General features: G+C 69.2%; 51 protein-coding genes (1 of these 51 cut by a window edge). 42 read left to right on the top strand and 9 right to left on the bottom strand.

Annotated features, from left to right (window positions below; translation table 11 throughout):
• From M0L44_RS17160 to M0L44_RS17140, 5 genes are all read left to right on the top strand, one after another.
• Nucleotides 1-572: the 3' portion of a flagellin domain-containing protein gene (locus tag M0L44_RS17160; RefSeq protein ID WP_252771036.1), read on the top strand. It extends 277 nt beyond the left edge of the window; the window shows 572 of its 849 coding nt (coding positions 278-849); its start codon lies beyond the left edge, outside the window; its stop codon occupies nt 570-572.
• A gap of 161 nt (nt 573-733) precedes the next feature.
• The gene (gene fliD / locus M0L44_RS17155; protein WP_252771035.1) at nt 734-2,194 is read left to right on the top strand and encodes a flagellar filament capping protein FliD; all 1,461 of its coding nucleotides are present in this window, start codon (nt 734-736) and stop codon (nt 2,192-2,194) included.
• 187 nt (nt 2,195-2,381) lie between these two features.
• Nucleotides 2,382-2,819 (top strand): flagellar export chaperone FliS, encoded by a 438-nt coding sequence (gene fliS, locus M0L44_RS17150; RefSeq protein WP_252771034.1) that lies wholly within the window; start codon nt 2,382-2,384, stop codon nt 2,817-2,819.
• 35 nt (nt 2,820-2,854) lie between these two features.
• The gene (locus M0L44_RS17145; protein ID WP_252771033.1) at nt 2,855-3,154 is read left to right on the top strand and encodes a flagellar protein FliT; all 300 of its coding nucleotides are present in this window, start codon (nt 2,855-2,857) and stop codon (nt 3,152-3,154) included.
• 31 nt (nt 3,155-3,185) lie between these two features.
• Nucleotides 3,186-3,944: a flagellar brake protein gene (locus M0L44_RS17140; RefSeq protein WP_252771032.1), complete on the top strand. Its 759-nt coding sequence runs from the start codon at nt 3,186-3,188 to the stop codon at nt 3,942-3,944.
• 35 nt (nt 3,945-3,979) lie between these two features.
• Here the strand turns inward: M0L44_RS17140 and fliE are convergent, their stop codons facing one another.
• Complete coding sequence (gene fliE / locus M0L44_RS17135; protein WP_252771031.1) at nt 3,980-4,303, bottom strand: flagellar hook-basal body complex protein FliE; 324 nt, start codon at nt 4,301-4,303, stop codon at nt 3,980-3,982.
• A gap of 176 nt (nt 4,304-4,479) precedes the next feature.
• On the opposite strand from fliE, the gene fliF reads away from it, so the two are divergent.
• From fliF to M0L44_RS17065, 14 genes are all read left to right on the top strand, one after another.
• Nucleotides 4,480-6,186 (top strand): flagellar basal-body MS-ring/collar protein FliF, encoded by a 1,707-nt coding sequence (fliF, locus tag M0L44_RS17130; RefSeq protein WP_252771030.1) that lies wholly within the window; start codon nt 4,480-4,482, stop codon nt 6,184-6,186.
• 12 nt (nt 6,187-6,198) lie between these two features.
• On the top strand, nt 6,199-7,209 hold the full coding sequence (gene fliG / locus M0L44_RS17125; protein WP_252771029.1) for a flagellar motor switch protein FliG: 1,011 nt from the start codon (nt 6,199-6,201) through the stop codon (nt 7,207-7,209).
• Nucleotides 7,196-7,990 carry a FliH/SctL family protein gene (locus tag M0L44_RS17120; protein ID WP_252771028.1) on the top strand — a complete coding sequence of 265 codons (795 nt, stop codon included), beginning with the start codon at nt 7,196-7,198 and terminating at the stop codon, nt 7,988-7,990. Before fliG ends, M0L44_RS17120 begins: the two co-directional genes overlap by 14 nt.
• On the top strand, nt 7,990-9,408 hold the full coding sequence (fliI, locus tag M0L44_RS17115) for a flagellar protein export ATPase FliI (protein WP_290429065.1): 1,419 nt from the start codon (nt 7,990-7,992) through the stop codon (nt 9,406-9,408). The genes M0L44_RS17120 and fliI overlap by 1 nt, the downstream gene beginning before the upstream one ends.
• A 25-nt stretch (nt 9,409-9,433) precedes the next feature.
• Nucleotides 9,434-9,892, top strand: coding sequence for a flagellar export protein FliJ (gene fliJ / locus M0L44_RS17110; RefSeq protein WP_252771027.1), 459 nt, complete (start codon nt 9,434-9,436; stop codon nt 9,890-9,892).
• 49 nt (nt 9,893-9,941) lie between these two features.
• Entirely contained in the window at nt 9,942-11,189 is a 1,248-nt protein-coding gene (locus tag M0L44_RS17105; protein ID WP_252771026.1) for a flagellar hook-length control protein FliK, read from the top strand.
• 176 nt (nt 11,190-11,365) lie between these two features.
• A complete protein-coding gene (locus tag M0L44_RS17100; protein ID WP_252771025.1) occupies nt 11,366-11,983 on the top strand; it encodes a flagellar basal body-associated FliL family protein in 618 nt (205 codons plus the stop codon).
• Nucleotides 11,984-12,042: 59 nt separating this feature from the next.
• A complete protein-coding gene (fliM, locus tag M0L44_RS17095; protein ID WP_252771024.1) occupies nt 12,043-13,047 on the top strand; it encodes a flagellar motor switch protein FliM in 1,005 nt (334 codons plus the stop codon).
• Complete coding sequence (gene fliN / locus M0L44_RS17090; RefSeq protein ID WP_252771023.1) at nt 13,037-13,483, top strand: flagellar motor switch protein FliN; 447 nt, start codon at nt 13,037-13,039, stop codon at nt 13,481-13,483. The genes fliM and fliN overlap by 11 nt, the downstream gene beginning before the upstream one ends.
• 51 nt (nt 13,484-13,534) lie before the next feature.
• Complete coding sequence (locus tag M0L44_RS17085; RefSeq protein ID WP_252771022.1) at nt 13,535-13,924, top strand: FliO/MopB family protein; 390 nt, start codon at nt 13,535-13,537, stop codon at nt 13,922-13,924.
• Nucleotides 13,911-14,690: a flagellar type III secretion system pore protein FliP gene (gene fliP / locus M0L44_RS17080; protein WP_252771021.1), complete on the top strand. Its 780-nt coding sequence runs from the start codon at nt 13,911-13,913 to the stop codon at nt 14,688-14,690. The genes M0L44_RS17085 and fliP overlap by 14 nt, the downstream gene beginning before the upstream one ends.
• A 17-nt stretch (nt 14,691-14,707) precedes the next feature.
• Nucleotides 14,708-14,980, top strand: coding sequence for a flagellar biosynthesis protein FliQ (gene fliQ, locus M0L44_RS17075; RefSeq protein WP_022982809.1), 273 nt, complete (start codon nt 14,708-14,710; stop codon nt 14,978-14,980).
• Nucleotides 14,977-15,741 (top strand): flagellar biosynthetic protein FliR, encoded by a 765-nt coding sequence (fliR, locus tag M0L44_RS17070; protein ID WP_252771020.1) that lies wholly within the window; start codon nt 14,977-14,979, stop codon nt 15,739-15,741. The genes fliQ and fliR overlap by 4 nt, the downstream gene beginning before the upstream one ends.
• A gap of 21 nt (nt 15,742-15,762) precedes the next feature.
• Nucleotides 15,763-17,406, top strand: coding sequence for a response regulator (locus M0L44_RS17065; RefSeq protein ID WP_252771019.1), 1,644 nt, complete (start codon nt 15,763-15,765; stop codon nt 17,404-17,406).
• 15 nt (nt 17,407-17,421) lie between these two features.
• Here the strand turns inward: M0L44_RS17065 and M0L44_RS17060 are convergent, their stop codons facing one another.
• Nucleotides 17,422-19,086, bottom strand: a complete 1,665-nt coding sequence (locus tag M0L44_RS17060) for an alkaline phosphatase D family protein (protein ID WP_252771018.1) — start codon at nt 19,084-19,086, stop codon at nt 17,422-17,424.
• 177 nt (nt 19,087-19,263) lie between these two features.
• Here M0L44_RS17060 and flhB point away from each other — a divergent pair, with 177 nt between their 5' ends.
• From flhB to M0L44_RS17035, 5 genes are read left to right on the top strand one after another with little or no spacing between them, the layout of a single operon-like run.
• Nucleotides 19,264-20,403, top strand: coding sequence for a flagellar biosynthesis protein FlhB (gene flhB / locus M0L44_RS17055; protein WP_252771017.1), 1,140 nt, complete (start codon nt 19,264-19,266; stop codon nt 20,401-20,403).
• Entirely contained in the window at nt 20,400-22,487 is a 2,088-nt protein-coding gene (gene flhA / locus M0L44_RS17050; RefSeq protein WP_252771016.1) for a flagellar biosynthesis protein FlhA, read from the top strand. Before flhB ends, flhA begins: the two co-directional genes overlap by 4 nt.
• On the top strand, nt 22,484-24,049 hold the full coding sequence (gene flhF / locus M0L44_RS17045; protein WP_252771015.1) for a flagellar biosynthesis GTPase FlhF: 1,566 nt from the start codon (nt 22,484-22,486) through the stop codon (nt 24,047-24,049). Before flhA ends, flhF begins: the two co-directional genes overlap by 4 nt.
• Nucleotides 24,050-24,073: 24 nt before the next feature.
• Nucleotides 24,074-24,856, top strand: a complete 783-nt coding sequence (locus M0L44_RS17040; RefSeq protein ID WP_252771014.1) for a MinD/ParA family ATP-binding protein — start codon at nt 24,074-24,076, stop codon at nt 24,854-24,856.
• 19 nt (nt 24,857-24,875) lie between these two features.
• A complete protein-coding gene (locus M0L44_RS17035; RefSeq protein ID WP_252771013.1) occupies nt 24,876-25,592 on the top strand; it encodes an RNA polymerase sigma factor FliA in 717 nt (238 codons plus the stop codon).
• A gap of 136 nt (nt 25,593-25,728) precedes the next feature.
• On the opposite strand, the gene M0L44_RS17030 is transcribed toward M0L44_RS17035, so the two are convergent.
• The 3 genes from M0L44_RS17030 to flgA all read right to left on the bottom strand — a co-directional run bounded on the left by M0L44_RS17030 (nt 25,729) and on the right by flgA (nt 27,359).
• Nucleotides 25,729-26,121 carry a hypothetical protein gene (locus M0L44_RS17030; protein WP_252771012.1) on the bottom strand — a complete coding sequence of 131 codons (393 nt, stop codon included), beginning with the start codon at nt 26,119-26,121 and terminating at the stop codon, nt 25,729-25,731.
• Nucleotides 26,122-26,212: 91 nt separating this feature from the next.
• Nucleotides 26,213-26,524: a flagellar biosynthesis anti-sigma factor FlgM gene (gene flgM / locus M0L44_RS17025; protein WP_252771011.1), complete on the bottom strand. Its 312-nt coding sequence runs from the start codon at nt 26,522-26,524 to the stop codon at nt 26,213-26,215.
• Between the two features lie 115 nt (nt 26,525-26,639).
• On the bottom strand, nt 26,640-27,359 hold the full coding sequence (gene flgA / locus M0L44_RS17020) for a flagellar basal body P-ring formation chaperone FlgA (RefSeq protein ID WP_252771010.1): 720 nt from the start codon (nt 27,357-27,359) through the stop codon (nt 26,640-26,642).
• Nucleotides 27,360-27,553: 194 nt separating this feature from the next.
• On the opposite strand from flgA, the gene flgB reads away from it, so the two are divergent.
• The 14 genes from flgB (at nt 27,554) to M0L44_RS16950 (ending at nt 43,129) form a co-directional block, all read left to right on the top strand.
• Nucleotides 27,554-27,967, top strand: coding sequence for a flagellar basal body rod protein FlgB (gene flgB / locus M0L44_RS17015; protein ID WP_252771009.1), 414 nt, complete (start codon nt 27,554-27,556; stop codon nt 27,965-27,967).
• A gap of 37 nt (nt 27,968-28,004) precedes the next feature.
• Nucleotides 28,005-28,451 (top strand): flagellar basal body rod protein FlgC, encoded by a 447-nt coding sequence (flgC, locus tag M0L44_RS17010; protein ID WP_252771008.1) that lies wholly within the window; start codon nt 28,005-28,007, stop codon nt 28,449-28,451.
• A gap of 40 nt (nt 28,452-28,491) precedes the next feature.
• Nucleotides 28,492-29,151 carry a flagellar hook assembly protein FlgD gene (locus M0L44_RS17005; RefSeq protein ID WP_252771007.1) on the top strand — a complete coding sequence of 220 codons (660 nt, stop codon included), beginning with the start codon at nt 28,492-28,494 and terminating at the stop codon, nt 29,149-29,151.
• Nucleotides 29,152-29,193: 42 nt separating this feature from the next.
• Nucleotides 29,194-30,459 carry a flagellar hook protein FlgE gene (gene flgE, locus M0L44_RS17000; protein WP_252771006.1) on the top strand — a complete coding sequence of 422 codons (1,266 nt, stop codon included), beginning with the start codon at nt 29,194-29,196 and terminating at the stop codon, nt 30,457-30,459.
• A 25-nt stretch (nt 30,460-30,484) separates the two neighbouring features.
• Nucleotides 30,485-31,213: a flagellar basal-body rod protein FlgF gene (flgF, locus tag M0L44_RS16995; protein WP_252771005.1), complete on the top strand. Its 729-nt coding sequence runs from the start codon at nt 30,485-30,487 to the stop codon at nt 31,211-31,213.
• A 117-nt stretch (nt 31,214-31,330) separates the two neighbouring features.
• On the top strand, nt 31,331-32,113 hold the full coding sequence (gene flgG / locus M0L44_RS16990) for a flagellar basal-body rod protein FlgG (protein WP_252771004.1): 783 nt from the start codon (nt 31,331-31,333) through the stop codon (nt 32,111-32,113).
• A gap of 62 nt (nt 32,114-32,175) precedes the next feature.
• Nucleotides 32,176-32,895, top strand: a complete 720-nt coding sequence (locus M0L44_RS16985) for a flagellar basal body L-ring protein FlgH (protein ID WP_252771003.1) — start codon at nt 32,176-32,178, stop codon at nt 32,893-32,895.
• A 52-nt stretch (nt 32,896-32,947) separates the two neighbouring features.
• Nucleotides 32,948-34,078: a flagellar basal body P-ring protein FlgI gene (locus M0L44_RS16980; RefSeq protein WP_252771002.1), complete on the top strand. Its 1,131-nt coding sequence runs from the start codon at nt 32,948-32,950 to the stop codon at nt 34,076-34,078.
• Complete coding sequence (flgJ, locus tag M0L44_RS16975; protein ID WP_252771001.1) at nt 34,078-34,965, top strand: flagellar assembly peptidoglycan hydrolase FlgJ; 888 nt, start codon at nt 34,078-34,080, stop codon at nt 34,963-34,965. Before M0L44_RS16980 ends, flgJ begins: the two co-directional genes overlap by 1 nt.
• 27 nt (nt 34,966-34,992) lie before the next feature.
• Nucleotides 34,993-36,954 (top strand): flagellar hook-associated protein FlgK, encoded by a 1,962-nt coding sequence (gene flgK, locus M0L44_RS16970; RefSeq protein WP_252771000.1) that lies wholly within the window; start codon nt 34,993-34,995, stop codon nt 36,952-36,954.
• A 29-nt stretch (nt 36,955-36,983) separates the two neighbouring features.
• Nucleotides 36,984-38,186 (top strand): flagellar hook-associated protein FlgL, encoded by a 1,203-nt coding sequence (flgL, locus tag M0L44_RS16965; RefSeq protein ID WP_252770999.1) that lies wholly within the window; start codon nt 36,984-36,986, stop codon nt 38,184-38,186.
• A gap of 15 nt (nt 38,187-38,201) precedes the next feature.
• Nucleotides 38,202-39,401, top strand: coding sequence for an EAL and HDOD domain-containing protein (locus M0L44_RS16960; RefSeq protein WP_252770998.1), 1,200 nt, complete (start codon nt 38,202-38,204; stop codon nt 39,399-39,401).
• Nucleotides 39,402-39,470: 69 nt separating this feature from the next.
• On the top strand, nt 39,471-42,428 hold the full coding sequence (locus M0L44_RS16955) for a PAS domain S-box protein (RefSeq protein ID WP_252770997.1): 2,958 nt from the start codon (nt 39,471-39,473) through the stop codon (nt 42,426-42,428).
• Nucleotides 42,429-42,451: 23 nt separating this feature from the next.
• Nucleotides 42,452-43,129, top strand: coding sequence for a response regulator (locus M0L44_RS16950; RefSeq protein WP_252770996.1), 678 nt, complete (start codon nt 42,452-42,454; stop codon nt 43,127-43,129).
• A gap of 26 nt (nt 43,130-43,155) precedes the next feature.
• Here M0L44_RS16950 and M0L44_RS16945 read toward each other — a convergent pair whose 3' ends face one another.
• Nucleotides 43,156-44,772, bottom strand: coding sequence for a sensor histidine kinase (locus tag M0L44_RS16945; protein WP_252770995.1), 1,617 nt, complete (start codon nt 44,770-44,772; stop codon nt 43,156-43,158).
• A 311-nt stretch (nt 44,773-45,083) separates the two neighbouring features.
• Here M0L44_RS16945 and M0L44_RS16940 point away from each other — a divergent pair, with 311 nt between their 5' ends.
• From M0L44_RS16940 to M0L44_RS16930, 3 genes are read left to right on the top strand one after another with little or no spacing between them, the layout of a single operon-like run.
• A complete protein-coding gene (locus M0L44_RS16940) occupies nt 45,084-45,437 on the top strand; it encodes an Hpt domain-containing protein (protein ID WP_252770994.1) in 354 nt (117 codons plus the stop codon).
• The gene (locus M0L44_RS16935) at nt 45,434-47,683 is read left to right on the top strand and encodes a putative bifunctional diguanylate cyclase/phosphodiesterase (RefSeq protein ID WP_252770993.1); all 2,250 of its coding nucleotides are present in this window, start codon (nt 45,434-45,436) and stop codon (nt 47,681-47,683) included. The genes M0L44_RS16940 and M0L44_RS16935 overlap by 4 nt, the downstream gene beginning before the upstream one ends.
• 34 nt (nt 47,684-47,717) lie before the next feature.
• The gene (locus tag M0L44_RS16930; RefSeq protein ID WP_252770992.1) at nt 47,718-49,505 is read left to right on the top strand and encodes a GGDEF domain-containing protein; all 1,788 of its coding nucleotides are present in this window, start codon (nt 47,718-47,720) and stop codon (nt 49,503-49,505) included.
• 18 nt (nt 49,506-49,523) lie between these two features.
• Here M0L44_RS16930 and cadR read toward each other — a convergent pair whose 3' ends face one another.
• Nucleotides 49,524-50,006 carry a Cd(II)/Pb(II)-responsive transcriptional regulator gene (gene cadR / locus M0L44_RS16925; RefSeq protein ID WP_252770991.1) on the bottom strand — a complete coding sequence of 161 codons (483 nt, stop codon included), beginning with the start codon at nt 50,004-50,006 and terminating at the stop codon, nt 49,524-49,526.
• Between the two features lie 40 nt (nt 50,007-50,046).
• Between cadR and M0L44_RS16920 the strand changes: the two genes are divergently transcribed.
• Nucleotides 50,047-52,359, top strand: a complete 2,313-nt coding sequence (locus M0L44_RS16920) for a heavy metal translocating P-type ATPase (protein ID WP_252770990.1) — start codon at nt 50,047-50,049, stop codon at nt 52,357-52,359.
• A 12-nt stretch (nt 52,360-52,371) separates the two neighbouring features.
• Here the strand turns inward: M0L44_RS16920 and M0L44_RS16915 are convergent, their stop codons facing one another.
• Together M0L44_RS16915 and M0L44_RS16910 are read right to left on the bottom strand one after the other, a co-directional pair.
• A complete protein-coding gene (locus tag M0L44_RS16915) occupies nt 52,372-52,887 on the bottom strand; it encodes a hypothetical protein (protein ID WP_252770989.1) in 516 nt (171 codons plus the stop codon).
• A 109-nt stretch (nt 52,888-52,996) separates the two neighbouring features.
• Nucleotides 52,997-55,435 carry a YgiQ family radical SAM protein gene (locus tag M0L44_RS16910; protein WP_252770988.1) on the bottom strand — a complete coding sequence of 813 codons (2,439 nt, stop codon included), beginning with the start codon at nt 55,433-55,435 and terminating at the stop codon, nt 52,997-52,999.
• Between the last annotated feature and the right edge of the window lie 900 nt (nt 55,436-56,335).

Genomic DNA, 56,335 nt, shown 5'->3' with positions numbered 1-56,335 from the left:
GCGAACTGGCCATCCAGGCGCGCAACGCCACCAACTCCAGCTCGGACAAGGACTCGCTGAACAAGGAGTTCGTCGAGTTGCAGAAGGAAATCGGACGTGTGCTGGGGGGGACCACCTTCAACGGCAAGCACATCCTGGGCGCCGACGCGACCACGCTGACCTTCCAGATTGGTGCCAACACCACGGCCGACGATGTGATCAACATCAACACGTCGAACATGGTGACCGACACCACGATCACTGCCATCACCAGCAGCACCATGGCGGCCATCGACGCCAACGCCACGGTGGGCGCCATCGGCAACGTGATCGACAGCCTGGACAAGGCGATCGACCTGGTCAACGACACCCGGGCGACCTACGGTGCGACCCAGAGCCGCTTCGACGCCATCATCTCCAACCTGCAGACGGCGGTGGAGAACCAGTCCGCGGCCCGCAGCCGGATCATGGACGCCGACTACGCGGCGGAAACGGCCAACATGAGCCGGGCCCAGATCCTGCAGCAGGCCGGCACGGCCATGGTGGCCCAGGCCAACCAGCTGCCGCAGCAGGTGCTCAAGCTGCTGGGCTGAGCGACCGCCTTCTGAGCTTGCGAAGAATCTCCTCAAGTCGGCCGCATTTGCGGCCGATCTTGCTTCCAAATGGGCAACACGGGCGAGCCATCAGGGGCGACCACATCGGCCCGATCCCGCCAGGACGCGTCGCCCCGTCTTGGCTTGAATGAGGGACTGCCATGTCTTCCATAGCACCCATCTCGTCTTTGGGCATCGGCTCGGGGTTGGACTCCGAGTCGATCATTTCTGCCCTGCTGTCGGTGGAGCACAAGCCCATCGACATCCTGGCCAGCGAGCAGTCGACGATGAAGACCCAGGTCTCGTCGGTCGGCAAGCTGATGAGCCTGACCTCGGCCATGCGCGATGCAGCCCAGGCGCTGACCGATCCCACGCTGTGGAAGACCAAGAGCTTCACGTCCAGCGACACCACCGTGATCACCGGTTCGGTGGCCACGGGTGGCGCCTCGGGCAACTACAACATCTCGGTGCAGGGCCTGGCCAGCGCCCAGACCATCACCTCCTCGGCCTTCGGTTCCTCCAGTTCCGCGCTGAACGAAGGCAAGCTGACGATCCAGCTGGGCAACTGGGCGGGCAGCAGCTTCACCGCCAAGGATGGCAGTTCGGCCGTCGACATCGACATCACGGGCGACACCAGCCTGTCGGCCATCCGCGACAAGATCAATGCCGCGGGTGCCGGCGTGACGGCCTCCATCGTCAATGACGCCAGCGGGGCGCGGCTGTCCATCCGGTCCACCGAGACCGGACAGGACAACGGCTTCAAGATCACCGCCAGCGAGACCACCGACGACGGCAACCCGACCACCGGGCTGTCCGCGCTGGCCTACGATCCTTCCCAGCCGACGCTGACCAGCGCGATGTCGCTGAACAAGGCGGCGGCCAACGCCCAGGCCACGATCAATGGCATCCAGGTCGAGTCGGCCAGCAACACCTTCGACAACGTGGCCGACGGCCTGACCTTCACCGTGGGCAAGGTCAGCAGCAGCGATGTGGCGGTGACGGTGGGCGACGACACCGCCAGCATGGAGACCGCGGTCAAGTCCTTCATCACGGCCTTCAACAGCCTGGCCAGCTACATCAAGGACCAGACCAAGTACGTGCCTTCGACGACCAAGGGTCAGCCGGGCACCGGGGGGCCGCTGCAGGGCGACCGCACCACGATCAGCCTGCTCAACCAGCTGCGCGGCATCATCAACACCACCAGCACCGCCTCGGGCAGCTACCAGCACCTGTCTGACCTGGGCATTTCCATGGGGACGGACGGCACCCTGAGCCTCAAGAGCTCGACCCTGGAGACGGCCTTGGCCAACCCGGCCGAGGTGGCCAAGGCCCTGGCCACGGATGGCGCCACTTCGGCGGTCTCGGGCTTCATGGACCGCTTCCGCGATCTGGGCAACGAGGTGACCGACGCGACGGACGGCTCCCTCACGCTGCGCCAGAACGGCCTGAACGATGCCATCAGCCACAACCAGGAACGCCAGGACCAGCTCAACGACCGTCTCAGCAGCTACGAGACGCGGCTGCGGGCCCAGTACCAGGCGCTGGACACCCAGATGGCCTCGCTGACGGCCTTGAACACCTATGTCACCCAGCAGATGAGCTCGCTCATCAAGAGCGGCTGATTGCGCCGGGCCGCCGGTGCGGCCCGCGCCTGCATTGCCACCAGCAAGGCGCCTTCGGGCGCCTTCTTACATGGTGCGGCGGGATTGGCAAGCGGCAAAAAGGGGGTGAAAGCCGGCTCTGCTCGGCTCAAGAACCCCGGGGGACCGTCGATAACGGTTCAACACCCCACGAATCCGAGACGCCAAGATGTTCAGCCCCGCCTACTCCCGCTCCCTCGGTCAAGCCGCCAGCTTCGCCAGTGCCTACCGCAACGTCGGCGTCGAGACCGGCCTGACGGACGCCAGCCCGCACAAGCTCATCGAGATGCTGTTCGATGGCTACATGGAAGCGCTCAAGCAGGCCCGGGGCTATCTGGCCACGGGGCAGATCGAGCTCAAGGGCAAGGCCCTGAGCAAGGCTGCCCGCATCGTCGACGAGGGCCTGAAGTCCTGCCTGAACATCCAGGAAGGCGGCCGCCTGGCCCAGGACCTGCACGACCTCTATGCCTACCTGACGCTGCGCCTGACCCTGGCCAACGTCCGCAACGATCCGAGTGTCATCGCCGAGTGCGAGAACCTCATGCTGCCTCTGTGCGAAGCCTGGAAGGCCATCGGTCCGCAGGTGCATGCCGGTCGCCTCAGCTGAGGGACCCCTCGAGAGCGCGAGATTGGAGAATGATCATGAACGAGAGCCTGTTGAACTACTACGAGGCCATTGAGCGGGCCAGCAGCGACATGCTCAGCGCAGCCCGCGACGGCAACTGGGACGAGGTGGTCAAGCTGGAGGGGGCCTGCGCTGTGCTGATCTCCCAGCTGAAGCAGGCCGCCAAGGACCAGGCCTTGAAGACCGAGGACAACCAGGTCAAGTCCAAGATCATGCAGCGCATCCTGCTCAACGACGCCGAGATCCGGCACCTGGCCGAGCCCTGGCTGGAAGACCTGGACAACATGATGCACGGCCGCAGCAAGACGCTGCACTGACCGGCCCCTCGGCTTTCTGCAGGACCTGACCATGTTCTCAGACACCCAGCCCGCCCCCCTGGACATGTCCGGGGATGCGTCGCTCTCGGATTTCCGCATCACCGACGGCGTGGAGATCCGGGCGCTGCTCAAGGCGCTGATGGAGCGCAGCACGCTGGTGAACCTGTGCGGCGCCGATGGCAGTGCCTATGGCACCACACTGTGGAGCCTGGACACCCACAACCGCAAGGTGGCCTTCACCGTCGACATGATGGCGCCCACCGTTCAGCGCCTGGTCGAAGCCGAGGAGGTCACCGCGGTGGCCTACCTTGACCAGATCAAGATCCAGTTCGATGTCGCCAGCCGGCTGCTGGTGCATGGTGTGCGCAGCTGCGTCCTGCAGGCCGCGATGCCCCGTGAGCTGTTTCGCTTCCAGCGCCGGGCGAGCTTTCGCGTGCGCACCCTGGAGCGCAGCGCGCCCACCGCCAGCTTCCGCCATCCGCAGATGCCGGAGATCCGCATGGACCTGCGGGTGCTCGATGTGAGCATCGGCGGCTGCGCCCTGTTCCTGCCGGGGGATCTGCCCATGGTGGAGCCGGGCATCCAGGTGCGTGGCGTGCAGATGGCGCTGGACCCGGACACCTCGTTTCCGGCCCAGCTCAACATCGCCCATGTGACGTCCATCCACCCACAGGCCAAGGGCGTGCGGCTGGGCTGCGAGTTCCGCGGGCTGGACCACGAGGCCCAGCGCGCCCTGCAGCGCTACATCGACGCCACGCAGAAGCGCCGGCGCATGTTGTCGCTGGACTGAGGTGATCGACTGAGCCCGGGACGGGCGATGCAGGCTCAGACCTGCATGTTCATGATGTCGGTGTAGGCCTGCACCATGCGGTTGCGCACCGAGATCGTGGCCTGGAAGCCGATCTGCGACTTCTGCATGGCCACCATGGTGTCTTCGAGCGAGACCGAGGGATTGTCCAGCTGCAGTTCGCGCTGCAGGCGTGACGTCTCGTTCTGCGCGTCGCTGACCTGTTGCAGCGCGCTGGCCATGGCGGTCTGAAAGTCCCCTTTCTGGGTCGCACGGGTGCGCGCCAGCGGGGTGCCGTCCGGCGCCAGGCCGGCCTTGGCCACTGCCTGGTTGAAGTCGAAGGGCTTGAGTTTCAGGTCCATGGTCCATCCTCCACGAAGGGGAGCGATGGTTGCCATGGTAGGCACAAGCCGCCACCAAGAAGAAGGGAACTGCCCCGGGATTGGGGGGTTTCTTGCGCCATGGCCGGCGGTCCGGCTGCCGAACAATCGAGCCCATGCCCCCTTTTTGGGGCCGATTCGCCGAACCCTGCCGCCTCATGGACACCGCTCTCGCCACTCCCGTGCCTCTGGAGCCGGCCCTGCCGGACGCGCCGCCCAAGAATTTTGTGGGCAGGCTGGCCACCATGCCCGCTGCCAGCAAGATGAAGCTGGGCGTGGCCATGGCCGCCGTGCTGGCGGCCCTGGTGGCCATGGCGATCTGGGCCGGGCAGGGCGACTGGAAGATTCTCTACGCCAATCTGCCGGACAAGGAAGCCGGGTCCATCGTGGCCCAGCTCCAGCAGATGAACGTGCCCTACAAGTACAGCGAGGGCGGCGGCGCCATCATGGTGCCGGCCGACAAGGTCTATGACCTGAAGATGCGCCTGGCCGCCGCCGGCCTGCCCAAGGCCAGCGTGACCGGCAACGAACTGCTGGACAACGCCCGCTTCGGCCAGACCGACCGCCAGGAGCGCAGCAACATGCAGCGCGCCCTCGAGGGCGAGCTGGCCCGCACCATCCTGAAGCTCGACGGCGTCGAGGACGTGCGCGTGCACCTGGCCCTGCCACAGCAGAATGGCTTTTTCCGCGAACAGCAGAAACCCAGCGCCAGCGTCATGCTGACCCTGTTCGCCGGCCGCAGCCTGGACCGCGGCCAGACCGCCGCCATCGTCCACCTGGTGTCCTCCAGCGTGCCGGACCTGGATGCCAAGGCCGTCAGCGTGGTCGACCAGCACGGCACCCTGCTGTCCGGCCCGGGCGAGAACAGCCAGCAGAGCCTGGACGAGCAGCAGCTGCGCTACGTCCACCAGGTCGAGGCCAGCTACCTCAAGCGGGTGCAGGACATCCTGGAGCCGGTGGTCGGGCGCGACAACCTGCGCGTGGCCGTGACCACCGACGTGGACTTCACCCAGAGCGAGGCGACCTCCGAGCAGTTCCGCCCCAACCAGGGCGACCAGCCGGCCGCGGTGCGCAGCCAGCAGATGACCGAGTCCAGCAACCCGGGCAACACCGTGCCCACCGGCGTGCCCGGCGCGGCCACCAACCAGCCCCCGGTGCCGGCCCAGGCGCCCATCAACGGCGCTTCGGCCCCGCTGCAGGCGGCCTACGCCAGCACCAACGGCGGCAACAGCAAGAAGGAATCGGTCACCAACTACGAGGTCGACAAGACCGTGCGGGTGACCCGCAACGCCACCGGCATGATCAAGCGGGTCAATGCCGCGGTGGTCGTCAACTACCGCACCGCCACCGACCCCAAGGGCAAGACCAGCACCAACGCCCCCACCCAGGAGGAGTTGGACAAGCTGACCGCCCTGGTGCAGGAAGCCGTGGGCTACGACAAGGACCGCGGCGACTCGGTGCGCGTGGTGGCCGCGCCCTTCCAGGCCCCGGCCGAACCGAGTGACGAAGCCCTGCCGCTGTGGCAGCAGCCCTGGGTGCGCGACCTGCTGCGCACCGCCGCCGTGCCGGCCGCGCTGACCCTGGTGGCCCTGGCCCTGATCTTCGGCGTGATCCGCCCGACCCTCAAGGATGTGTTCGCGCCGCCGCCCCCGCCGCCCGGCGAGGCCGAGGGCGAGAAGCTGGCCCAGCTCGACGCCGTGGTCGACGATGCCACGGCCCTGCCGGGCACCGACGCAGCCGGCACGCCGCTGCTCGAGAACGCGGCGGTCAACGGCAAGCTCGAAGCCGCCCGCCAACTGGCCCGCGACAACCCCGCGGCCGTGGCGAACATCATGCGCGAGTGGGTCACCGGCGAAGCCGCCTGACGGGAACAGAACATGGCCAAGGACAGCTCGGAAGACCAAAGCGTCGAGGACGCTGCCATCCTGCTCATGTCATTGGGCGAGGAGGAGGCGGCCAACGTCTTCAAGCACCTCGGCCCCAAGGAAGTGCAGAAGCTCGGCGAGACCATCGCCCGGCTCAAGGTCATCCCGCGCGAGCGGGTGGAAACGGTGCTGGAGAAGTTCACCGCGATCGCCAAGGAACAGCACATGCTGGTCAGCGACACCGACGAGTACGTCAAGTCGGTGCTGCGCAAGGCCCTGGGTGACGACAAGGCCAACCTGCTGATCGACCGTATCCTGCAGGGCAGCGATGTCAGCGGCATCGAGAGCCTGAAATGGATGGACGGCGCCTCGGTGGCCGAACTGCTGCGCAACGAACACCCCCAGATCATCGCCGCCATCCTGGTTCATCTGGATTTCGACCAGGCCTCTCAAGTTCTGAAGTCCTTCACGGAGCGCCAGCGCAACGAAGTGCTGATCCGCATCGCCACGCTCGATGGCATCCAGCCCACCGCCTTGAAGGACCTCAACGAGGTGCTCAGCAAGGTGCTGGCCGGTGGCGACCGCCTCAGGAAGGCCTCGCTGGGTGGCGTCAAGACCGCCGCCGAGATCATCAACATGCTGGGCTCCTCGGTCGAGACCTCCGCGCTGGACTACATCCGCGAGGCCGATGGCGAGCTGGCCCAGAAGATCATGGACAACATGTTCACCTTCGACGACGTGAACAAGCTCGACGACCGCGCCATCCAGACCGTGCTCAAGGAAGTGCAGGGCGACTCGCTCATCATCGCGCTCAAGGGTGCCACGCCGGAGCTGCGCGAGCGCATCTTCAAGAACATGTCCAGCCGCGCCGCCGAATCCTTGCGCGAGGACCTCGAATCGCGCGGCCCGGTGCGGGTGGCCGAGGTCGAGGGCGAGCAGAAGGAAATCCTCAAGATCGTGCGCCGTCTGGTGGACGAAGGCCAGATCGTGATTGCAACCGGAGGTGGGGATGACTTCCTCTAAGCCGGGCTCTCCCCGCCAGGTGCCGCCCCCGCAGGGTGGCAACGGCCGACCGGCCAACGCCTATGCCCGCTTCATCCCCCGCGAGGAGCTGGAGGGCTTTGCCGCCTGGACCCCGGACGTGTTCGCAGGCATCGAGCGTGCGCCGCTGGGCGTTTCCGCCCCGGCGCCCGCGCCCGAACCTCCCCCGGCCGAGGCGTCGCTGGCGGAGGCCGGCCCCACCGCCGAAGAGTGGGAGGCCCGCATCCACGAGGCCCGCCAGCAGGGCTGGAGCGACGGCTACCGCGATGGCCTGGAGGCCCTGGAGGCCGCCAAGCGCCAGTTCGCCCAGCAGGTCAGCGCCCAGATCGCCCAGGTGGCCGAGGGCTTTCAGGACGGCCTGGCCGAGCTGGAAGCCCGCCTGGCCCAGACCCTGGTCGAGAGCGCCGTGACCCTGGCCCGCCAGGTGGTGCGCAGCGAGTTGCAGCAGCGCCCTGAGGCGGTGGTGCAGGTGGCCCACGAGGCCATGGCCGCCGTGGTGCTGTCGGCCCGCCACCTGCGCCTGCGCCTGAACCCCGACGACGCCGCCTTGGTGGCCGAGGGCGCGGCCGATGCGCTCAAGGCCCGCGAGGTGCAGCTGGTGCCCGATGCGGACATCCAGCGTGGCGGCTGCCGGGTCGAATCCGACCTCGGCCAGGTCGACGCCAGCATCGAGACCCGCTGGGCCCATGCGGCCGCGGTCTTCGACGTGCCGCTGGCCTGGGCCGAGCCCGAAGAGGAACTGCACGAGGAAGGGAGCGTCTGATGGCGGGCCTGCAGCAGCCTGAGCGCGAGCAGCGCTGGAACCGCTTCCTCAAGGACATGCGGCTGTACGCCGGCCTGCCCCAGCCGCTGGAGATGCAGGGCACCCTGGTGCGCGTCACCGGCCTGGTGCTTGAAGCGGCTGGCGTGCGCGCCCCGGTGGGCGCCGTCTGCTCGGTGGGTGGGGGCGGCAGCGAGCCGCCGGTCAACGCCGAGGTGGTCGGCTTCAACGGCGACCGCGCCTACCTGATGCCCACCGGCGACCTGCATGGCCTGGCCAGCGGCGCGCGGGTGATGCCGCTGCCGGTGCCACAGATCCCGCCGCGCTTCGGGGCGGAGAACCACCCCTGGCGCCGCAGCGAGGACCGCGGCCTGCACCTGCCCATGGGCGACGGCCTGTTGGGCCGGGTGGTGGACGCCCAGGGCCAGCCGATGGACCGCGCCGGCCCGCTGCAGCATGTGCAGAACGAGCCGATGGTGCGCCGCCCCATCAACGCCATGGACCGCGACCCGGTGCGCCAGCCGCTGGACACCGGGGTGCGCGCCATCAACAGCCTGCTCACCGTGGGGCGTGGCCAGCGCCTGGGCCTGTTCGCCGGCACCGGCGTGGGCAAGTCGGTGCTGATGGGCATGATGGCCCGCTACACCGAGGCCGACGTGATCGTCGTCGGCCTGATCGGCGAGCGCGGCCGTGAAGTCAAGGAATTCATCGAGGACATCCTGGGCGAGGAGGGCCTGGCCCGCGCCGTCGTGGTGGCCGCCCCGGCCGATGCCCCGCCGCTGGTGCGCATGCAGGGTGCCAGTTACGCCACGGCCATTGCCGAGCACTTCCGCGACAAGGGCCTGCATGTGCTGCTGCTGATGGACAGCCTGACCCGCTACGCGATGGCCCAGCGCGAGATCGCCCTGGCCATCGGCGAGCCGCCGGCCACCAAAGGCTACCCGCCCAGCTGCTTCGCCAAGCTGCCGGCCCTGGTCGAGCGCTCGGGCAACGGCCTCAACGGCGTGGGCTCCATCACCGCCTTCTACACCGTGCTGACCGAGGGCGACGACCCGCAGGACCCGATCGCCGACGCGGCCCGAGGCATCCTGGACGGCCACATCGTGCTCAGCCGCGAGCTGGCCGAGAGCGGCCACTTCCCGGCCATCGACGTCGAGAAGTCCATCTCCCGTGTGATGACCGCGGTGGCCCCGCGCGAGCATCTGGACGCGGCCCGCCGGGCCCGCCAGTGGCTGGCCAAGTTCAACCGGGCGCGCGACCTGATCCAGCTGGGCGCCTACGTGCCCGGCAGCGACCCCGAGCTGGACGCCGCCGTCAAGGTGCACCCGCAGCTGGTGGCCCTGCTGCAGCAGGGCATGCACGAGCAGGCCCCGCTGGAGGCCAGCCGCCGGGCGCTGCAGCGACTGAACCCTGCTGCTTGAACGAGTTGTTTGAAGGAACGCCGTGATGGACCGCATCAAGATTCTGGGCACCCTGCTGGAGCGCGAGCAGCAGCGGCGCGACGACGCAGCGCGCGACTGCCAGGCGCTGGAGCGCCAGGCCCGGGCCGCCCAGGGCCAGGTGCAGACCCTGCAGGACTACCGCATCGAGTACCAGCAGCGCTGGTCGGGCCAGTTCCAGCAGTCCGCCCCCATCGAGATCCTGCGCTGCTACCACGGCTTCGTCGGCCGCCTGGAGCAGGCGATCACCGCCCAGCAGGGCGTGGCCAACCAGGCCCAGGCCCGCTGGCAGGCCGGGCGCGAGCGCCTGCGTCAGTGCGAGCTGAAGCTGGCCACCGTCAAACGCCTGATCGAGCGCCGCCAGCAGGCGTTGCGCCTGGCCGCCGACCGCCGCGAGCAGAAGCAGAGCGACGAGGCCGCCCAGCGCAAGGCCTGGGCCAACCGCCAGGGCCTGGCCGCGGCCTGAGTCCGAACCCACGTCCGAATCCATTCGAACCCGCATCCGAGAGACCGCCATGCCACTGAACGCCGAAAACAGCACCTCTGCGCTCGAACGCATTGCCGCCACCAAGTCGGCCACCCAGCGCCAGGCCAACCGCACCAGCGGCAACGCCCCCCGGCCCAGCCAGGGTGGCGCATCCCAGGCCGAAGGACGCAGCGAGCACGCCAAGAGCTTTGCCCAGATGCTGCGCACCCAGCATGGCCTGAAGGGCAGCACGTCCCAGGACAGCGACACCGGTGTGCAGGCCCGCCACGGCGCCGCCCATGCGGCCGAGAAGCGCACCGAGGACTCGGAGGCCACCGCATCGGCCCACGAGAAGGACAAGGCCAGCCCCGACCACAGCAAGGCCACCACCGAGGACCTGGACCCGAATGCCGCGGCCCAGGCCCAGGGCGTGGCGCCGTCCACCGTGGCCATGGCCCGGGCTGGGGCGGAGGCGGCGGTCCGGGGCCGGCGTGCGGCTTCGGAGGCCGCGGCCGGCCATGGCGGCCGTGCCAGCCGGATGGAGGCCCGGGGCGCACAGCCCGCGGCGGAGACGGCCGGCCCCGACGCCAGCGCAGCGGCCTCGGCCAAGGCGACGGGCCACGGTGGGCCCGGCGCGGCTGCCGGTGCGGGCGACTTTGCGTCCGCGCTGCAGCAGGCCGGGGGGCAGGCCGGCAGTGACGGGGGCCTGCAAGCCGTGATGCACGCGCGCCATGAGCAGGCCGCCACGCCCGGTGGCGCGGCGGACCCCGGTCTGGCCAGCCTCGGCGCCCTGGCGGCGCCGGTCATGCCGCCGCCCGCGCCGGCCGCCGAAGCCGCCAGCACGGCCAGCGCCCAGCTGCCGATGGCCCCGGACCACCCGGAGTTCCCTGCCGCCCTGGGCGTACAGCTCAGCACCTGGGTCAACGATGGCATCGAGCACGCATCGCTGGAACTGCACCCGCAGGACCTGGGGCCGATCGAGATCCACATCGCCGTCAAGGATGGCCAGACCCACGTCGAGCTGGGCTCGGCCGTGCCCGGTACCCGCGAGGCCCTGAACCTGGCCCTGCCCCAGCTCTCTGCCCAGCTCGATGGCGTGGGCCTGAGCCTGGCGGGCGGCCAGGTGTTCGACCAGGGCAGCCGTTCGTCCGGCTCGCAGGATGACCCGGGCGCGGGACGCTCCGCCGGCCGGGCCGGGCGGGGCAGCAGCGCCCTGGGCGGCGTGGCCGATGCCGGCAGCGCCGGCAGCCACCGCCCGGCGGTGCGCCAGCAGGGCCTGGTCGACTTCTACGCCTGACTTCGCCCGGCCCCGGCGTCGCCGAGGCCCTGCTCAGGGCCCGCCGGGTGCCAAAAAGGCCCGCTTTTCATGGCTTCGCCGCGGGCGCCGGCTCCCAATAATCTGTTCATCACAGGTCCGCTGTGTCTTTCCCCCAGGGGAAGGGGCCGGACCCGGACAGAACACAAGGAGCCGCCATGTCCTCTGCCGCTGCGCCCGCTGCCGAAGCACCGGCCCCCAAGGGCAAGAAGAAACTGATCATCATCGTGCTCGCGCTCGTCCTGCTGCTGGTGCTGGGCGGGGGCGCGGCCTTCTTTCTGCTCAAGAAGAAGTCCGTCGACGGCGAGGACGGTGATGGCAGCGGCGAGGATGCCGCCCAGGTCGAGAAGAAGCCCAAGCGCGACCACAAGAAGGAGGATCCCAAGCATCCGCCGGTGTTCGTCGCGCTGGACCCCTTCGTGGTCAACCTGACCGACCGCGACACCGACCGCTATGCCCAGATCGGCATCACCCTGCAGGTCGAGGACGAGAAGGCCAGCGAAGAGATCAAGGCCTACCTGCCAGCCATCCGCAACAACATCCTGCTGCTGCTCTCGCACAAGAGCTCCGAGGAGCTGATGGCCGAGGGCGGCAAGGAGAAGCTGGCCCAGCAGATCCTGCGCGAATCGGCGTTGCCCATGGGCATCGAGCTGGAAGACCCGGACCAGGTCGAAGAGGCGCCGGCACCGGGCAAGAAGAAGAAGCGCCGCACCTACGACACGATCGACGACTCGCCGATCAAGGCCGTGCAGTTTTCCAGTTTCATCATCCAGTGACATGGGGCCTTGTCGCCAGCGGTCCAGGCCAGTCGGGCCGCAGGTGAGGTGACACAGCGATGAACCAGCAGATCCTCTCGCAAGACGAAGTCGACGCACTGCTGCAGGGCATCACCGGCGAAAGCCAGAAGCTCGAGCAGGAAGAAGCGCCGACCGACGGCATCCGGCCGTACGACCTGGCGAGCCAGGAGCGGATCGTCCGCGGTCGCATGCCGACCATGGAGATCATCAACGAACGCTTCGCGCGCAACATCCGCGTGGGGCTGTTCAACATGATCCGCAAGAGCCCCGAGGTCTCGATCGGCGGCATCAAGGTGCAGAAGTACAGCGCCTTCCTGCGCGAGATCGTGGTGCCCACCAACTTCAACATCATGCAGGTGCGGCCGCTGCGCGGCTCGGGCCTGATCGTCTGCGACCCCAGCATCGTCTTCGCCGTCATCGACTCGCTGTTTGGCGGCTCGGGCAAGTTCCACACCCGCATCGAGGGTCGCGATTTCTCGGCCACCGAGCAGCGCGTGATCGAGCGCCTGGTGGGCTGCATCGCCGAGGAATACAAGCGTGCCTGGCGCGGCATCTACCCGCTGGAGCTGGACTACCAGCGCTCGGAGATGCAGCCCCAGTTCGCCAACGTGGCCACGCCCAGCGAGATCATCGTTGCCACCAGCTTCACGCTGGAGATCGGCGAGACCTCGGGCTCGGTGCACTTCTGCATTCCCTACTCGACGCTCGAGCCCATCCGCGACGTGCTGTATTCGTCCATGCAGGGCGACTCCGTCGAGGTGGACCACCGCTGGGTCAAGCTGCTCAAGCAGCAGATCCAGTCCGCCGAGGTGGACCTGGTGGCCGAACTGGGCACGGCCCCGGCCACGGTGGAGCAGCTGCTGGCCCTCAAGCCCGGCGACTTCATCGAGCTGGACCTGGAGCCACAGATCCAGGCCAAGGTGGACGGCGTGCCCGTGTTCGACGCGCACTACGGCACCTCCAATGGGCACTACGCCATCAAGATCGAACGTTTGCTGACCGGCTCCAACCTGGGCTGGCTGGGAGATCACAATGTCGGCTGAAGAAGCAAGCAACCCGTCCGAGCAGGACGACATGGCCGATGCCTGGGCCGCAGCCCTGGCCGAGTCCAAGGGCGGCGGCGAGGTCGCCAGCGAGGTCAGCGCCGCGCCCGAGCAGGTGGCGCCGGCGGCCTTCACCAACTTCACGCCCTCCACCGCAGGGGCCGGCGCCGGCAACGACATCAACATGATCCTGGACATCCCTGTCCAGCTGACCGTGGAGCTCGGCCGCACCCGCATCCCGATCAAGAACATCCTGCAGCTGGCCCAGGGCTCGGTGGTCGAGCTCGACGCGCTGGCCGGCGAGCCGATGGACGTGCTGGTCAACGGCTTCCTGATCGCCCAGGGCGAGGTGGTGGTGGTCAACGACAAGTTCGGCATCCGCCTGACCGACATCGTCACCCCCAGCGAGCGCATGCGCCGCCTCAGCCGGCTCTGAATCGCCTCTGAACAGCGTCCCGGCGCCACGCACCCGATCACCATGAACCCGATGACCTCTTCCCTCTGGCCGCTGCTGGCCTTCCTGCTGGTGGTGGCGCTGATCCCGCTGGCCCTGTGGCTGATGCGCCGCAGCGGCATTGCCGGCACCGGCCAGCCCGGTCTGATGCGCACCGTTTCCAGCCTGGCCCTGTCGCCGTCCCAGAAGGTGGTGGTGGTGGAGCTGGGGCAGGGCACCAGCGCCAAGTGGCTGGTGCTGGGCGTGAGCGCCGAGCGCATCACCGCCCTGCACACCCTGGACACCCCGCTGACCCTGCCCACCGGCGAGCTGGCCCAGCCCCAGGCGGTGACGGTGCAGCAGCTGATCCAGCGCTGGCGCCAGCCGCGTCAAGGCGGTTCGGGCGGCATGGGTGGTTTGGGAGGCCAAGATGGCCAGCACTGATCGCCGCCAACAGGCCTGGCGCCTGGGCCTGGCCGGCCTGGGCCTGCTGGCCCTGTGTCTGCCGGCCGCTGCCCAGGTGACGCCGCCCAGTGGCCCCACACTGCCACTGATGGTGGGGCAGGGCGGCGGTGGCACCAGCTACTCGGTGCCCATCCAGACCCTCCTGTTCTTCACTGCGCTGTCCTTCCTGCCGGCGGTGCTGCTGCTGATGACGGGCTTCACCCGCATCGTCATCGTGCTGTCGCTGCTGCGCCAGGCCATGGGCACCCAGGCGGCCCCGCCCAACCAGGTGGTGGTCGGCCTGTCCCTGTTCCTGACCTTCTTCGTGATGTCGCCGACGCTGGACAAGGTCTATGACCAGGCCTGGGCCCCCTATTCGGCCAACCAGATCGACTTCACCGAGGCCCTGCAGCGCGGCCAGGTGCCGATGCGCGCCTTCATGCTCAAGCAGACCCGCCAGTCCGACATGGAGCTGTTCGCCAAGCTGGCCAAGGTCGACCCCAAGGTCAAGGGCGAGGACATGCCCTTCAAGGTCATCGTGCCGGCCTTCGTCACCAGCGAACTCAAGACGGCCTTCCAGATCGGCTTCCTGATCTTCATTCCCTTCCTGGTCATCGACATGATCGTCGCCAGCGTGCTGATGAGCCTGGGGATGATGATGCTCTCGCCGGTGCTGGTGGCCTTGCCGTTCAAGCTGATGCTCTTCGTGCTGGCCGACGGCTGGAACCTGCTGCTGGGCTCGCTGGCCGCCAGCTTCGCCCAGTGAACTGAAAGGACTGCTCCATGGATGCCACCCAGGTCTTCACCATCGGCCAGCACGGCTTGCTGATGCTGCTGCAGGTCTCCGCGCCCATGCTGATCGTGGTGCTCGTCGTCGGTGTGCTCGTCAGCGTCTTCCAGGCTGCCACCTCGATCAACGAGGCCACGCTGACCTTCGTGCCCAAGCTGCTGGCGGCCGTGGCCGTGATGGCGGTGGCCGGCCCCTGGATGCTCAACCAGCTGGTCGACTACCTGCGCAGCATGCTGCTGTCCATTCCCCTGGCCGCGGGCGGATGATCTCCTTTTCCGAAACCCAGATCCTGGCGTGGGTCACGCCGGTGCTCTGGCCCTTTCTGCGGGTGCTGGCGCTGTTCCAGATCCTGCCGGTGCTGGGCCAGCGCACCGTGCCCGTGCGGGTGCGGGTGGCACTGTCCTTTCTGGTGGCGGTCTGCGCCTCGGGCGTGGCGCCGCCGGTGGCCCCCGTGCCGCTGGATTCCCCGCTGGCCTTCATGCTGCTGATTCAACAGCTGCTGATCGGCCTGAGCCTGGGTTTTGCCGTGCGGGTGGTCTTTGCCGCCGTGGAACTGGCCGGCGAGCTGACCGGCCTGCAGATGGGCATGAACTTTGCGGGATTCTTCGACCCGGTGATGGCCGGCCAGTCCACCGCGGCCAGCCGCTTCTTCGCCACGCTGGTGAGTTTTCTGTTCATCGTCACCAACGGCCACCTGCGGGTCATCGAGGTGGTGGTGGCCAGTCTGCAGGCCTTTCCGGTCGGCCCCGAGCCCTTTGCCTTCCTGCGGGCCGTGCAGCCCCACACCTGGGGCGCGCAGATCTTCAGCATGGGCCTGTGGATCGCCTTGCCGATGATGGCGGTGATGCTCTTCGTCAACCTGGTGCTGGGCGTGATCGCCCGGGTGGCACCACAGTCCAACATCTTTGCCCTGGGTTTCCCGATCACCATCAGCGTGGGGCTGGTGGGCATGATGGCGATGCTGCCGATGCTGGAAACCCCGTTCATGGTCACGCTGGGCAAGATGCTCTCGGCCTTCGGGGGCTGAGGCGACAACAAGGGAAGCCACATGGCCTGGAGTCTGAACAGCTGCACCGCGCTGGTGATCGACCCCAGCGCCAATTCCCGCAGCACCCTGTCCGGCCAGCTGCGCGATCTGGGCATTCCCAACGTGGTCCAGTGCAGCAAGCTGTCGGACGCCCGTCGGCGCCTGGAGACCGGGGCCTATGACCTGGTGTTGTGCGAGATGGACTTCCCCGAGGAAGGGGGAGGCCGACGCCACGGCGGCCAGGACCTGCTGGATGAGCTGCAGCGCGCCGGGCTGCTGCCCTGGTCGACCATCTTCGTGATGGTCACCGACGAGCGCTCCTACGCCAAGGTGGTGGAGGCCGCGGAATCCTCGCTGGACGCCTACCTGCTCAAGCCCTTCACGACCCAGGTGCTGCGCGAGCGGGTGCTCAACGCCCACCGCCGGCGGGTCGAACTCGAACAGATCTACCTGGCCATGGACGCCGACCGCATGGACGAGGCGGTGGCCCTGTGCCGCCAGCGCTTCGAGGCGCGCGGCCTGTTCTGGCGCTACGCCACGCGGCTGGGCATCGAGCTGATGATGCGCCAGGGCCGCCATGAGCCGGCCCTGGCCTGGCTCGATGAACTGCTGGCCCTGCAGCCGTTGGCCTGGGCCCGGCTGGACAAGGTGCGCTGCCTGCAGGCCCGCCACCAGGCGGGCGCGGCCATGCAGCAACTCAAAGCCCTGATTGAGGGGGACCCCGGCTGCGTCGACGCCCAGGACCTGCTGGGCCGCACCTGGCTGGGCCAGGGTCGGCTGAGCGATGCGATGGAGGCCTTCACCCATGCCGCCACGCTGACGCCGGGCGACCTGCGCCGCCAGCAGCGCCTGGGCATGCTGTCCTGCTACCTGGGCGACTGGGCCGGGGGCACCCGCGCCCTGGAGCGGGTGCGGGCCATGGGCGCCACGTCCAAGTCCTTCGACGACCAGAGCATGGTGCTGCTGGCGGTGTCCTGCTTCCGCCAGCGCGACAGCAAGGCCCTGGGCCGCGCGGTGAGCGCCTTGCAGCAGGCCCAGGAAGGGGCGGGGGACCAGACGAGGGCGCGTCGCCAACTGGCCCTGGGCCGAACGCTGGACCGCCTGCTGCAACGCCAGCCCGAGGCGGCCGTGGCGGCGCTGGCCGAATTGGCCGCCGACCGGCTGGAACCCGATTTCGACCTGGAGGCGGCCTGGAACCTGCTGACCGGTCTGGCCGCCACCGCGCATGAGAACCTGGACCTGGCCGAGGCGCCGACCTGGGTGCGGGAGGTGGGCCTGCGCTTCATGGGCTCGCGCACCGCGGCCGAGCTGCTGGCACCCACCGTGGCCGCCGTGCCGGCCTGGGCCGAAGCACTGCAGGCCGCGCAGGCCGAGCTGTCAGAAACCACCGAACAGGCCCTGCGCCACAGCGCGGCCGGCGACCCGCAGACCGCCGTGGCCACCCTGCTGACCCACGCCGAGCGCACGCTCAGTGCCCGCATGCTGGACACGGCCCGCGGCGTCATCGGGCGGGATGCCGAGCAACTGGGTGAGCTGTCCGTCATCCAGGCCCGGGTGCGGGAAGTGGCCCGCCGCGTGGGCACCCACGCGGGCGGGCTGCCGCCCGGCCTGGGCGAGCAGAGCCGCCAGGGCATCCGCCTGCGGGTGGACGCGGCCCGCGTCTGAACCGCGGGCCGCGCCTCAGGGCGCTGGGGCCGGCGATTGCGCGGGCGGGGTGCTGGGGCTGCCGGCCGTCAGATGGGCCGCGCCGTCCTTGACCTGCCAGACTGCGCTGAGCGTCTGGGTCGTGTCCGGGCTCTCCACCGTGGCCAGGCTCCAGAACTCGGTGGACAGGCGCTGGGGCGTCACGTCCAGCAGCATGTAGCCGTGGTGCAGCAGGTCCACATGCTTGAAGTGCGGGTTCTGGCTCTTGGCCAACTGCGTGAGTGTGCCGTCCGGGTCGGGAATGCCGGCCGAGGTCACCGAGGTGGCGACAAACTCCACCGCCACCGAGCCGGCACCGGTGCGGGGGTTGTAGCCGCCGCTGGCCACGTCGGCGTTGTTCGGGTCGGGCGTCAGGTCGGCCGCCCAGGCGCTGTGGATGTCACCGGTCAGGATGACCGCATTGCGCACCGGTGCGCCGCCGTCGGTGCCGCCCAGCGCGGCGAAGATGCGGTCGCGCGCGGGCTGGTAGCCGTCCCATTGGTCGTCGTTGAGGAACACGCCGCCGCCCTCGGCATTGGTGGCGCCCTTGACCTTGAGCTGGGCGAACATCACGCCCTGGCCGATCACCCGCCAGCGCGCGCCGGAGCTGCGCAGGCCCTGGACCAGCCATTGTTCTTCCGCGGTGCCCAGCAGGGTGCGGCTGGGGTCCAGGTAGCTGCCGGTCTGGCTGAAGTTGGCGCTGGAGCCGGTTTGGCTGACCTGTTCGCTGCGCGCGTTCAGGCGCTCCTCCAGCATGAACAGGTCCACCAGGTTACCCACCGAGACCTGGCGGTTGTTGCGCCGCGGGTTGCTGGGGTCCTGCCGTCGCACCGGCATCCACTCGTAGTAGGCCTGCAGGGCCCCGGCCACCCGGGCGGCCCAGTCGCCCTCGCTGGCAGGCTGGTGGTTCTCGGCGCCGCCCTGCCAGGCGTTGTTGGCGGTCTCGTGGTCGTCCCAGATGGCCACCAGCGGGTGCTGGCGCTGCATCTCCTGCAGGTCCGGGTCGCGCTTGTACTGGGCGTGGCGGGTGCGGTAGTCGCTCAGGCTGACCGCCTCGTTGGCCGGCTCGCAGGGTCGCACATTGCCGTACTGGCCGGTGCCGTACTCGTAGATGTAGTCGCCCAGGTGGATGACCAGGTCGAGGTCGCTGCGCTGGGCGATGCAGCGGTAGGCGTTGAAGTAGCCGGCCGCGAAGTTCGAGCAGCTCACCACGGCCATGCGCAGGCGGTCCACGCTGCCCACCGGCAGGGTGCGGGTGCGGCCGATGGGCGAGTACTTCTGCTTGAACTGGAACTGGTAGTAGTAGGTGGTGCCCGGCTGCAGGCCCTTGGCGTCCACATGCACGGTGTAGTCCACGTCCACGCTGGTGCTGAACTTGCCGCTGCGCACCACCTGGGTCAGCGCCGGGTCGGTGGCCACCACGTAGAAGCCGTGGATGTCCTCCTTGGGGTTCTGCGGCGTCACCCGGGTCCAGAGCATCACTCGGTCGGACAGCGGATCGCCGCTGGCCACGCCGTGCTGGAAGGGCTGGTGGCCGGCCTGGGCGCCCAGGGGCAGGGCGGCGGCACCCGCCACCAGGGCGGCCGCACCGCCCGAACGCTTGAAGAACTCGCGGCGGCTCGGACCGGGCGAAACCGGCCGGATCTTGGATGGACGTCCCATGAAACTGCTTCCTCCTCGGTGGTGTGGGGCGGACCTCTGCGGGTCGGCCCCGCCAGCTTGTGCGGGCGGCTTGACAGTGTGGTGACAAAGCCTGCACGCAGCGTGGATCACCCGGGCTTTCCCCCCTCTTTTCCGGCTCAAGTTCTAGGGGGTGGCAGGGCACGATAGGACCCGACCATGGCTGATTCCGCCCAAGACCGCAACTTACCCGCCACCGCGAAACGCAGAGAGCGTGCGCGGGAGGATGGACAGGTTCCTCGCTCGAAGGACCTGGGCCACTTCACGGCCCTGGCGGCAGGGGGGGCGCTGCTGATGGCGCTGGCCCACCCGCTGGCCAGCTGGGCCCAGGGCGTGCTGGATGCCGGCCTGCGCTTTGACCGTGAGCGGGCCGTGAACCCCCAGGCCATGGGCGAGCTGTTCTGGCTGCTGGCCATCAAGGCCCTGATGCTGGTCATCCCGATGGGCCTGGTCATGATCGGCGTGGGCATGGCCACCACCATCCTGTCGGGCGGCTGGAACCTCAGCTTCAAGCCCCTGCAACCCAATTTCGGCAAGTTCAACCCGATCGCCGGGCTGGGCCGCCTGTTCAACAAGCAGCACGTCATCGACGTGGGCAAGATGAGCTTGCTGGCCGGCGCCATCGGCACGGTGGGCTACCAGTACCTCAAGTCCCAGTTCATGGGCATGGTCTCGCTGATGGCCGTGCCCTTGCCCAGTGCCATCGCCCAGATGGGCAGCACCATCGCGATGGGCTTCGGCCTGCTGATGCTGGTGGTGGGCGGCTGGGCCCTGATCGACGTGCCGCTGCAGCGCTACCTCTGGCTGGAGCGCCTGAAGATGTCCCGCGAGGAAGTCAAGCAGGAGCACAAGGACGCCGAAGGGAACATGGAGGTCAAGGGCAAGATCAAGCAGAAGATGCGCGAGATGGCCCGCAAGCGCATGCTGGCCGCCGTGCCCCAGGCCGACCTGGTCGTGATGAACCCGACCCACTACGCCGTGGCCCTGCGCTACGACGAGGCCTCCATGGGCGCGCCGCGCGTGGTGGCCAAGGGTGCCGACCTGCTGGCCATGAAGATCCGCGACATCGCCCGCGAGGCCAAGGTGCCGGTGCTGCAGGCCCCGCCGCTGGCCCGGGCCCTGTACGCCCATGTCGAGATCGATCACGAGGTGCCGGCGTCGCTGTTCGCCGCCGTCGCCCAGGTGCTGGCCTGGGTCTACCAGCTGCGCGCCCGTGCCGACGTGGCGCCCCCCACGGTGGACGTGCCGCCCGAACTCGACCCCCACAACCAACCCCCTGCCCGCGGAGCCGCTGAATGAACGCGCTGCAGATCCAGCTCAAGACCCTGTTCGGCGAGAACGCCGCGATGATCAAGGCGCTGATGGCGCCGATCTTCATCATCATGGTGCTGGCCATGATGGTGCTGCCGCTGCCGCCCTTCGCGCTGGACCTGTTCTTCACCTTCAACATCGCGATGTCGCTGATGGTCATGCTGGTGTCGGCCAACATGGTCAAGCCGCTGGACTTCAGCGCCTTCCCGACGGTGCTGCTGATCACCACCCTGCTGCGCCTGTCGCTGAACGTGGCCTCGGCCCGGGTGGTGCTGATGAACGGCCACACCGGCACCGGCGCGGCCGGCAAGGTGATCGAGGCCTTCGGCCACTTCCTGATCGGCGGCAACTTCGCGGTCGGCCTGATCGTCTTCGCCATCCTGGTGGTCATCAACTTCGTCGTGGTGACCAAGGGCGCCGAGCGCATCGCCGAGGTGGGCGCCCGCTTCACCCTGGATGCGATGCCCGGCAAGCAGATGGCCATCGACGCCGACCTGAATGCCGGCCTGATCAACGAGGACGAGGCCAAGAAGCGCCGTGCCGAGGTGAGCGAGGAAGCCGACTTCTTTGGCTCCATGGACGGTGCCAGCAAGTTCGTGCGTGGCGATGCCATGGCCGGCATGCTGATCCTGGTGATCAACATCGTCGGCGGCTTCGTCATCGGCGTGGCCCAGCACGGCCTGTCGGTGGGCGATGCGGCCAGCTCCTACATCCTGCTGGCCGTCGGCGACGCGCTGGTGGCCCAGATTCCCGGCCTGCTGATCTCGGTGGCCGCCGCCATGGTGGTCTCGCGTGTGGGCAGCGACGTGGACTCCGGCACCCAGATCCGCAGCCAGATCTTCAGCTCGCCCCGGGCCCTGGGCCTGACCGCCGGCATCATCGGCCTGCTGGGTCTGATCCCGGGCATGCCCAACATCGTCTTCCTGCTGATGTCCAGCCTGATCGGCTACTACGCCTGGTGGCTGGCCAAGAAACAGAAGGAAGAGGCTGGGCGGCCCGAGCAGCCCAAGGTGGAAGAACCCAAGCCCGCCAACGCCGAGGCCAGCTGGGACGACCTGCTGCCCGTGGACACCCTGGGCCTGGAGGTGGGCTACCGCCTGATCACCCTGGTGGACAAGACCCGCCAGGGCGACCTGCTCAGCCGCATCAAGGGCGTGCGCAAGAAGTTCGCCCAGGAGGTGGGCTTCCTGCCGCCGTCGGTGCACATCCGCGACAACCTGGACTTGAAGCCCAGCGCCTACCGGGTGCTGCTGCGTGGCGCGGTGATCGGCGAGGGCGAGGCCTTCCCCGGCATGTACCTGGCCATCAACCCCGGGGGTGGTGCCCCGCAGCTGCCCGGCACCAAGACCATCGACCCGGCCTTCGGCCTGCCGGCGGTGTGGATCGAAGAGCGCCAGAAGGAGCAGGCCCAAATGGCCGGATTTACGGTCGTTGATTGCTCGACCGTGGTGGCCACGCACCTCTCACACTTGATGCAAATGAATGCGGCCAAGCTGCTGGGTCGGACCGAGACCCAGGCCCTGGTCGAACATGTGACGAAACTGGCTCCCAAGCTGATGGAAGACGTGGTGCCCAAGATGATCGGGATTGCAACGCTGCAAAAAGTGCTCCAGCTGCTGCTGGACGAAGGCGTGCACGTCCGCGACTTCCGCGGCATCGTCGAATGCCTGGCCGAAAACGCCCAGGTGAACGACCCGGCCGAGCTGGCCGCCCGTGTGCGGGTGCAGCTGGCCCCGGCCATCGTGCAGCAGATCTACGGCCCGGTGAAGGAGCTGGACGTGATCGCCCTGGAGCCCGAGCTCGAACGGCTGGTCGGCCAGGCGCTGATGTCGCCGCACGGCCCCGCGCTGGATCCCGGCGTGGCCGACACCCTGACCCGCCAGGCCGCCGACAGCGCGCGCAAGCAGGAGAACCTGGGCCACCCGGCCTGCCTGCTGGTGCCCGATGCGCTGCGTGCCCCCCTGGCCCGACTGTTGAAGCGCGCGGCGCCCCGTCTGCGGGTGCTGTCGCACAGCGAGATTCCTGAGACCCACTCGATCCGGATCGGCTCGATCATCGGAGGCACGGCATGAACGTCAAGCGATTTACCGCGCGCACCTCGCGCGAGGCCTTTGCCCTGGTCCGCCAGGCCTTTGGCGAAGACGCCGTGGTGCTGTCCACCAAGCCCTGCGCCGAAGGCGTGGAGGTGCTGGCGATGGCCCCCGAGGCGGTCAACCAGCTGGAGAAGGTGGCCAGCCCCTCCGCCCCGGCCCGTGCCGGCCGCGGCGAGAGCCTCGCCGCCCGTGCCGAACGCCAGCAGGCCGATCGCGCCGGTGCCGCCCAGCGTCGCCTGGCCGACCGCGTGTCGCCCGAGGCGATGGAAGGGGACGTGAACGAGGACGTCGAGCGCATGGCCATGAGCACCCTGTCCTTCCAGGACTATGTGCGTGACCGCATGCTGCGCCGCCGCCAGGCCGCGCTGGAAGGCGACAAGCCCTCTGCCACCGCCCGTGAGGCCGCCCCGATGGTGGACGATGAGCCGGTGGCCCCGCCGCCGCGCCGCGCCGCCGCCCGCCCTGCCGAGCCGCTGCCCGAGCCGGGCCTGGCTGCCCGCGCAGCGGCTTCGCAGCGCCGTGCCCCGGCCCGTCCGCTCAACGACGGTCCGGCGCCCGAGCTGCCGGTGCCCACCCTCAGCGATGTGGCCGGCCACGAACAGATCGACATGGTCCACGAGCTGCGCGCCATGAAGGGCCTGATCGAGGAACGCTTCGGCACCCTGGCCTTCATGGAGAAGCTGCAGCGCGAGCCGCGCCAGGCCCAGCTCTCGCAGAAGCTGATGGATGTCGGCTTCAGCCCGGCCCTGACCCGCAAGCTGCTGGAGGCCCTGCCGGCCGGCGCCACCGACGAGCAGGCCTGGGCCACCTCGGTGCTGGAGCGCAACCTGCAGACCGACGAACACGAGCCCGCGCTGGAAGAGAAGGGCGGCGTCTACGCCCTGATCGGCTCCACCGGCGTCGGCAAGACCACCTCCACCGCCAAGCTGGCCGCCGCCTTCGCCACCGCGCACGGCGCCAACCAGCTGGGCCTGATCACCCTGGACGCCTACCGGGTGGGTGCCCACGAACAGCTGCGCGCCTATGGCCGCATCCTGGGCGTGCCGGTGCACACCGCGCACGACCGCGCTTCGCTGGAAGACCTGCTGGAGCTGCTGTCGGGCAAGAAGATGGTGCTGATCGACACCGCCGGCATGGCCCAGCGCGACAGCCGCTGCCGCGAACTGCTGGAGATGCTCTCGCACCGGTCCATCCAGCGCCTGCTGGTGATCAACGCCGCCGCCCAGGGCGAGACCCTGGACGACGTGATCACTGCCTGGCGTGCGGCCCAGTGCAAGGGCGTGATCCTCTCCAAGATCGACGAGGCCGTGAAGCTGGCCCCGGCGCTGGACGCCGTGATCCGCCACCGCCTGAAGGTGGTGGGCGTGGCCAACGGCCAGCGCGTGCCCGAGGACTGGCACCGCCTGTCGGCCAATGCGCTGATGCACCGCGCCATGAAGGGCGGCGGCAGCACGGCCTACCGGGTGGACGTCAATGACGCGCAACTGGTGCTCTCGGGCCTGCACCGCCAGGCCGCCAGCCTGCAGGGACTTCATTTCTGACGACAGAAGCGGTTGGAGCAGTCAATGACCGTGTTTTCTCCTTCGTTCAAGGGCAGTGACCAGGCCGATGGGCTGCGGCGGCTGTTTGCCGCGCCGCGCCAGCAGATCGTGCCGGTGGCGGCCAATCGCCAGGTGGACTGTGCCGGCGTGCTGATGGAGCGTCTGAGCCTGGCTTTCTCCCAGTTGGGGGCGCACGTCTTCGTGATCGACGCCGCCGAGAGCTCGCCCCAGCCGCACGAGCTGGTGGACATCGACCTGCCGAGCTGCATCGAGCGCCTGGGCACCGGGGTGCACTACCTGGCTGCGCGCGGCCTGCCGCGCCGGCATGTCAACACCCGGGGCAGCAGCGAGGCCTGGCTGCAAGCCGTGGCCGACTGCGTGCCGCAGGCCGACGTGGTGATCGTCCACGCCGAGGCCCGCGACCTGTGTCGCCTGCTGGGCCGGCGCGAGGTGGCACCGGTGCTGATGAGCGAGCTGAGCTCCGAGAGCCTGACCGAGGCCTATGCCGCGATGAAGCTGCTGTCGCAGCGCTGCGGCCTGATGGCCTTCGACCTGCTGGTGGGCATGGCCTCGCGGCCACGCCGGGCCGAGCGGGTGGCCGATCGGCTGGCCAGCTGTGCCGACAACTTTCTCTCCGCCGTGCTGCGGAGCTGGGCGGCGGTGGATCGTGATTTGCCGATCACCGCGCCCGTGAACACCGAACTCGAACGCGTCGCGGCCAACCAGCTCACCGGGCTGGAAGGTCATTCCGCACTGAGCCTGCCCCGACCAGGTGCCGGTCGCGGCATGGCCCTGGCCCTGGATTGAAAGACGGGAGACCCACACCATGTACACCGCCACAGGTCGTCTTGATTCCGGCACCTTGCTCAAGCAGTACAGCCCGCTGGTGCGCCGCCTGGCCCACCAGATGATCGCCAAGCTCCCGGCCAACGTCGAGCTCGATGACCTGATCCAGGTCGGCATGATCGGCCTGAACGATGCGCTGGGGCGTTTCGACATCGCCCAGGGCGTGCAGTTCGAGACCTTCGCCACCCAGCGCATCCGCGGCGCCATGCTCGACGAGCTGCGTGGCAGCGACTGGATGAGCCGGGGCAACCGCAAGCAGCAGCGCGAGATCGAGGCGGCGGTGCACCGGCTGGAGCAGAAGCTCGGCCGCGCGCCGCAGGAAAGAGAGATCGCCCAGGAGATGAGCCTGCCGCTGGAGGAGTACCAGGAGATCCTGACCAAGGTGCGCGGCACCCAGCTGGTCTACCTGGAGGACATGTCCGGCGACGAGAGCGGCGACGAGTACCTGGACCGCCATGTCAGCGCCGACGACGAGGGCAACCCCCTGTCGATGCTGCAGGACCAGCGCATGCGCATGGCCCTGATCGAGGCGATCAAGAAGCTGCCCGAGCGTGAGCAGTACGTGATGAGCATGTACTACGAGCACGACATGAACCTCAAGGAGATTGCCGCGGTGCTCGGGGTGACCGAGTCCCGGGTTTGTCAGCTCCACAGCCAGGCCATCGCCCGTCTGCGCGTCAAGTTGCGCGAATGGTGAACTGCCGGCCTGCAGCGCAGGCCGCACCGATGACCCACCGACCCGGCCGCGCGCCGGGTTTTTCGTTTCATGGCCGGTGCCCGCCAATGCAAACGGCCCGCCGAGGCGGGCCGTTCTGCGGGAGGGGAGGGCGGCTTCAGGCCTGGGCCAGCCCGCCGCTGCTGCGGCGCGGGGCGCCGCCGTAGACCGCTGCCGGCTCGGCGCCGGGGATCAGCACGTCCAGGGCCCGGTCCAGGGCCTGGCTGGCGCGGGTCACGGCATCGCGCTGGGCAGCCACCTGGCTGCTGGTGCGCGCCAGGCGCCGGCGCAGGACAGGGGGGATGCCCGCCGGCGTGCGGGCGGCCTGGTTGAAGCGGTCCACCGCCCGGGACAGGGCGTTGTGGAGCTCAGCCGCGGCCTGTTCGGCGGCGCTGGCGTCCTGCAGCTTCAAGGCCGAACCCAGGGCGGCCAGGTGTTGTTCGACCTCGGTCACGGTGGCCTCAAGGTGGGCCACAGCCTGCAGGGCCTGGGATTCGGAGGGGGAAGTCATCATGATGATCGGGAAGCCGGCGGCGGTCCGGCCTCAGAGCAGGCAGACAGTGGAAGCGGCGGCGATGTCCCCGGCGGCGCCGGGGGCAGCGTCAGGAGGAACGGCTGTTGTTCAGCAGTTCCTGCGCGTTCGAGATCATCTTGTCGGCGATCTTGTCGGGGTTCACCTGGAACTTGCCGTCCTTGATCGCCTGGGCGATGCGCGCCACCTTGTCGGCATCAAAGGTGCCGTCCAGGGCGCCGGAATCGCGCAATTGCGATGCCGCACTGGACAGGGCCACGGTGGCGCTGTCCGTGCTGTTGCTCTGCGAGGTCGTCGATGCCTTCTTGGCCGACCCGGTCGCCGAGCGGTCGTTGGTCAGTGTGCTGACCGCGACCTGATGTTCGGGGGAACCGATCTTCATGATGTTCTCCTGCGGGCCCAGCTGTGACGGAGCCCAATGATCCACTTCCGCTTGGGAACTGTTTCGGAGGACTCTGACAGGACTTTAGCCATTTTTGCGGCGGAAATGAGGGGATTCATGGGCTGATTTCGACCCATCCATCGGCGGTGGGGCGACCGACCAGCAATTTGCCGCTGTCGACCTTGACCCGCACCAGCTGGCCTTCGATGCCGGGGTTCATGGCTTGACCCTCGGTGGCGGCCGACCAGCCGGGGCCACTGGCCACCACGTGCACGGTGGATCCGGCGGCAAACCACTGCCGGGGCTTGAAATCGGTCACGCGCAGCGTGGCCCCGGCCGCCAGGGGGCGGGACAGGGTGCGGCCCACGGCCTGCGCGGGGTCCAGGATGGCGGCACCCGGGGCGGCGGCAATGTCCACCTCGGCTTCCATCATCTGGCCGGCGTCCAGCACCGTGCCGCCGGGCAGCGCCTCGCGCAGCACCTGGGCATTGCGGTAGACATGCACCGTGACCGGCACGCTGATGTTCCAGGGCTTGGCGCCCTGGATGCATTTCAGGCCGATGCGGGTGCGTCCCCAGGCCGGCAGGCCGGGGGGCAGATAGGGTTGGATGCGCTGGCACGGTGCCAGCTGCAGGCGGGGGTCCAGCTGGCCCACCTCCACCTTCACCTTCAGGCCGGGCTGCTGCGCATCGCGCTGCGTGGCGGCTTCCTCGGCCAGGCGAGTGACTTCGTTGCGCAGCTCCGCCGGCACCTCTGCCTGCTGGGCCCAGGCATGGGCCGCCAGCACGCACAGGGCGGTGGCGGTCAGGCGGGGCAGGGGGCGGAAAGAGGGCACGGGCGATCCTGGTGTGACAAGGGTCACTGTAGGCAGACCGAGCCCTCGGCGTGGCGGGAAATGCGGCGCCAGCCGGCCCCTATTCAGGCCTTCTCGGCCACGGGCGGCTCCCACAATCGCTGCACAGCGAGGATGCGTCCGAAGTGTTTTCGGAGCCTCCGCCGATTTCTGTAGGTCTGAAGAGGACGCCGGCCATGTTGAACCGCCTGACCCAGAGCATGGACTTCCAAGCCCAGGCGCTGAGCCTGCGCGCCGAACGCCAGCGTCTGATCGCCAGCAACATCGCCAACGCGGACACGCCGGGCTATGTGGCCCGCGAGATGAATTTCGCCCAGGCCTTGAAAGAGGCCACGGGCGCGGCGCCGGTGGCCGGGCAGATGAATGTGACCCAGGCCGGGCACATCCAGCCCACCGCGGGCGCCCGCAGCGAGGCGGGCCTGGCCTATGCACTCAATTCACAGACCAGCCTGGACAGCAACACCGTGGACATGGACCGTGAGCGGGCCAGCTTTGCCGAGAACTCGGTGAAGTACGAGGCCACGCTGCGCTTCCTCAACAGCCAGATCAAGAACGTACTGGACGCCATGAAGGGCGCCAACCAGGGTTGAGACGGCTGACATCGAGCATTGACGACGAGGTGACCCCATGAGCATGTTCAAGGTCTTCGACATCTCCGGCAGCGCCATCAGTGCGCAGAGCCAGCGCCTGAACACGGTGGCCTCCAACCTGGCCAATGCCGACACCGTGGCCGGGCCCGACGGCAAGGCCTACAAGGCCCACGAGGTGGTGTTCCAGACCGTGATGATGGATGCCAACGGTGCGGCCGCGCGCGGCGACGCCGAGAACCCGCTGGTCTCCAGCGCCGGTGTGCGGGTCTCCAACGTGGTGGAGGACCAGACGCCGGGTCGGCGCGTCTTCGACCCCAGCCACCCGCAGGCCGATGGCCAGGGCTACGTCACCTACAGCAACGTCAACCCGGTCGAGGAGATGGTCAACATGATCTCCTCCTCGCGCTCGTACCAGAACAACGTCGAGGTCATGAACACGGCCAAGAGCCTGATGCTCAAGACCCTCCAGATGGGCCAGGGCTGAGGCCTCGGTTCTGATTCCCACCGCCGACTGAAGGACCGCCATGGCCGTCGACACCGTCAACAACAGCAGCAAGACCTCGGGCACCAGCAACTCGTCCACCAACGGGCTGACCAGCACCAGCGCCTCCGAGCAGTCGGACCGCTTTCTCAAACTGCTGGTCACGCAGATGCAGAACCAGGACCCGCTCAACCCGCTGGACAATGCCCAGGTGACCAGTCAGATGGCGCAGATCAGCACCGTCACCGGCATCGAGCAGCTCAACGGCACCGTCTCCGGCCTGAATTCGCAGTTCCTGCAGATCCAGACCATGCAGGGGGCCGCCCTGGTGGGCCACGATGTGGCCATCGAAGGCAACACCTTGCGGCAGAAGGGCGGCAAGGGCGATGGCGGCTTCGAGCTGTCCAGCGCCGCGGACTCGGTCAAGGTCGAGATCCAGGCGGCGGACGGCACGACCATCGACACGATCACGCTGGGCGCCCAAGAGGCGGGCAAGCACGACTTCAGCTGGAACGTCCCCAGCTCCCGCGCGGGCGATGACCTGACCTTCAAGGTGACCGCCACGGCCAAGGGCCAGGCGGTGGACACGCTGAGCCTGCAGAACCAGACGATCAAGGCCGTCAGCAACCTGGGCACGACCATGGCCCTGGATCTGGACAACGGCCAGCGGATCGCCTACGACGCCGTCTGGGCCTACTACTGACATCACGGCAGCACGCCGACCCCCTTCCCCTAGGAGAACCCCATGAGCTTCCAGCAAGGCCTGTCCGGTCTGAACGTGATGTCCAAGAACCTGGACGTCATCGGCAACAACATCGCCAACGCCAACACCGTCGGCGCCAAGAGCTCGCGTGCCGAGTTCGCCGACCTGTATGCGAATGCGCTGTCCGGTGCCGGCTCCTCCCCGGTGGGCATCGGTGTGCAGCTGGCCACCGTGGCCCAGCAGTTCACCCAGGGCAACATCACCGCCACCGACAACTCGCTGGACGTGGCCATCAATGGCGGCGGCTTCTTCCAGCTGAGCGACCCCACCACCGGCGAAGCGGTCTACTCCCGCAATGGCCAGTTCAAGCTGGACAAGGCCGGCTACGTCGTCAACGACCAGGGGCAGCGGCTCATGGGCTACGGTGCCGACACCAATGGCAACGTGATCCAGGGGGCCACCAGCGCCATGAAGCTGCCCACCTCGGGCATCAGCCCGCAGGCCACCAGCGCCGTGACCAATGAGTTCAATCTCGACTCGCGCGAGAAGGTCACCGATCCCGGCGCCAGCGCCAGCCCCCGCGTCAACTTCACCGACTCGACCACCTTCAACCAGGCGCGCTCGACGACCATCTACGACGCCAAGGGCCAGCCGGTCTCGCTGAGCTTCTACTACCAGAAGACGGCCGACGACACCTGGAACGTCTACGCCACCGCCAACGGCAAGACCCTGAGCGGCAGCGATGGCGATCCCACGCCGATCCAGACCCTGACCTTCTCCCCGGACGGTGCGACCGTCTCCCCCACCAGCACCACGCTCAGCATTCCCGCGTCCACCAACTCGGATGGCTCGTCCACGCTGGCCATCGACCCGGTCACCTGGGACATCAGCGGTTCCACCCAGTACGGCTCGGCCTTTGCCTTGACCAACCAGACGCAGGACGGCTTTGCGCCCGGCCAGCTGACCGGGGTCACGATTGGCGATGACGGCGTGCTGCAGGCCCGCTACTCCAACGGCCAGACCAAGGCCGCGGGCCAGATCGAGACCGCCACCTTCCGCAACGTGCAGGGCCTTCAGCCGCTGGGTGGCAACGCCTGGCGCATGACCTCCACCTCGGGCGAGCCGATCAAGGGCGTGCCGGGTTCGGGCAATCTGGGCACGCTGCAGTCCGGGGCCGTCGAGGATTCCAACGTGGACCTGACCGGCGAGCTGGTGAACATGATCACCGCCCAGCGCAACTACCAGGCCAATGCGCAGACCATCAAGACCATGGACCAGGTCATGCAGACCCTGGTCAACCTGCGTTGATGCCCTGAAGGCCTAGGAGTCAGCCATGGACCGCATGATCTACCTGACGATGACCGGCGCCAAGGCGGCGATGCAGCGCCAGGAGGTCATCAGCCACAACCTGGCCAACGTCTCGACCACGGGCTTTCGCGAGCAACTGGCCGCCTTCCGCGCCGTGCCGGTGCGGGGCGACGGCGCCTCCACCCGCGTCTACGCGCTGGAGACGACCGTGGGCTACAACGACGCCCAGGGCCCCATCACCGCCACCGGGCGCAACCTGGACGTGGCGATGAAGGGCAATGCCTGGATGGCGGTGCAGGGCCTGGATGGCACCGAGGCCTACACCCGGGCCGGCGCGCTGGACGTGGATGCCCAGGGTCAGCTCGTCACGCTCTCGGGCCTGCCCGTGGTGGGCGAGTCCGGCCCCATCACCGTGCCGGAGGGGGCAGACGTGCAGATCGCCTCGGACGGCACCCTGAGCGCCAAGACGGCGGGACAGCCGCCCCAGCAGATCGGCAAGATCAAGCTGGTGACGCCCGAGACCTCGCTCACCCGCGGGGAGGACGGCCTGTTTCGCGGTGACAAGGGCGACCTGGACGCCGACCCGGCCGCCCGCCTGCAGGACGGGGCACTGGAAGGCTCCAACGTCAGCCCGGTGGAGACCATGGTGGCCATGATCTCCGCGGCGCGTCAGTACGACAACCAGATGAAGCTGCTGCAGACCTCGGAAAAGCAGGACCAGGCCGCTGCGCGCCTGCTCTCCACCTCGGGTTGAGCCGGTTGACCGGTCTCTGCTTCGGAATCACGGGCCTTTGGGCCCGTTTTTCTTGGGCTGGCCACCCTTCAGTTCGGCCCATCATGGGCGACACGCCGTCTTGACGGGAGAACCGACATGCTCCGATCGCTCTGGATCTCGAAATCCGGGATGGAAGCCCAGCAGAACCAGCTGGACCACATCTCCAACAACCTCTCCAACGTGGCCACCACGGGCTACAAGCGCTCGCACGCGGCGTTCGAGGACCTGATCTACCAGAACCTGCGCCAGTCCGGCGCCAACAGCTCCGACCAGACCCAGCTGCCCACCGGCCTGCAGGTCGGCCTGGGCACCCGGGCCGTGGCCACCGCGCGCGACTTCACGCAGGGCAACCTGCAGCAGACGGGCAACAACCTGGACATGGCCATCAATGGCAAGGGCTTCTTCCAGATCACCATGCCCGACGGCACCACGGCCTACACCCGGGACGGCTCGTTCAAGCTGGACAACCAGGGCCAGATCGTGACCAACAACGGCTATGTGGTGCAGCCCGGTCTGACGGTCCCGGCCAATGCCCAAAGCGTCACCGTGGGGGCCGACGGCACCGTCAGCGTGACCCTCCCGGGCCAGGCCGCGCCGCAGACCCTGGGCCAGTTCCAGACGGCCAGCTTCATCAACCCGCAGGGCCTGGACCCGCTGGGGCAGAACCTGTATGCGGAGACGGCGTCCTCCGGCACGCCGGCCACCGGCGCGCCCCAGTCCAACGGCCTGGGGGCGCTGCAGCAGGGCTTTGTCGAGACCAGCAACGTGAACGTGGTGGAGGAGCTGGTGCAGATGATCCAGACCCAGCGCGCCTACGAGCTCAACTCCAAGGCCGTGTCCACCTCCGACCAGATGCTGCAGCGCCTGTCGCAGCTGTAAGCACGCCCCGAACTCGAACCCGGGCCTGGGCCCGCGCCAGCGGCCAGGCCGAGGAGACGCCCATGCGCACCCCCTTCATCCTGGCCCTGCTGGCCAGCACCGCCCTGGCGGCCTGCACCACGCCCTATGTGGTGCCCGAAGTGCAGTTCCCCACCGCCACCGCGCCGGCCATTCCGGCCAGCGGTCCGCTGGCCTGGGAGGCTCAGCAGCCGCTGCCGGTGACGCCGTCCGCCCAGGCAGGTGCCAGCGGGGGCATCTACCAGGCGGCCCAATACCGTCCGTTGTTCGAGGACTACCGGGCCCGGCATGTGGGCGACTCGCTGACGGTGCAGATCGTCGAGCGGGTCAGCGCCAGCCAAAGCGCCACCAGCACCCTGGGCAAGAAGGGGGCGGTCGACGCCTCGGTGTCTGCCGCGCCCTTCGTCAGCCCGAGCTGGCTGACCAAGCTGAGTGCCACCGGCAGCAGCAACAACACCTTCGAGGGCAAGGGCAGCACCGACACCAGCAACGACTTCTCCGGCACCATCACCGCCTCGGTGATCGGCGTGTTGCCCAACGGGCACCTGCTGATCGCCGGCGAGAAGCAGGTCGGCGTGAACCACAACGTGGACACCCTGCGCTTCACCGGCGAGGTGGACCCCCGGTCCATCCAGCCGGGCAACATGGTGCAGAGCGCGCGCATCGCCAACGTGCGTGTGCAGCACAAGGGCGACGGTCAGATGGCCGATACGCAGGGAATAGGCTGGCTGGCCCGATTCTTTTTGAACCTTCTGCCGATCTAAAGTTTTTCAGAATCGTTGCCAGGGACTCCTCCCGGAATTCTCTGGCAACGTCATGACCACCACCCCGCACCGCACCCTTCGCTTTCTTGGCCAGCTGGCCCTCGTGCTGGCTGCGGCGTCGGCCTGGCTGCCGGCGCTGGCTTCCCAGCGCATCAAGGAGGTGGCTGCCATCCAGGGGGTGCGCTCCAACCAGTTGATCGGCTACGGCCTGGTCGTGGGTCTGGACGGCACCGGTGACCAGACCACCCAGGTTCCCTTCACCACGCAAGGGCTGATGTCCATGCTGCAGCAGATGGGCATCACCGTGCCCGCCGGCACCAACATGCAGCTCAAGAACGTGGCGGCGGTGATGGTCACCGCCGAGCTGCCGCCCTTTGCCCAGCCGGGCCAGACGATCGACGTCACCGCCTCGTCGGTCGGCAACGCCAAGAGCCTGCGCGGGGGCACCCTGATCGCCACCCCGCTCAAGGGCGCCGACGGCGAGGTCTATGCCGTGGCCCAGGGCAACCTGATCGTCGGTGGCGCCGGCGCGTCGTCCGGTGGCTCCAAGGTGCAGATCAACCACCTCAGCGGTGGCCGCGTGCCCCAGGGTGCCACGGTCGAGCGCACCGTGCCCACCCCGCTGCAGATGGGCGACATGCTGCAGCTGGACCTCAACGCCGCCGATTTCAACACCGCCCGCGCGGTGGCCAATGCCATCAATGCCGCCAAGGGCGCCGGCACCGCCCAGGCCCTGGACGGCCGGGTGGTGCGGGTGCGCGCGCCGCGCGAGCCGGACCAGCGCGTGTCCTTCCTGGCCGACATCGAAGACCTGCCGCTGGAGCTCTCGCGTCCGGCCGCCAAGGTGGTGCTCAACCCGCGCACCGGCTCCATCGTGCTCAACCAGGCCGTGCAGCTGGCACCTTGCGCCATCGCGCACGGCAGCCTGACCGTCACCATCAGCCAGACCCCGCAGGTCAGCCAGCCGGGCCCCCTGTCCAATGGCCAGACCGCGGTGACCCAGAAGACCGACATCAGCGTGCAGCAGCAGGGCGGCTCGCTGGTGCAGTTGCCGGCCGGCGCCCAGCTGGCCGACGTGGTCAAGGCCCTGAATTCCCTGGGCGCCACCCCGCAGGATCTGCTGGCCATCCTGCAGGCCATGAAGGCCGCCGGCGCCCTGCAGGCCGAGCTGGAGGTGATCTGATGGCCGCTGCCCTCCCATCCACCCTGGTCGGCGCCAATGCCGGGCTGGGCGACGCCCGCGGGCTGGAGGCCCTGCGCACGCGTGCCTCCAAGGACCCCAAGGTCGTTGCCAAAGAGGCCGCCAAGCAGTTCGAGACGCTGTTCATGCAGCAGCTGCTGAAGTCCATGCGCGAGGCCACCAAGAACGAGGACGGCGCGGACAACGACGCCTCCAAGCTCGGCGCCGAGATGCTGGACAGCCAGTGGGCCACCAAGCTGGCGGGCCGCCCGGGTGGCCTGGCCGACGTGATTGCCCGCCAGATGGAAAAGCAGATGCAGGCCGCCACCCAGCCTGTGGCCCCCAAGGACGACAGCGCCAACACCGCGCCGGTGGACCTGGCCAAGCCCGATGCGCCGGTGCGCCCGCCACAGCAGGCCGCCGCCACTTTCGTGCAGCAGCACCAGGACGCCGCCCAGGCCGCCCAGGCCGCCAGCGGCATCCCGGCCTCCTTCATGATCGCCCAGGCCGCCCACGAGACCGGCTGGGGCCGCAAGGAGATCCGCAATCCCGACGGTTCTTCGGCGCACAACCTCTTCGGCATCAAGGCCGGTGCCAACTGGACCGGCCCGACCACCGATGTGACCACCACCGAATACCTCGGCGGCGTGGCCCGCAAGGTGGTGCAGAAGTTCCGCGCCTACGGCAGCTATGCCGAATCCTTTGCGGACTACGCCAAACTGATGGCCAGCAACCCTCGCTACCAGAAGGTGGTGGCCGCCGGCAGCAACGCCCAGGCCTTTGCCCAGGGCCTGCAGAAGGCTGGCTATGCCACCGACCCGGCCTATGCCGACAAGCTGGGCCGCGTCATCAACACCACCCTCAGGCTGCAGCGCAGCCTGCAGGCCTGAGCGGCCTGAGCCGGATCGGAGCGCGCCATGTCTTCCTTGATGAGCATCGGGATGCGCGGCATGACGGCCGCCACCGCCTCGCTGGATGTCACCGGCCACAACATCGCCAACGCCAACGTCAAGGGCTATTCGCGTCAGCAGGCCAATCTGGAGACGGCCGCCGGCCAGTTCACGGGCAGCGGCTTCTTCGGCAAGGGGGTGAACGTCAGCAACGTCACCCGCGCCCATGACAGCTTCCTGACCATGCAGGCCACCGCGGCTGCGGCCCTGCAGGCCAAGGACGACAGCCACAGCGGCCAGCTGCAGGAACTGGAGAAGCTGTTCCCGGCGGGCGAGCAGGGCATCGGCTACGCGATGGGGGACTTCCTCAACGCGGCGGTGGACCTGTCCAACAGCCCGGCCGACAGCTCCGCCCGCCAGGTGCTGCTGGCCCGCGCTGCCGACGTGTCCGCACGCTTTCGCACCGCCTCGGACCGGATGGAGATCCTGCAGCAGGGCGTCACCGCCGATCTGCAGGCCCAGGCGGCCACGCTCAACGGTTACGCCGCCCAGGTCGCCAAGATCAACCAGCAGATCGCCGCCAGCCATGGCGTGGACCAGCTGCCCAACGACCTGATGGACCAGCGTGACCAGCTCATCAAGCAGATGAGCGGCATCATGCAGGTGTCCACGCTGGAGGCCTCGGACGGCACGGTCGGCGTTTTTGTCGGCAGCGGGCAGAGCCTGGTGCTGGGCAACCAGGCTTCCCAGATCCAGGTCTCACCGGACGCCGCGGACACCTCGCGCAGCGCGCTGTCCATCAAGACCGCCGGCGAGACCATGCTGCTGAACTCGGACCAGATCGGGGGCGGTTCGATGGCCGGCCTGCTGGCCTTCCAGAACGACGACCTGGTCGATGCACGCAACCAGATCGGCCAGATGGCCATGGCCTTCGCCTCCAAGGTCAACGACGTCCAGACCATGGGCCTGGACCTGCGCGACCCGCCCCAGGCCGGCTCACCGCTGTTCAACATCGGCGCGCCCGCGGCCAAGGCCAACACGAACAATGCCCGGGACGGCACGGGGGCTTACATCGCCAACGTCAGCCTGTCCGTGACCGACGCCACGCAGCTGCAGGCCAGCGACTACGATCTGCGCCCCGATGGCAGCGGCGTGGCCGGCCAGTACAAGCTCACCCGCCTGTCCGACGGGCTGGTGCGCACCGTCAACGACGGCGCCACCGTGGACGGCTTCAAGATCAATGTGGGCACACCCGATCTGCAGGCGGGCGACAGCTTCCGCCTGCAGCCCGTGGGGGCTGCCGCCGCCGGCATGACCCGCGCCCTGGACGATGTCAACGGCATCGCCGCGGCCCTGCCGGTCACGGCCACCCTGGGCACCGCCAACACCGGCACGGCCTCGGTCGACTTGCTGAAGGTGACCGACCCTTCGATCGATCCTTCGCTGACCGCTTCCGTCTCCTTCACCGACGGGTCGGGCAACTACAGCTGGAGCCTGACCGACAGCTCGGGCACGGTGACCAGCAGTGGCACCGGCACCTGGAAGGCCGGCCAGCCGATCAGCCTCAACGGCTTCGAGCTGTCCCTCAACGGGGTGCCCGCCAGCGGCGACACCCTCTCGGTGGGCAAGACGAACTTTCCGGCCAGCAACAACGGCAACGCGCTGGCGATGGCCTCGCTGCGCGACGAGGCCTTTGTTGGCCGCTACACCATGTCCGACGGCAGCATCGGCGGCGGCGCCACCGTCACCGATGCCTACGCCGGCACGATGGCCGACGTGGGTGTGCGGGTGCAGAGCGCCAAGTCGGCCGCCGCCATCTCCAAGGCCTCCCAGAGCGATGCCGAGTCCGCGCTGGCCTCCAGCACCGGGGTCAACATGGACGAGGAGGCCTCCAAGCTGATCCAGTTCCAGCAGGCCTACCAGGCCTCGGCCAAGGTGCTGCAGGTGGCCCAGTCCATCTTCGACACCATGTTGCAGCTGGGCCGCTGAACGACGCCATGAACTGAGGGGAGCACCAGATGTTTCGCATCACCACCGCCAACGCCTACGCGGCCTCGGTCGACAACCTGCAGAACCGGCAATACGAGCTGAACATGGCGCAGCAGCGCCTGACCAGCCAGAAGCGGGTGCTGGCGCCCAGCGACGACCCGGCCGCCGCGGCCCGCGCCGAGCGGGCCCGCGCCATGATCCAGCGCTCCGATGCCAACCAGCGCGCCGTGGATGCCAGCAAGAACTCCATGACCCTGACCGAGGCCGCGCTGGGCGATGCCACCGAGCTGGTCCAACAGGCCCGCGAACTGGTGGTGTCCGCCGGCAACGCCAGCTACAGCGCGGCCCAGCGCAAGGACATCGCCAACCAGCTCACCGAGATCCGCAAGCAGCTGCTGAGCGTGGCCAACCGGGGCGACGGCGCCGGTGGCTTCGTCTTCGCCGGCCAGGGGGCCACCCAGCCACCGTTTGCCGATCAATCCGGCGGCGTGACCTACATGGGCACCGGCGGCGAGGTGCAGGTGGCCAGCGACGAGAACCTACCCCTGACCTTCGATGGCAGCAAGACCTGGCTGTCCGCGCCCAGCGGCAACGGGGTCTTCGTCACCAGCAGCAACAGCAGCAGCGCCTGGATCGACACCGGCCGGGTCACCGACCCGTCCAAGATCCCCGCCGACGCAGACATGGACTACACGGTCCAGTTCAATGTCTCCGGTGGCGCCACCACCTACGACGTGGTCCGCAAGGACGGCTCGCTGGCCGTTTCTGGCGCGTCTTACCAGGATGGCAAGCTGATCGAGTTCGACGGCATGGCCACCACCATCAGCGGCGCCCCGGGCAACGGCGACACCTTCAAGGTCACGCCGTCGCAGCCCGACCTGTCGGCCTTTGACGCGTTGGACAAGGTCATCGCCGGCCTGAAGGACCCGTCCAAGAGCAGTGCCGAGGTGACGCAGACGGTGCAGTCCGGTCTGCGTGACCTGGACGGCGTGGCCGGGCAGCTGCAAGGCACCCGCAGCCTGGCCGGTGAAATCCTTAACCGCATCGACGGTGTCACCAGCCGGGTGACCGATCTGAAGAACTACGCCGAGAGCACCCGCTCCGATGCCGAGGACCTGGACATGGTCCAGGCCATCTCCAGTTTCCAGAACCAGCAGACCAATTACAGCGCGGCGCTGCAGACCTACGCCTCGCTGCAAAAGATGTCGCTGTTCGACTACATCAAAGCCTGACCCAGGGACCCCACGATGAATGCACTGGCGCTTGATCTTGTCTGGCTGGGCTGCGGCGCGCTGTTCGGCGCACGCGGTCGGGTGGTGATGAACCGCCTGACCCTGCACCCCGTTTCGGACGCCCCCTCCCAGCTGGCCACTCCCGTGCTGGAGCTGCTCGACGAATGCTGGTCCGAGGAGCGCGGGCCGCTGTGTCTGAGCCCGACCACCGAGGCCCTGCTGTCGGGCCTGCTGGAGGCCGAGCGGCCCGCCCACACGGTGCTGGAGGTGCCCGCCTTCCTGGCGGGCGATCCGACCTGGGAGGCGCGCCTGCGCGAGCGCGCCGCGGCCGGTCAGGCCCTGGCCCTCAAGGGCCGGCCGCTGCAGCCCCTGTCGCCGGAGCTGCTGGCCTGCTTCCGCCATGTGATCATCGACATGGACGACGACCGCCGCCAGACCCAGGCTCCGGCCAGCGGCGCGGCGCGCCAGACCCCCTGGGTGCAGGCCGGCACCAGCACCCCCGAGCAGGCCGGCGCCAGCCTGCGCCGCGGTGCGCTGGCGGTGCTGGGCTGGCCCCTGGGCGAGCGACCGGGCCCGGACGCCCCCCGCAAGGACGTGCCGCCCAGCGTGCAGATCGTGATGGACCTGATCCAGCGGGTGGACCGCGAAGAGCCGGTCAACCGCCTGGAAGAGGCGCTGCGCGGCGACCCCACCCTGGCCTTCCGCCTGATGCGGCTCATCAACTCGCCGGCCTTTGGTCTGTCGGTGGAGATCAACTCCTTCCAGCACGCCATCATGGTGCTGGGCTACCAGCGCCTCAAGCGCTGGCTGGCGCTGCTGGTGACCAATGCGGTGGACAACCCGGACCTGCAACCCCTGATGCAGCTGGCGGTGCGCCGCGGCCTGCTGATGGAGGAGCTGGTGCGTGCCCAGGGCGACAGCGGTGCGGCCGGCGAAGCCTTCATCTGCGGCGTCTTCTCGCTGCTGGACCGCATGCTGGGCCAGCCTTTCGAGCGCCTGCTGGGCAACCTGCCGGTGGGTGAGGGCGTGGCCCAGACCCTGGCACCGTCCGGCCAGGGACCCTACAGCCTGGCCCTGTCCGTGGCCCGCGCGGTGGAATCCGAGCTGCCGCTGGACATTGCCGAGGCGGCCGGTGCCATGCTGCTGAGCCCAGGCGAACTCAACCGGGCGGCCCTGAAGGCCATGCTGTCGGCCCAGCAGCTGCAGAGCGACTGAGACTGCGTCAGAACCCGCCAGGGCGGCGAGGGCACCGCTACACTCGGTGCATCGCCGAGCTGCCCTGCCATGTCGATCAAATCCAAGCTGTTGCCCGCTGTACGGGTGCCGGGCGACGCCCCCAACGAAGGGGGCATGGCCGTGCCTTCGGCATTGGCCGACTGCGTCTCCATCAGTCCGCTGCCCCTGCTGCTCTGTGACCCCCAGGGGCGGGTGCTGCTGGCCAACGAGGCCATGCGCACCGCGCTGGGCGGCCGGCTGGAAGCCCTGGCTGGCCTGTCCCCCGATCTGGCCGAGTTGATCGGCTGGCCGGCCCAGATGCCCGCCCGCGGCGAATCGCGCCGGCGCGAGGGCTGGGTCCCGCTGGACGGCGGCCCGCTGCGCCACTGGCGGGTCACCTCGCGTGGCGTGGCCGGCGGGTCGGGGCGCTGGCTGGTGCAGCTCGAAGACCTGGCGTTGGAAGACGCCCGCGAGCTGGCCCACATCGAGATCAGCGCCCTGATGGGCACGGCCGGCCTGGGCGTGGCCACCCACGACGCGGCGCGTGGCTGGGTCACCGCTGCGCCGCCTGCCGGTGGACGCGGAGAACGCGAGGCGGAGGGCGAGCGTGCCGTGCAGGGGCAGTCGCTGATGTCGGTGGGCCGCGACGTGGTGGCCCCCGAATCCATGGCCGACTACGACCGTCTGCAGCAGGCCTTGCGCCAGCGGCAGCGCATCGAGGTGCGCTACGCCGTCGAGCACCGGGACACCGGTCGGCGCTGGCTGATGACCCGGGTCGAGCCGGCCGAGCTCGCCGGCGGCCGGGCCGCGGTCACCGTGGTCACCCTGGACGTGACCGAGGAAGAGAACGCCCGTCGCCACAACGAGCAGCTGCTGCACGAGCTCGGCACCATCCTCGAGGTCAGCCCGGCCGGCATCGCCTACCTGCGCCGCGGTGCCCTGGTGCGCTGCAATGCCCGCTTCGAGGCCTTGCTGGGTCTGCACGGGGGGCAGGCCCAGGGGCTGTCGCTGGCCCAGGTGCTGACACAGGCCGGCCTGGACGGCACGGCCGCGGGCCAGGCCCAGCAGCTGCTGCTGCAGCAGGGGGCCTTCGAGACCGAGTTCCAGCCGGCGGGCGACGCGTCGTTGGCCGACGAACAGCCGTGGCGGTCACTGGCCCTGCGGCGGGCCGGTGCGGTGGGGGCTGACGAGGTGGTGGCGGTGGTGTCGGACATCTCCCGCCTGCGCGGCCAGCAGGCCGCACTGGCCGGACTCGAGCGTGAGCGCGAGTTGATGTTCAACCTGTCGGATGTCGGCATCGCCTACCAGCGCGAGGGCCGCATCGAGCGCGCCAACCAGGCCATGGTGGAACTCACCGGCTACCCCCGCGAGCAGTTGCAGGGTTTGGCTCTGGCCGAGCTGTGCGAGGACGAGGCCCTCTACCTGCAGTACACGGCCCACGAGCGCCGCGAGCTGGCCCAGCATGGACGTTCCCAGGGCGAACGGCGTCTGCGCCGGCGCGACGGCAGCACCCTGTGGGTGCAGGTGCACCAGCGCCGGGTGGACCTGGCCGACCCCGCAGCCGGCAGCATCGCCTCCTATGTGAACGTGGACGAGCGCCGCCGTGTGCGCGAGACCCTGCTGACCCAGGCCGACCGCACCCGCGCCATCCTGGACTCGGTGCTGGTGGGCATCGTCACCGTGGGGCCGCAGGGCATCGAGTGGATGAACCGCTCGGCCCGCCGCATGTTCGGCGGCGAGCTGGCGGATTTCATCGGTCTGCCCATCAGCGTGGTGGCCTCGTCCGAGCCGGACCATCCGCTGCGCCGTCAGGACTGGCTGGACACACTCGAAGAAGGGCAGGCCGAGACCTTCGAGTGTCGCCTGACCGCCCGCGATGGCCGTGCCTTCTGGGTGGTGGGCAACGTGGTGGTGACCGGGCGCGAGGGCGGTGGGCCGGGGGATGAGGGGCAGCTGACCTTTGCCCTGCTGGACATCGAGCGCCGCCGCGAGGCCGAGAACCGCATTGCCCAGGCCCGGGCCGGCCTGCAGCGCATCATCGAGACGGCCCCTCTGGCCATTGCCCTGTTCGACGGCGCCAACCAGCAGGTGCTGCAGCTCAACCAGAAGCTCTGCGCCTTCGCGCGCCGCCCGGCCGAGGAGATCCTGGGCCGCCAGCCGGCCCTGTGGTTGCCCGGCATCGAGGCGGCTTCGCTCTCGGCCGACCTGCACCTGGCCAGTGGCACCCAGGAAGCGGTGCGACGCGAGCTGCACCGCGAGGCCGATGCCCAGACCGGGGATGCGGCCCAGGTCTGGGACGTGAGCATCGTTTCGCTGGCCTCGGGGGGCGAATCGGGCGGCACCCAGCTGCTGCTGGTGGCCAGCGACGTGACCGAGCAGCGCGCGGCCGAGGAAGCCCGGCTGGCCGCGGCCATCGCCCAGCGCGAGATGCTGGTCAAGGAAGTCCACCACCGCATCAAGAACAACCTGCAGGGTGTGGCGGGCCTGCTGCAGCAGAACGCGCAGCGGCACCCGGAGGCCAGTGCCGCCATCGCCGAGGCGGTGGGCCATGTGCATGCCATCGCCCAGGTGCATGGGCTGCAGGTGGGCATGACGGGACCGCTGCGCGTCAAGGCGGTGATGGAGGCCATCGCCCAGTCGGTGCAGCGCATGTTCGGCCGGCCCATCACGATGGAGGTGCAGGGGGCCGACCCGCACCGCTTCGCCCTCACCGAAGCCGATTCAATCCCCGTGGCGCTCACCGTCAACGAGCTGCTGACCAACGCGATCAAGCACAGCGCAGGCGGCGCCATCGCCTGCCGCATGGAGTGCGGCGAGGATGCCGTCTCCGTGAGCGTGGCCAACCCGGGGGCCCTGGTGCCCGAGTTCAGCCTGGCCCAGGTGCCGGCGGGCATTTCCGGCCTGGGCCTGGTGCGCGCGCTGCTGCCTCGCAAGGGCGCCTCCATCACGCTGAGCCAGGAAGGGGCGACTGTCGTGGCCCGGCTGCGCCTGGCGCCTCCTGCGGTGGCGCTGCTGACACCGCTGTGACCAGTTCGGAGACAATCGAAAGCATGGCAGTCCCCGATTCCACTTCTCCGTCCAAGGGCAAGATCCTGGTCGTCGACGACGATCGGCTCGTGCTGGCCACGGTGACCCACGGGCTGATCCAGGCCGGTTTCGAGGTGATCGACGCCGACAACGGGGACGACGCGATCCTGCTGGCCCGCCAGCACCGGCCCGACCTGGCCCTGCTGGACATCCGCATGGAAGGCAAGAGCGGCTTCGACGTGGCCGACTACCTGCGCGAATCCCTGGGCACGCCCTTCATGTTCCTCTCGGCCTTCGCTGACGCGGCCACCGTGGCCCGGGTCAAGGAGCTGGGGGCGGTGGCCTATCTGGTCAAGCCGCTGGACATCGCCCAGATCGTCCCGACGGTGGAGGCGGCGGTGGCCGCCGTGCGCGCCCGTCGCGAGCGCGAGACCCTGGCCCCGGTCGCCCGGCCCGTCGCCGTGGCCCAGGTGACGCCGGTGGCGCCGCCCGCCCCGGCATCGACCGGTCGGCCTGCCGACCCTTTGAATGACCCGGTGCCGCTGGCCGTGGGGGTGTTGATGCACCGCTATTCGCTGCCGCGGGCAGAGGCCCTGCAGCGCCTGACGCGTCTGGCCCAGACGGACGGGCGTTCGCTGGCCGCGCAGGCCGCCGCCCTGGTCGATGCGGTGGAACTGCTGGCCCGGCCCGGCCAGGCCTGAGCCTGCGGTCGCCGCGCCGCGGCCGGTCAGCCCAGCGTGAAGTAGAAGCGGGCACCCTTGCCCACTTCCGATTCGGCCCAGATGTCGCCGCCGTGCCGGCGCAGGATGCGTCGCACTGACGCCAGGCCCACGCCGGTCCCCTGGAAATCCTTGGGGCTGTGCAGGCGCTGGAACACGCCGAACAGGCGGTCGGCAAAGCGCATGTCGAAGCCGGCTCCCTGGTCGGCCACCACGAAGACACGGCCATGCTCGGCCTGTTGTTCGCAGCGGAACTCGATCACCGTGTGCTCGCACTGGCCGCTGTACTTCCAGGCATTGCCCAGCAGGTTCTCCATCGCGATGCGCAGCAGGGTCGGGTCGCCGTGCACCACCAGGCCGGGTTCGATCGTGATGCTGGCCTGACGCTCCGGCGCCTGGCTGCGCAGGTCCTCCACGATGTAGCTGGCCAGCTGCGACAGGTCGACCGGCTTGCGCGCCAGTGGCTGGGACTGCAGCCGCGAGAGCGCCAGCAGCGCGTCGATCATGCTGTTCATCCGCGCGCCGGCCGCCAGCACGCGGTCGAGGTGGTCGTTGCCGATGCGGTCCAGGAAACGGCCGTAGTCCTCCTTCAGGATGCGGGCGAAACCATCGACCACCCGCAGCGGCGCGCGCAGGTCGTGCGAGACGGAGTAGACGAAGGAATCCTGGTCGGCCGCGCTGACGGCCGTCTCGGCGGCCGGATCCTGGGCGGGGCGCAGCAGCAGCAGGCGGCCCAGTGCCTCGCCTTCGCAGCTCAGGGGCAGCAGGTCGATCTTCCAGTCACCGGCCACCCGGCTTTCGCCCTCGGGCAGCTTGCGCAGCGAGGCCTGTACATCACCGGGCAGGGCCTGCTGGACCAGCTGCCAGTCCTTCTGCTGGCCCTTGGGGCCCAGCAGCCGGGCGGCGTCTGGAGACAGGCCCTGCACGTCCCAGTCCGGTCCGCTGGCGTCGGCCCCACGGGGGCGCAGGATCACCACCGGCATGTCCAGCTCGGCCCACAGCCGCTGCAGGACGGATTGGTCGAGCCGGCGCTGCTCCTCGGCGTCCACCGGGGCGATGGTGCCCACGTAACCCGCGAACTGCCCGCGCACGTCGTACTGGGGCAGGGCGCGCAGGCGCCAGTGGGTGGGAGGCGTGCCGTGGCGCACCACGCGCAGGGCCGGGATCATGGCGTGGGCATCCAGGCGAGCCAGCAGGGCGCCTGGGCTGGGCCGCGGGTCGGCCACCTCGAAATGGGTGTGCAGCAGCTGGCCGGTGGGCAGCTGTTCGGTCCAGGCGGTGGCCGGCGCACCGGGCGGCGGCCGCCAGCCCACCACACGGTGCTGGGCATCGGTGCGCCAGATCCAGCCTTCGGTCAGCTCGGCCAGGGCCTGCTGGTTCTGCGTGGCCTGGCGCAGCTGGGCATGCCGCTCCAGGCGGCCCCAGAGCAGCCCGGCCGCTGCGCAGGCGGCGCCGAACACCAGCATCGGCAACCAGGACCAGGGGCCCGACAACTCGCTGGGGCCCGCGGTCCCGCCGGCCAGCTGCCATCCCACCGCCAGGGTCGCTGCCAGCAGGGCCGCCACGGCCAGACTCACGGCGAGGCTGCGGCCACGCAGGCGACGGACTTGGGGCGAGACGGGCATGCCAGGATTGTAAGGAGCGACTCGGGCCGGACCGCCGGGGACGGCCCCGCATGGTTCATCTGCGACAGAAATGCACGGGAAGCGGCTGGAACAGGCCTTTTTCCGGCTTGACGTGATAGAAACGTGCGCCGATGCTACGAGCTCGCACCCTTGACCGGGTGGAACTCGGTGGGGCACCGGTTCGCGGCACAATGACCCCGTCCCGAAGCCGTCGCCTGAGCCGACCCACGTTCGCCTTTTGCCCTTGAAAGATGTTTGACACCCCGAGGGATCCCAGGTCCGAGGCCGGTGCCGCTGACAGCGCAGCATCGGTGCTGGACGCTGCCTGCCTGGATCAATTGCGTGCACTCGATCCCGTCGGGGGCAGTTTTCTGCAACGGGTGCTCCAGACCTATCAGCGCTCCCTCTCCTCGCAGGAGACGGCGATCGCCCAGGCCCTCGCCGCCGGTGACAGTGGCGCGCTTTCACATGCCGCACATGCCCTGAAGTCTGCATCGGCCAGTGTGGGGGCGCTGCAGCTCTCGCGCCTGTGCGCCCAGATGGAGCAGGCTGTGCGCGACGGTCAGCCTGAACTGCTACCGGCCCTGGTGGCGCAGTTCCAGGAAGAGGCCCTGCGCGTTCACGCTGCGGTGGCTCAGCTGCTGGGTGGTGGTGTCGTTCCATGAGGAACGCCAGCGCGTCTTCGCTGCAGGACCCGGTCGAGGATCGGCCCAAGGTTCTGCTGGTCGACGACGACGAGGTCAACCTGATGCTGGTCTCCGCGGCCCTGACGAAGCATGGGTTCGACGTGACCGAAGCCGGCAGCGGCGACGAGGCCCTGCGCATCCTGGGCGGCTGGATCCCGGATCTGGTGGTGCTGGATGCCCGCATGCCGGGCCTGGACGGCTTCGAGACCTGCGAGGAGCTGCGCGGCATGTACGGGCTGGAGAACGTGCCCGTGCTGATGCTGACCGGCCTGGACGACGAGGCCTCGATCAAGCGCGCCTATGACGCTGGCGCCACTGATTTCTTCGTCAAATCCAATCAATGGAGCCTGCTGGCCGGCCGCCTGCGCCACATGCTGCGCGCGGCGCGCACCCAGCAGGAACTGATCCGCAGCCGGGCCAAGCTGGCCCGGGCCCAGGACCTGGCCCGCATGGGCAGCTTCGAATGGTGGCACCACCCCGAGCGCGGCCTGCCCTTCGGCATGGAGCTGTCCGAGGAGGCGCTGCGCGTGTTCGGCAGTGCGCCCGATGACCGTCTGAGCTTCCGCGACCTGCTGCGCATGATGACGCGCGAGGAACGGCATGGCCTGATCCGCGGCATGCGCCAGATCGTGCGCCAGGTCTTCGGCATCGCCATGGATGTGCCGCTTTCGCGCGGCGTCAAGCGCAACCGCATCATCCACGTCGAGGGCGAGCCCGAATTTGGCGAGTACGGCCAGTGCATCGGCTACACCGGCATCGTGCAGGACGTGACCGAGCGCCACCAGGCCGAGGACTCCATCCGCAAGCTGGCCAACAAGGACCCGCTGACCCAGCTGCCCAATCGGCGCCAGTTCAACTGGCGGGCCGAGCGGGCCCTGGAACAGGCGCGGCGCATGGGCCACAAGATGGCCCTGCTGCTGATCGACCTGGACCGTTTCAAGAACATCAACGACACCCTGGGTCACGCGGCCGGCGACGAGCTGCTGCTCGAGGTCTCGATGCGCCTGCGCGGCTGCGTGCGCCACAGCGACCAGATCTTTGATGGCACCGTCGAGGCGGTGGGATCGCGCTTTCACCGGGCGTTGGAGGCCGTGGGCCGACTGGGGGGCGACGAGTTTGTGGCCCTGCTGCCCGAGGTCGAAGACGAGCGCGACGCCGAACGGGTGGCCCAGCGCATCCTGGAGGCCCTGCGCCAGCCGGTCTACGTGGCCGACCAGGAGTTCTTTGCCACCGCCAGCGTGGGCATTGCCCTGTATCCACGCGACGGCCAGACCGTGGCCGACCTGCTGCGCAACGCCGACGTGGCGATGTACGCCGCCAAGGACCGCGGCCGCAACGGCTCGGTGCTCTACACCCCGAACCTGGCGGTGCGCGACCGCGAGAAACTGGAACTCGAGACGGCGCTGCACAAGGCCATCGAGCGCAACGAACTGGTGCTGTACTACCAGCCCAAGGTGGATGCCCAGAGCGGCCGCCTGATGGGCGTGGAAGCCCTGATGCGCTGGCGCCGGGGCGAGGCGCTGGTGCCCCCCAACGAGTTCATCCCCATGGCCGAGGAGACCGGCCTGATCGTGCCGCTGTCCGAATGGGCGCTGCGCGAGGCGGCGCGCCAGGCCCACGAATGGCAGCAGGCCTTCGGCTTCAACGAGTCGATCGCCGTCAACATGCCCAGCCGCATGTTCCTGCGCCAGGACCTGGTGGACCTCATCCACGAGGCGGTCAAGCCCTACGGCATCCCGCACCGCATGCTGCTGCTCGAAATCACCGAGAGCAGCCTGATGAAGGACCTGCAGAGCATTCTGCCCACGCTGCACCGCCTCAACGAGGTGGGTGTGCAGATTTCGGTGGACGACTTCGGCACCGGGTATTCCTCGCTTCAGTATCTGACCGAACTGCCGATCTCTGAATTGAAGATCGACCGCTCCTTCGTCAACAAGCTTGGCCGCGAGCCCAAGGCGAGCGAGGTGATCCACCTGATCATCTCGCTGGCCCAGGCGCTCAGCCTGCGCGTGGTCGCCGAAGGCGTGGAGAACACCACGCAGATGAACCTGCTGCGCAGCCTGCAATGTCGCATGATGCAGGGCTACCTGATCAGCCGCCCGATGCCCGGCACCGATCTGCCGAACTGGGTGGCCGAGCATGTGGCCGTGCCCAGCGCCACGGTGGCCGCGGAGCCGCTGGCCCTGAGCCAGGCCGGAGAAACCCACCCGGCAGCGTCCCGCTGAACCAGCGCACGGGGCGCTGCCAGCCCGCCCCGACATGAACGCCACCACCGAACAAACACCCGCCCAGATCGCCAAGGCCGCACTGCGCCGCCTGGCGGTGGCCAAGCTGGAGCCCACGCCCGAGAACTACGCCGAGGCCTGGGCCGAAGAATGCGGCTCTGCCGTGTCGACCCTGCCGCCCCGCGCCCGCACGGTGCTGGAGCGTCTCTCGCAGCGCTTTGGCGATGACCCGGCCCAGCGCGCGGAGTTGCTGCAGGCCATGCTGCAGGGCCAGTGGGACCAGGCGCAGCGCGTGACCGACCGGGTGGTGGACAGCCCCGCTGCCCAGGCCCAGGCCTGGGCCCAGCTGATCGAGCGCCTGACCCGGGCCCTGGAGCGCAGCGGCAAGCAATGGTCCGTGGCGCGCAAGAAGGAGAGTCTGCAGCGGGTGCTGGACTCCAGCCGCAGTGATGTCCAGCGCCTGCAGCACCGGCTGCGGCAGTTGGTCGGCTCCTGGGACACCGACGGCGACATGCCTGCGCTGGACGACGAGCCCACGCCGCCGGCCTCCCTGGACGAGTCCGCACCAAGCGCTGCGTTGACGGGCGATGTCCCGGCGGGGGCGCCGGAGGACACAAGCGAGGCCCTGCACGGCCACTGGGTGTCGGTGATGCAGCCGCTGGAATCCACCGTGCGGGCCGCGCTGCCGCCCGAGGCCGGGCGCGCCGCGGCCCTGGCCGACGAACTGGCCAGCCTGGCCGGCCGTCTGGCCGAGGACGGTGCCACGCCGGAGCTGGCGGGCGCGGTGGCCGAGGTGTGCGGGCGGGCCCGCCGGCTGCTGGCTCACCGGCACCACCTGCTGGACCAGGTGCATCGGCTCAGCCAGGAACTGGCGGGTGGCCTGGCCGAGCTGTCCGAAGACGAAAGCTGGGTCCAGGGGCAGCTGGCCGGCTTGAAGGAGCGGCTGGGCGAGACGCCCAATGCCCGTGGGGTGCAGGCGGCGGCCCAACTGCTGGCCGAGACCCGCGCACGGCAGCAGGCCCTGCGGCAGGACCGCGAGCAGGCCCGCCAGGCCCTCAAGGCGCTGCTGCAGCAGATGCTGGCCGAGCTGGGCGAACTGGACCAGCACACCGGCCGCTTCAGCGATGGCATGCAGCGCTATGCCGAGACGGTGCAGAGCGCCCAGTCGCTGGAGAGTCTGGCCGATGTCGTGCGCGAGATGGTGGCCGAAAGCCGCAGTGTGCATGGCCTGGTCAGCGCCACCCGCGGGCGCCTGCAGGACGAGCACCGTCGGGCCAGCGAGCTCGAGACCCAGGTGCGGGCGCTGGAGGCCGAGTTGCGGCGCCTGTCCGACGAGGTGGCCACCGATGCCCTGACCCAGGTGGCCAACCGCCGCGGCCTGATGCAGCAGTTCGAGGTGGAGCAGGCGCGCATCGCCCGCGAGGGCACGAGCCTGGCCATCGGCCTGCTGGACATCGACAACTTCAAGCGCCTGAACGACACCCTGGGCCACACTGCCGGCGACGAAGCGCTCAAGGCCCTGGCCGAGCATGTGCGCGGCTCCCTGCGTCCGGTGGATGCCGTGGCCCGTTTCGGCGGCGAGGAGTTTGTGGTGCTGCTGCCCGGCACGCCGGTGGACGAGGCCCAGCAGGTGCTCACCCGCCTGCAGCGCCGGCTCAGCGCGAGCCTCTTCATGCACGAGAACAAGGAAGTGTTCGTCACCTTCTCGGCCGGCGTGACCCAGTATCGCCCGGGCGAGACGCTGGAAGAGGCGCTGGAGCGGGCCGACGAGGCCCTCTACGAGGCCAAGCGCAGCGGCAAGAACCGCACCTGCCTGGGCTGAAGCCCGGCAGCCGCCCCTTCAGTGGGCGTGGCCGGGGCCGTGGCGGCCTGTCCGCCTGCCATGCACGCCGTCCACGTGAGGGGGCAGACCTTCTTCGCCGGTCCCCGGGGCCCCCGGCTGGTCCAGTTCGGACAGGATGCCGCACTCGCTGCCCGGCACGGCCTGGCAGCGCCCCCGCAATTCCCGCAATTGGCGCGCCAGGGTCTGCAGCTCGGCGATGCGCTGCTCCACATGGCCGATGTGGGCATCCAGCACCGCATTGGCCTCGCCACAGTGGGCGGCCGGGTCGTCGCGGAACCCCAGCAACGCCCGGATCTCGTCCTGCGCCATGTCCAGCGAGCGGCAGCGCCGGATGAAGGCCAGGCGCTGCACATGGGCCTCGCCGTAGACCCGGTAATTGCCGGCGCTGCGCGGTGGGGCGGGCAGCAGGCCCTCGCGCTCGTAATAGCGGATGGTTTCCACCGGGGTGCCCGTGGCGGCGGCGAGGTCTCCGATCTTCATCGCTTGACTCTACACCTGCTACAGGGTTTGCAATGCGGGCATGGACAAGCGACTGCCCTCCCACGATCACCACGATCACCACCGCCATGCCCACCATGACCATGCCGATCATGGCCATGGCCACCACGGTCATGATCACGGCACGGCGGCCTGCTGCGGGTCCTCACCGGCCTCGCCCTGTGGCTCGGCCGCCTGCGACACCTCGCCTTGGGAGGCGGGCGACGGTCCAGTGCTGCGTCTGAGGGTGCCGGCCATGGACTGCGGCGCCGAGGAGGCCGAGATCCGCCGCGCGCTGGAGCCGCTGGCCGGCATCCGGGCCCTGCGCTTCGATCTGGGGCGACGCCTGCTCAGCGTGCAGGCGCCCGAGGCCTTGTTCCCGGCGGTGGAGTCCGCGCTCCAGCGCCTGGGCATGCCCGGCGAACGCCTGCCGGATGGCGGCGCGCCCGCATCGGTCGAGCGCGTCTGGCCCCGCCTGGCAGGGGCCCTGGCAGCGGCCGTCGCGGCGGAGGCCCTGGCCGCCCTGGCGCCGGCCGGGTTGCCGTGGCGGCTGGTGGGCATGGCGTTGGCCGTGCTGGCTATCGCGCTGGCCGGCCTGGGCACCTACCGCAAGGGCCTGGCCGCCTTGCGCGGCCTGCGGCTGAACATCAATGCCCTGATGACCGTGGCCGTCACCGGGGCCTTCGTGATCGGCGACTGGCCCGAGGCCGCGATGGTGATGGCGCTCTACGCCATCGCCGAGTGGATCGAGGCCCGTGCCGTGGACCGCGCCCGCAACGCCGTGCGCGAGTTGCTGGCGCTGGCCCCCCAGGAGGCCGAGGTGCAGCAGGCCGACGGCCAGTGGCAGCGCGTGGCCACCGCCGCGGTGGCGGTGGGGGCGCGGGTGCGGCTGCGGCCAGGCGAGCGGGTGCCGCTGGACGGTGAGATCGTGGCCGGGCAGGGCAGCCTGAACCAGGCCCCCATCACCGGCGAGAGCCTGCCGGTGGACAAGGGGCCGGGCGACCCGGTCTATGCGGGCAGCATCAACCTGAGCAGCGCGCTGGAGCTGCGCGTGAGCGCCCCGGCCGACGACAGCCTGCTGGCCCGCATCACCCATGCCGTGGAACAGGCCCAGGGCGCGCGTGCGCCGACCCAGCGCTTTGTCGACCGCTTCGCGGCGGTCTACACCCCGGTGGTGTTCGTGCTGGCGCTGGCCGTGGCGGTGCTGGGGCCCTGGCTGGCCGGCTGGCCCCCCCTGGATGGCGTGTACCGCGCGCTGGTGCTGCTGGTGATCGCCTGCCCCTGCGCCCTGGTCATCTCCACCCCGGTGACGGTGGTCAGCGCGCTCGCCGCGGCGGCTCGGCAGGGGGTGCTGGTCAAGGGTGGGCTGTTCCTGGAGCAGGCCCGGCAGCTGCGTGTGGTGGCGCTGGACAAGACCGGCACCCTGACCGAGGGCCGGCCCCGCCTGGTGGCCCAGGAATGGCTGGCGGACACGCCCGATCCGGCCTGGGTGGGCCTGGCCCAGGCCCTGGCGGCCCGCTCCGACCACCCGGTGTCGCAGGCCATTGCGGGGGGGCTGCCGGCTCCCGTGGCAGGGGCCGGGGCTGCCGCGCTGGACGCCTTTGCGGCCGAGGTGGGCCGGGGCGTGCAGGCCCGCACGGACCTTGGATCGATCGTGCGCCTGGCCAACCACCGCTGGGTCGAGGAGCTGAGGCTGTGTTCGCCGGCCCTGGAAGCCCGCATGGCGGTGCATGAGCAGCAGGGGCGCAGCATCTCGCTGCTCGTCATCGATCAGCAGGTCCAGGCCCTGTTCGCGGTGGCCGACACCCTGCGCCCGGGCATGCCCGAGGCCATGGCCGAGTTGCAGACCCTGGGGCTCACGCCGGTGATGCTGACCGGGGACAACAGCCGCACTGCCCAGGCGGTGGCCGCCCAGGCCGGCGTGGCCGAGGTGCGGGCCCAGTTGCTGCCCGAGGACAAGCTGGCCGCCATCCGCGAGCTTCAGCAGCGTCTGGGGCCGGTGGCCATGGTGGGCGACGGCATCAACGACGCTCCGGCCCTGGCCGGGGCCGACATCGGCGTGGCCATGGGCGGTGGGGGCACCCACGTGGCCATGGAGGCTGCCGATGTGGTGGTGATGAACGACAACCCGCGGCGGCTGGCGCTGCTGGTGCGGCTGTCACGCCGCACGCATGCGGTGCTGTGGCAGAACATCGCGTTGGCCCTGGGCATCAAGGCGGTGTTCCTGGCGCTGGCGGTGTTCGACCACGCCAGCATGTGGATGGCCGTGTTCGCCGACATGGGCGCCAGCCTGCTGGTGGTGGGCAACGGCCTGCGTCTGCGCCGTCTGCCCGCGGGGACGTCCCCGGACGCCTGAGCGGTCCTGGCCTCAGGCCCGCGGTGTTGTGCTGCCGTGGGTGGCGCGAGACGTTTTGCGGTGCTGGCTCTTGCCGGCGTGGGCCAGGTGCTGGGTCCCGTCCTTCCGGGCCGTGGTCCGATGGGCGCTGCCGCTGTGGGCCACCGAGTGGGGCGCCGAGTGGGCGGTCGTGTGGACCGATCCCTTGGCCGAGGACTTGTTCGCGACCCGGGTCGCCGTCTTGCCGTGGGCCTTGGTGGCGCTGCCCGCCTGGGCCACATGGCTGTGGCCGCTGGCGTGGGATGCCTTGACGCCACTCTTGTGCACATGGGCCTGGGCCACCTGGTGCTGTTGGCCGTGCGCCTTCGCGACGGTTCGCTGGCCCGCATGCTTGCTTGTCGGGTGGCTGGCGTGCCTGTGCGTCGGCGCCGGTGCTTCCGCTGCGGCGGCAGTGGGTTGGGTGCGGGCCTGGGCCAGCGGGGCGAGGGTCAACACCATGGCTCCCAGCAGGGAGACCAGGGCGGTGCGGGGCAGGATGGGGTGACGCATACGGATCATCCGGAAAGAAAAGCCGAACAAGGGGCCTTCGGAGGCCGCCCGCATTCTGCACCCAGTGCGATGAACGCAGGCAGGTCGCAGGCGGGTGAGGCCGCCGTGCTCACCGGCCGCCGCTGCGGGGGCCGCGGCCACCGGCCTTGCCAGCGGGTTTGCCATGCTGCGCACCCGCGCGGGCGCTGAACTTCGGTGCTGCGCCCCGCCCTTCCGGAGCGGGCCGACCACCGGTCTCGCGCGGCGGCAGGCCGGTGTGCTGGGTCAGGATCTGACCCTTCACCGGCGGTTTGCCCCCCGTCTTCGCACCGCCCTTGGCCGGTGTCGGCGTGGAATTGCTGCGCCGCGCGCTCTGGTAGCTGCCGTCGGTGCTGGGCTGCCAGGTCGGGATCAGGTGGTGCTTGCCGTTGCCGATCAGGTCGGCGCGGCCCATGGTCTTCAGGGCTTCGCGCAGCAGTGGCCAGTTGTTGGCGTCGTGGTAGCGCAGGAAGGCCTTGTGCAGGCGGCGGCGTTTCTCGCCGCGCACGATGTCCACCTTCTCGCCCTTGCGCGCGTCGCGGCTGATGCCCTTGAGCGGGTTCAGGCCGGAGTGGTACATGGCCGTGGCGGTGGCCATGGGGCTGGGGTAGAAGGTCTGCACCTGGTCCGCGCGGAAGCCGTTGCGCTTCAACCAGAGCGCCAGGTTCATCATGTCCTCGTCGCTGGTGCCCGGGTGGGCGGCGATGAAATAGGGGATCAGGAACTGCTGCTTGCCGGCCTCGGCGCTGTACTGGTCGAACATGGCCTTGAAGACATCGTAGGTGCCGATGCCGGGCTTCATCATCTTCGACAGCGGGCCGCCCTCGGTGTGCTCCGGGGCGATCTTCAGGTAGCCGCCCACATGGTGCTGCACCAGCTCCTTGACGTACTCGGGCGACTTGACCGCCAGGTCGTAGCGCAGGCCCGAGCCGATCAGGATCTTCTTGATGCCCCTGAGCGCCCGCGCGCGCCGGTAGATCTTCACCAGCGGGGCGTGGTCGGTGTTGAGGTTCGGGCAGATGCCGGGGTAGACGCAGCTGGGCTTGCGGCAGGCGGCTTCGATCTCCGGGCTCTTGCAGCCCAGCCGGTACATGTTGGCGGTGGGGCCACCCAGGTCGGAGATGACGCCGGTGAAGCCCTTGACCTTGTCGCGGATCTCCTCGACCTCGTGGATGATCGAATCTTCCGAGCGGCTCTGGATGATGCGGCCCTCGTGCTCGGTGATGGAGCAGAAGGTGCAGCCGCCGAAGCAGCCGCGCATGATGTTCACGCTGAAGCGGATCATCTCCCAGGCCGGGATCTTGGTCGCGCCGTCGTGGCTGCCGTGTTCGTCGGCATAGGTCGGGTGCGGCCCGCGCGCATAGGGCAGGTCGAACACATGGTCCATCTCGGCCATGGCCAGCGGCAGCGGCGGCGGGTTGATCCACACGTCGCGCAGGGCCGGGCCCTCGCCATGGCGCTGCACCAGAGCCCGGGCGTTGCCGGGGTTGGTCTCCAGGTGCAGCACGCGGCTGGCGTGGGCGTAGAGCACCGGGTCGCTCTTGACCTGTTCAAAGGCCGGCAGGCGGATCACCGTGCGCTCGCGCGGGGTGGTGACGGCTCGGCCCTCGGTCTTGGCCAGCGGTTGGCGCACGATGCGGATGGGCTGGGCGCTCGGCTCCGCACCCGGGGCGGCCGTCGCATCCTGGGCCTGGGCGCAGGCCACGCCCTCGGCGGCGGCCTGCTCCTCGGTCGTCAGGTAGGGGTTGAGCAGGGCGTCGATCTTGCCCGGAGCGTCCACCTCCGTGCTGTCGATCTCGTACCAGCCGGCCAGTGCGGCGTCGTCCGGCTTGCGCAGGAAGGCGGTGCCGCGCACATCGGTGATGCTCTCGATGGGCTTGCGTTGGGCCAGGCGGTGGGCGATCTCGACGATGGCCCGTTCGGCGTTGCCGTACAGCAGCAGGTCGGCCTTGCTGTCCACCAGGATGGAGCGGCGCACCTTGTCGCTCCAGTAGTCGTAGTGGGCGATGCGGCGCAGCGAGGCCTCGATGCCGCCGATCACCACCGGCACATCCTTGAAGGCCTCGCGGCAGCGCTGGGTGTAGACCAGGGTGGCGCGGTCGGGCCGCTTGCCGGCTGCGCCGCCGGGCGTGTAGGCGTCGTCACTGCGGATCTTCCGGTCCGCGGTGTAGTGGTTGATCATCGAATCCATGTTCCCGGCGGCCACGCCGAAGAACAGGTTGGGCCGGCCCAGCGCACGGAAGGCGTCGGCCGAGTTCCAGTCCGGCTGGGCAATGATGCCCACGCGAAAGCCTTGTGCTTCCAGCACCCGGCCGATCACCGCCATGCCGAAGCTGGGGTGGTCCACATAGGCATCGCCGCTGACGATGATGATGTCGCAGCTGTCCCAACCCAGCTGCTCCATCTCCTTGCGGCTCATGGGCAGAAAGGGCGCAGGGCCGAAGCGCTTGGCCCAGAAGGGCCGGTAGGCCGTCAGGGCCTTGGGCTTGGCGGGTGCGCGGGAGGTGGGGGCGTCGAGGGTGATGGACACGGCGGCAGCGGGTGCAGGCCCGGGACGGTGGGACCGGACAAACCAGAAAAGCGGGAATCGGGGCGGAAAAGCCGAAAGCCGGGCGGGCCGCAAGGCCTCGTCCGGCGAAACAGCCCCTATTGTCCCTCCTGGCGGTCGGCGGCGCGATAACCCCACCGGGCGTCCGGCGAAGTCGGTCACGGCCTTGGGGCGGATCCGGAGATGGTGCTCGGTCAGCAGTTGAGCGACGCCGCTCGTCTTGCGTGCCCCGCCCAGAGCCCAGGGGCTTCAACCCAAGGACCCCAACTGAATCACTGCAGCGACTGAAGGGGGCAGGTCACTGAAGAGCACACTTCTGCTGTAGCTCCGGCATTCGAGCTAAGCCGCGCCGTTGTGCGTCGGCGCTTGAGTGAGAGGCTGGTCGCACTTGCGTCAACGGAGCCGCAGAGTTGTCAGAAGTCGGTCCCAGAGGTTCAGATCGAAGTCTTGAGAGAGCATCAGGGATGCAGACGAGGGATCGATCTTTACGATTTCTCGATATTTTTGCTGAATCTCGAATCCTTCTGCGCGATATCGAGCCAGGACGTCCCGTAAAGAATCAATATTCGCAGTTCTTATGTTTAGCCGTACGGCGGTGCCACCAAGGCATGTATCAAAGTAACGCTTTCCGTCCTTGCCTGCTGTTAGCAGCATGCCGGTGTCGCCGCTCGCTATGAAAAAGTTGCCACCGTTCCTGCAAATTCGACTGGTCATGTATAGGCCGAATCCAGAGTTCGTCCATGGGCCACGTTTGACTAGGGAAGGTCTGCACAACTCGCAACCCGTGGTGCTTGGCGCCGACGTGAAGCGCTGAGACGATACGGGCCATGAAGCAGCACAGCCTGGGTTTGGGACAGACGACCAAGCGAACGCGGCGCCGGG

The sequence above is a fragment of the Ideonella oryzae genome (assembly GCF_024055665.1).
GTDB lineage: Bacteria > Pseudomonadota > Gammaproteobacteria > Burkholderiales > Burkholderiaceae_C > Ideonella > Ideonella oryzae.
Note: the sequence above shows the minus strand (reverse complement) of the source record. Positions and strands in the feature narration are given on the sequence as shown.

What these genes read in the sequence shown, in the direction of transcription:
- fliD (WP_252771035.1), top strand. Translation starts at nt 734, where the DNA reads ATGTCTTCCATAGCACCCATCTCGTCTTTGGGCATCGGCTCGGGGTTG.
- fliS (WP_252771034.1), top strand. Translation starts at nt 2,382, where the DNA reads ATGTTCAGCCCCGCCTACTCCCGCTCCCTCGGTCAAGCCGCCAGCTTC.
- M0L44_RS17145 (WP_252771033.1), top strand. Translation starts at nt 2,855, where the DNA reads ATGAACGAGAGCCTGTTGAACTACTACGAGGCCATTGAGCGGGCCAGC.
- M0L44_RS17140 (WP_252771032.1), top strand. Translation starts at nt 3,186, where the DNA reads ATGTTCTCAGACACCCAGCCCGCCCCCCTGGACATGTCCGGGGATGCG.
- fliE (WP_252771031.1), bottom strand. Translation starts at nt 4,303, where the DNA reads ATGGACCTGAAACTCAAGCCCTTCGACTTCAACCAGGCAGTGGCCAAG.
- fliF (WP_252771030.1), top strand. Translation starts at nt 4,480, where the DNA reads ATGGACACCGCTCTCGCCACTCCCGTGCCTCTGGAGCCGGCCCTGCCG.
- fliG (WP_252771029.1), top strand. Translation starts at nt 6,199, where the DNA reads ATGGCCAAGGACAGCTCGGAAGACCAAAGCGTCGAGGACGCTGCCATC.
- M0L44_RS17120 (WP_252771028.1), top strand. Translation starts at nt 7,196, where the DNA reads ATGACTTCCTCTAAGCCGGGCTCTCCCCGCCAGGTGCCGCCCCCGCAG.
- fliI (WP_290429065.1), top strand. Translation starts at nt 7,990, where the DNA reads ATGGCGGGCCTGCAGCAGCCTGAGCGCGAGCAGCGCTGGAACCGCTTC.
- fliJ (WP_252771027.1), top strand. Translation starts at nt 9,434, where the DNA reads ATGGACCGCATCAAGATTCTGGGCACCCTGCTGGAGCGCGAGCAGCAG.
- M0L44_RS17105 (WP_252771026.1), top strand. Translation starts at nt 9,942, where the DNA reads ATGCCACTGAACGCCGAAAACAGCACCTCTGCGCTCGAACGCATTGCC.
- M0L44_RS17100 (WP_252771025.1), top strand. Translation starts at nt 11,366, where the DNA reads ATGTCCTCTGCCGCTGCGCCCGCTGCCGAAGCACCGGCCCCCAAGGGC.
- fliM (WP_252771024.1), top strand. Translation starts at nt 12,043, where the DNA reads ATGAACCAGCAGATCCTCTCGCAAGACGAAGTCGACGCACTGCTGCAG.
- fliN (WP_252771023.1), top strand. Translation starts at nt 13,037, where the DNA reads ATGTCGGCTGAAGAAGCAAGCAACCCGTCCGAGCAGGACGACATGGCC.
- M0L44_RS17085 (WP_252771022.1), top strand. Translation starts at nt 13,535, where the DNA reads ATGACCTCTTCCCTCTGGCCGCTGCTGGCCTTCCTGCTGGTGGTGGCG.
- fliP (WP_252771021.1), top strand. Translation starts at nt 13,911, where the DNA reads ATGGCCAGCACTGATCGCCGCCAACAGGCCTGGCGCCTGGGCCTGGCC.
- fliQ (WP_022982809.1), top strand. Translation starts at nt 14,708, where the DNA reads ATGGATGCCACCCAGGTCTTCACCATCGGCCAGCACGGCTTGCTGATG.
- fliR (WP_252771020.1), top strand. Translation starts at nt 14,977, where the DNA reads ATGATCTCCTTTTCCGAAACCCAGATCCTGGCGTGGGTCACGCCGGTG.
- M0L44_RS17065 (WP_252771019.1), top strand. Translation starts at nt 15,763, where the DNA reads ATGGCCTGGAGTCTGAACAGCTGCACCGCGCTGGTGATCGACCCCAGC.
- M0L44_RS17060 (WP_252771018.1), bottom strand. Translation starts at nt 19,086, where the DNA reads ATGGGACGTCCATCCAAGATCCGGCCGGTTTCGCCCGGTCCGAGCCGC.
- flhB (WP_252771017.1), top strand. Translation starts at nt 19,264, where the DNA reads ATGGCTGATTCCGCCCAAGACCGCAACTTACCCGCCACCGCGAAACGC.
- flhA (WP_252771016.1), top strand. Translation starts at nt 20,400, where the DNA reads ATGAACGCGCTGCAGATCCAGCTCAAGACCCTGTTCGGCGAGAACGCC.
- flhF (WP_252771015.1), top strand. Translation starts at nt 22,484, where the DNA reads ATGAACGTCAAGCGATTTACCGCGCGCACCTCGCGCGAGGCCTTTGCC.
- M0L44_RS17040 (WP_252771014.1), top strand. Translation starts at nt 24,074, where the DNA reads ATGACCGTGTTTTCTCCTTCGTTCAAGGGCAGTGACCAGGCCGATGGG.
- M0L44_RS17035 (WP_252771013.1), top strand. Translation starts at nt 24,876, where the DNA reads ATGTACACCGCCACAGGTCGTCTTGATTCCGGCACCTTGCTCAAGCAG.
- M0L44_RS17030 (WP_252771012.1), bottom strand. Translation starts at nt 26,121, where the DNA reads ATGACTTCCCCCTCCGAATCCCAGGCCCTGCAGGCTGTGGCCCACCTT.
- flgM (WP_252771011.1), bottom strand. Translation starts at nt 26,524, where the DNA reads ATGAAGATCGGTTCCCCCGAACATCAGGTCGCGGTCAGCACACTGACC.
- flgB (WP_252771009.1), top strand. Translation starts at nt 27,554, where the DNA reads ATGTTGAACCGCCTGACCCAGAGCATGGACTTCCAAGCCCAGGCGCTG.
- flgC (WP_252771008.1), top strand. Translation starts at nt 28,005, where the DNA reads ATGAGCATGTTCAAGGTCTTCGACATCTCCGGCAGCGCCATCAGTGCG.
- M0L44_RS17005 (WP_252771007.1), top strand. Translation starts at nt 28,492, where the DNA reads ATGGCCGTCGACACCGTCAACAACAGCAGCAAGACCTCGGGCACCAGC.
- flgE (WP_252771006.1), top strand. Translation starts at nt 29,194, where the DNA reads ATGAGCTTCCAGCAAGGCCTGTCCGGTCTGAACGTGATGTCCAAGAAC.
- flgF (WP_252771005.1), top strand. Translation starts at nt 30,485, where the DNA reads ATGGACCGCATGATCTACCTGACGATGACCGGCGCCAAGGCGGCGATG.
- flgG (WP_252771004.1), top strand. Translation starts at nt 31,331, where the DNA reads ATGCTCCGATCGCTCTGGATCTCGAAATCCGGGATGGAAGCCCAGCAG.
- M0L44_RS16985 (WP_252771003.1), top strand. Translation starts at nt 32,176, where the DNA reads ATGCGCACCCCCTTCATCCTGGCCCTGCTGGCCAGCACCGCCCTGGCG.
- M0L44_RS16980 (WP_252771002.1), top strand. Translation starts at nt 32,948, where the DNA reads ATGACCACCACCCCGCACCGCACCCTTCGCTTTCTTGGCCAGCTGGCC.
- flgJ (WP_252771001.1), top strand. Translation starts at nt 34,078, where the DNA reads ATGGCCGCTGCCCTCCCATCCACCCTGGTCGGCGCCAATGCCGGGCTG.
- flgK (WP_252771000.1), top strand. Translation starts at nt 34,993, where the DNA reads ATGTCTTCCTTGATGAGCATCGGGATGCGCGGCATGACGGCCGCCACC.
- flgL (WP_252770999.1), top strand. Translation starts at nt 36,984, where the DNA reads ATGTTTCGCATCACCACCGCCAACGCCTACGCGGCCTCGGTCGACAAC.
- M0L44_RS16960 (WP_252770998.1), top strand. Translation starts at nt 38,202, where the DNA reads ATGAATGCACTGGCGCTTGATCTTGTCTGGCTGGGCTGCGGCGCGCTG.
- M0L44_RS16955 (WP_252770997.1), top strand. Translation starts at nt 39,471, where the DNA reads ATGTCGATCAAATCCAAGCTGTTGCCCGCTGTACGGGTGCCGGGCGAC.
- M0L44_RS16950 (WP_252770996.1), top strand. Translation starts at nt 42,452, where the DNA reads ATGGCAGTCCCCGATTCCACTTCTCCGTCCAAGGGCAAGATCCTGGTC.
- M0L44_RS16945 (WP_252770995.1), bottom strand. Translation starts at nt 44,772, where the DNA reads ATGCCCGTCTCGCCCCAAGTCCGTCGCCTGCGTGGCCGCAGCCTCGCC.
- M0L44_RS16935 (WP_252770993.1), top strand. Translation starts at nt 45,434, where the DNA reads ATGAGGAACGCCAGCGCGTCTTCGCTGCAGGACCCGGTCGAGGATCGG.
- M0L44_RS16930 (WP_252770992.1), top strand. Translation starts at nt 47,718, where the DNA reads ATGAACGCCACCACCGAACAAACACCCGCCCAGATCGCCAAGGCCGCA.
- cadR (WP_252770991.1), bottom strand. Translation starts at nt 50,006, where the DNA reads ATGAAGATCGGAGACCTCGCCGCCGCCACGGGCACCCCGGTGGAAACC.
- M0L44_RS16920 (WP_252770990.1), top strand. Translation starts at nt 50,047, where the DNA reads ATGGACAAGCGACTGCCCTCCCACGATCACCACGATCACCACCGCCAT.
- M0L44_RS16915 (WP_252770989.1), bottom strand. Translation starts at nt 52,887, where the DNA reads ATGCGTCACCCCATCCTGCCCCGCACCGCCCTGGTCTCCCTGCTGGGA.